Below are 42779 nucleotides of genomic sequence, written 5' to 3'. Positions count from 1 at the left end.
TGGCTACATGCAACACTAAGTGGGTATGATTGCTCATCACGGCATAGGCACACACATCAATAGCAAACACCTCACTTAAAATATGAATGCGGTCTTCTACCCATTGGCGACGATGCTCAAAGCTTTTACCGTTTTCCTCACCACATAAAAACGCGCGGCGTACACAGCGCGAAACGCAGTGATAATACGGTGTATCCAATAAACTAATTTGCGACTTTCTGGCTTTAGGCATGGGGCCTTCAAACGTTAATTTACTTCTTTAACAGTGTGAATGGCTAACAAGGTTAAAGAAAGTGTACTGAAGTACAGTTTTGGTGCCGTGTTTTATGCCTGTCTTAAAAAAAGACATGTCCTAAAAAAAACAGACTAAAAAAAGACATTCAATGATTTTTGAATTAATTAAGAGAGGCAGGGTAGAGTCCGTTGGAACCATGGTTATCACCGTAATTGGCTGTCTTTACTACCTCGGCGATTAAATGACGATTCTACCTTCGCTTCTTTTTCCATTTCTGTTTGACAGTTTATACATAGCTGAACGCCAGGCACTGCAACACGTCTGCGTTCTGGAATATGCGCGTCACACTCTACACAGAACTCGGCACTTTCGCCTTTGTACATACTGCTTTTTGCGCGCGCAACGGCATCTTCAACGCTTGCGTCTATCTGATCCTGTACTGCTCCGTCTTTTGCCCAACCACCTGCCATGCGTCCCCCTGAGCCATCGTATCGTGAAATTAGTATATAAAATAAAGCAAATTAAATGCCGAGGGGGGATGTAGGAGAGTCTTCGCTTGATAAAACAATGAGTTAGTTTTTCACCGGAGCCAAACCCAGCTTTGGTAGGCCATCGTGTTGTATTGTTTACTTACGATAATGAAACTTTTGCTGTGGTCTCCCGACACCTCTCCTCTCAGCGCAAAGCGGCCCAAAATGAGACAGGCATATTTATGCACTCGGTAAAGGTTTTTGAGATCTTTTTTCTATGCCTGTCTCATTAGCTTTTAGCTTGTTAGCGTGGTCTCGCTAATTATTAGCTTATTATGACTGTCTCGTTAGTTAGTTACCGGTAGTTCATCCAGCGGATATAAAAAAGCCTTCTCATAAAGAAGGCTTTAGTGCGTATTTTAACGATTGAACACTCGTATACCCTACAAGTTCTCTTCAAACAATGTGTGGATTCTTCGATACTCATCCAACCATGAGCTAGGCTGCACAAATCCGTGGGGCTCAACGGGATAAATGGCAGTTTCAAAGTCGGTTTTTTCAAGTTCAATAAGGCGCTGTACCAAACGGACTGTGTCTTGGAAGAACACGTTATTGTCTACCATAGGCGCATTAATGAGTAATGGCTTTTCTAAACCTTCCGCAAAGTAAATAGGCGAACTTCGCTGATAGGATATTGGGTCTATATCAGGTGTGTTAAGAATATTGGAGGTATACCCGGTATTATAGTGAGCCCAGTCTGTCACAGGACGAAGTGCAGCACCTGCAGCAAAGAGATCAGGCATTTTAAACATCGCCATAAAGGTTAAAAAACCGCCATAGGAGCCGCCGTACGTACCTATGCGCTCCCTGTCTACGTTAGCATTATTCACCAGCCAATTAACGCCATCGCGTAGATCTTCGAGTTCGGGCTGCCCCATATTTCGATAAATTGCAGTACGCCAGTCGCGCCCATAACCTGCAGATGCACGATAATCCATATCTAAAACTACGTAACCTTGCTGAGCTAACATACTATTGAACATATACTCTCTGAAGTAATCAGACCAACCATAATGCGCATTTTGCTTGTAACCAGCGCCATGGTTAAACACTACCGCTTTATTTGGCTCGCCCTCTCTATAGTTATTTGGAAGATATACCCGCGCGTAAATAGGCGCGTTAGTATGAGAAGACGGAATAGCGATAACACTGGGTAGAGCCCAAGGCAATGACTTGAATGTCTCACTTACTGTATGCGTAATTTGGGTAGCGGGGGTAATAGCCCCTACTTTTTTGACAAACAGTTCTGGAGGCTGGTTTATTTTACTGTGTTTAAGCAGTAACGTTGTTTTGCTGTTTCCCAGCTTGTAGTCGGTCATTCCACCTAAGTGAGTAAGCGCTTGTATTTCTTTGCTATCAAGGTTAACGCGATAAATTTCAAATATCCCTGGGTGAGGTTTGTTCGCTTTAAAATATATCCAATTATCGTTGTCACTTAACGTCAAACTACTTGTAACAAATTCACCTTCAGTAAGAGCTACTGCGCGCTGCCCTGGCGTTTGCAAGTATATGTGGGCATAACCTGATTGCTCCGACTGAAAATACAAGACATCTTTAGTATGTAACCACCCAAATGTATTATGTCGATAGTTTATCCACGCATCATCATGAAGTCGGTGTTGATTAACTAGTTGGCTTTTACCAAAATCTACTGTCGCTATCCAGCGGTCTTTGTTGTCCCACGCTTCTAACATCACGGCCACTTGTGAACCATCCCGGTTCCAGCGGATAGTGGGGGCGTTCCAGGATGTTTTAGACATAAGCCTAATAGCGCGTGGCAGACGATTCACCTGGTAGGTTTCACCCCGTGCGGCCGCATTTTCACGCTTCACATCAGCCAATACATCGTCATTAAATCCAGGCAGCGTAAAATAGTTAAGCTTACTTTTTTCGCCGTTTTTAAGGTTAAGTAACCATAATTGATGGTTAACAGGTTCTGCGTCTGACACCCTTTGTCTTACCGAGATTGCAGCAATTCTGCCGTCTTCTTGAATATAGTGCGGCATAGTGTCAGAACTAGCGCGAGTAGGTATATCAGGCTTTGTAGCTACAATCGCGAAGTCGCCACTAGGAGATACACTCACCCCGGCCAGTTTATGGTTTTTGTCGAAATAAAAAGGGGGGCGCGACACACTGGTGTTGTGGTGGGCAATATCGTCGTTGTATTGCTGCTTTTCACGTTTTTGCTGTCGTTTCTTTTTAATGTAGTCAATCAAAGATTGTTGTTGCTCAGCAACGTAATCTTTAGGTGGCGCTACTGCCTGAGGTTTATCTGCAAAGTTCCAACTTAAAATTTCCTCTCTTTCGCCTGTATCTAAGTCAATCGCAATGAACCGATTAGTGCTGAGTGCTAATAAACGACCATCGGTCATAAATGATAATTTCGATAATGGCGCCCCGCCGCGGGTCAATTGTACGGTATTCCCATCAGTAAATTGAACGTAGACGCTATCTTTGTAGGTATATGCGATAACTCCGTCATCTCGCTCCACTTTCTGCTTATAACGGTATTGCTGTAAGTCATTAAGCGGTACTTTCTGCGCGTCGAAAGGATTAACAACATCACTGAAGTAAACATCTTTTACGTTACTGTCGTTACGTTTTATTTCATACACAAAATGCTTATCATCTACCGACCAGCCTATAGATAAGGGGGTACGCCCAATCCATTGGGGATCGGCCATTATCTGCTTTAGTGTAATTGTGTTATGTGCATTTTCACCGTCAATAGAGACATCAAGTATCTTCTGTGGGGCAGTTATATGCGGTTCGTTTGAATGTAAGGCGCTTTGTTTTGTGACTGAAGCGGCGTTCTCTTCCGCCGCCTGAGGTGCTTCACTGAGCGTTTCTGTAGATATACAACCTGACAAAGCTATGCTAACGCCAGTAAATAAAAGTAGTGAGGGTGCTAATTTCATAGATAACACTTATTTTTTTAGTTTTTAGAATGTTTTTATTATACCCATTTTTACTGTTAGTGTAATTTGCCAACCAACGCTTACCTATGTTTACCAACCGCATCGGAGCTAAACATACATCTGTAATACATTCCCTACTCTACGCTCAAAAGTTAAAGTGCAATGGCATTACGGCCATTTTATAAGTACTTGGGTTATTGATTAGGCAAAAAAAAGCCCCGCGTTATACGCGGGGCAACAAGCACACTCAACTTGGAACACACTATTAGCTAAATCGTAGATGATACGGTTTTGCTAACTGCATATATTTAGTCACCAGCCTAGGCTGATAGTTCAACTCTTTTTCAACGGTATTTCACAAATTAAAAAAGCGATTTACCTCTATTTTTTGCTTGAGCTCAGTGTCGTAAGCTAGCTTATTGTTGCGCAAGGAAAATTGCTTTATCCAAACAATCGTCGTAGTTAAAATTTCTCACCCAACGAATATAAAAAAAGAGCGTAACGCTCTTTTTTTATTGTTGGCAGTTTGTAACTTTATAGCGCTAAGTAATAGCGAAAGAGAATTAACTCACGCAATGGCTATTTAAAGCATTCGCGAAATCGCTGATTAAATCGTCGGTATCCTCTATGCCCACGGATACGCGGATCATAGTGTCTGAAATTCCCATAATTTCTCTTTCTTCGGCACTATTTTCAAAGTAAATCGTAGGCGCTACGGGAAGTGCCAATGTGCGGTTGTCACCCAAGTGAGTGGCACAGATCACCAGCTTTAACGAATTAATAAAGGCCACGGGATCGATATCTTTTACAAGGTCAAAACTAAGGATCGCACCATACCCTTTATCCATTTGCTCTCTAGCCATAAAATGTTGCGGATGGCTCGCTAAGCCAGGGTAGAAAACATTCGTCACCTTGGGGTGGTTATCTAAAAAGCTGGCCAGTTTCAATGCGTTTTGACAACTACGTGATAAACGCATTGCAAGCGTTTCTAGACCTAACGCCACTGAGGTAGCTGACGAAGGCGATAAAGTAGCGCCTAGGTCTCGCAACCCTTTTTTCCTTATTTGTGTAAGACCCCACTGCGCCGTATCGGCCACTTGGTAGTCTGTGCTAATATTTTCAAAGGTTTGCCAGTTATACTCACCGGTGTCAATAACCGCACCGCCTAGTACATTACCGTGGCCAGCTATGTACTTAGTTAAGGAACAAAACACCAGTGACGCCTTAACCGCTTTGGCATAGAAAACAGGAGGAGGTGTCATGGTATTATCTAACATATACAAGATGCCACGTTCTTCACAATATTGGCCAATGGCCTGAAGATCGGCAACTTGGGTAACAGGGTTAGCTACCGTTTCGGTATAAACCCCTTTGGTATTTGGCTGATACGCCTCTTTAACGTTTTGAATATCAGTGACATCCACATAGCTAATCTGAACGCCAAACTGACTTAGGGTATGAAAAAAGCTACGGGTATTGCCAAATAAATACTGGCTAACGATAAGGTGATCACCGGCTTTTACTAACGAAAATAGCGTACTGCTTATAGCCGCCATTCCCGTTGCAAAGCATACCGCACCTACCCCACCTTCTAAGTCGTTGAGCATATTTTGCAATGCTGCAACCGAGGGAGAAGAAGAACGCGAATAAACATGTGCTGCTCGCTTGCCTTGAAAAGCATCTATAATGCCTTGGGCATCCGCGAATTCAAAAAGAACAGAATTAGACGTACTGGTGTGCACGCCGCCATGCTCAGGTTTATTTAACATGCGATCAGCATGAACCTGACGGGTTGTGAATCCCTGTTTTGACACGAATAAAGCTCCGATACGTTGACCAGTCAACGCTCACCTAATAATAAAATACTAATGTGTAACGTTGGTAATACAGTTTTGGGGGTATTTTGCAGAAACGGTAGCATAAAACCCATAAATAGTTTGCATTTGTTCTTCTATATTCTCTACTTTCTCAATAATCGGCCCTAAAACGATGGTTTTTTGCGCATAATCAAGGCCTATAAGTTGAATGGGAACTTCAGCTTCTTTGGCAATATACATAAAGCCAGTTTTCCACGGATAAACGGGGCTTCGAGTTCCTTCGGGTGCTAGAGCCAATAACATGCTGTCTGCCCGTTTTGCTTGTAAGGCAATGTTTTGTACCACGCCGTGGGCTTTGCTGCGTTCAATAGGTATACCCCCTAGCTTTCTCACCACGTACCCTAACGGTGGAACAAAAATACTGTGCTTACCAAAAAAACTTATTTTAAGCTTGAATGCGAATACCACCATTAGGCCGATGAAAAAGTCCCAGTTGGAGGTATGGGGCGCTACGGCAAGAATGGCTTTCTTGCGATTAATTAGTTCCCCTTCCACCCGCCAACCGCGATGCGTAAGCATGAATCCCCCGAAGCGACATAACCAATTAGGCCATTTTCTTTCGATTAGATTACCCACGGCCACCTGCTGTATTTGTTTTTTCATTATTGTTATTCTCAGACTACTTATTGTTCGGCAATTAGGTAATGCCTATACGCGTTTATGCATGCGTATTGATGTTACCATAGAGTTAACCACGAGAGTTTTCTACTTCAGCGTGGTAAACCAAAATGTATATTCAGCCCCCAGATTTAACCTCAGGCATGCCATGTGTATTTTATTTATTGCGCACCAACAACATTACGATTACCCGTTAATTATAGCCGCCAATCGTGACGAATTTTATGAGCGGCCTACTGCTCCCGCTACATTTTGGGATCGGCACCCTCATATATTAGCAGGAAAAGATCTGCAAGCGGGGGGCACGTGGATGGGGGTTACCCATAATGGCGCTATAGCCGCACTTACCAACATCCGTGCTCCGCAGCACAATAATGAAGATGCACAAACGCGTGGCGAATTGGTTAAACAATGGCTAGTGCAAAACCCCAGCCATACTATGACCAATAGCTGCGCGTGGGCCGATAAAGCAATACAACCTCGCTCTTCTACGAACACCGCTACAATGTTTCCCAACTCAGGGAGCGCGCGCTCGGTGAATATGTTTAGTAAGCAGTTACGCCAGCATCGTCATTTATATAACGGCTATAACTTGGTATTCGGTTACCCCCATCAATTACAGGTATACAATAATTATTCTGACACCCTAGATACCCTAGCAAAGGGCGTGTTTGGTTTATCAAATGCCGATATAAATACTTCTTGGCCTAAGGTTGAACAAGGTACAGGCGCATTAAGTGAGTATGTAAAAAACGCCACCAATATAGCGCCAGAAGATTTATTCGCTATTTTGCGCCAAGACAATAAGGCCCCCGACCACCTTCTTCCTCAAACCGGAGTGCCCCATGAGTGGGAGAAAGCCTTATCATCTATTTTTATTACGATACCCACGTACGGCACCCGCACTTCTACGTTGGTTTTAGTGGATAACTACGGTAAATTACGTTGGTTAGAGCGCACGTTTAATACGCAAGGCAAAACCACCCATACCAACACCTTTTCCTTCAATATTAGCCCCTAGCCAGAGGTGTCTGCTCCTACCTCTGCCCCTATATTGGGTTTATTCAAATATTTTGAACATATGGGGTCGTTTTTTCTACCATCGGTGGCATAATGCCAGCCTGCTTTTTTTTGCATTGCATTGTGAGGACATATCGTGTTTGAAGTATTACCCCATCTCGCCCCAGATCCAATTCTTGGCCTATCAGCTGCTTATCGTGAAGATACCAACCCCAACAAGATAGACTTGGGTGTCGGCGTATATAAAGATGAGCAAGGTAATACCCCTATTCTAACCAGTGTGGCTAAAGCGCAAAAGCTACTGTTGGAAAGTGAAACTAGCAAAACCTATATTACCCCGCAGGGAAATCAGGGATATATCGACGGTATGCTTTCGTTGCTGTTAGGCAAAAGCAGCCCCGTATTACTGGCCGATCGCGTAGCGGCGGTACAAGCGCCTGGTGGTTGTGGTGCACTTCGCATTCTTTCTGAGCTACTTGTGCGTTGTAACAAAGACGCAAAAGTATGGGTGAGCGATCCTACATGGGCGAACCATATACCGCTTATCGGTTCGGCAGGCCTTAAAATTGAAACCTACCCCTACTTCGACAAGGCGACAGCGGGTATTCGTTTTGATGCTATGATGGAAACGTTACGTAGCGCAAACAAAGGCGATATCGTATTACTGCATGGCTGCTGTCATAACCCAACGGGTGCAGACCTTACCAATGCACAGTGGGATGAAGTTTTAGCGGTAGCAAAAGAACGTGAATTCTTGCCGTTTATTGATGTGGCCTATTTAGGTTTCGGTGAAGGATTAGAAGAAGACGCATATGGCCTTCGCTTGTTGGTTGAAAACTTGCCTGAAGTTATTATTGCCGCGTCGTGCTCTAAAAACTTTGGTCTTTATCGTGAGCGCGTAGGTTTAGCCGCTATCATCACCGAAGACAGCAAAACCCGTAATATCGCACAAGCGCAAATTCAATCCATTGCCCGTGGCATTTACTCTATGCCACCTAGCTACGGTGGTGCCTTGGTTGACATTATTTTATCAGACAACGCGCTAAACCAAGAATGGATATCTGAGGTTAACGAGATGCGCGAGCGCATGAAGACCTTACGCGCTATGCTGGTGAAAAACCTGCATGACAATGGCTCGCCAAAAGATTTCAGTTTTGTAAATGAGCAAAAAGGGATGTTCTCATTCTTGTGTATTACGCCAGAGCAAGTGCGCGAAGTGCGTGAAAAGCATAGTGTTTACTTTGTAGACTCTAGCCGCGTTAACATTGCAGGTATTAACCAACAAAACGTTGAAACCTTGGCGAAAGCGCTGGTATCTGTATTGTAAGCGTATTACTTACTTGTAGCTAAGCAACATAGCTGTAATTACATTAAATGAATTAACGGAAAAGCTGCTGTGCCCCTAAAAGAGGTACAGCAGCTTTTTTATTTGCCACCCGCCCCTTACGTACGTTTAATTTCTCATCCTCTTGCTTCACATTTGGTTAGCACCGCCTAATGGGGAGCAAAAAACGTGCAAACGCTTAACGCCAATAAAAACTATGATATGTTTGTTTGAAACTCGCCGATGATAGAAGCCGTTCATTACGCGCGTAGTCAAAACGATTTAGCCCCAAACGAATGGTGTTACGTAAGCAGTCTATGAACATATTATGAGGGGCATATTGCCCCTTATACTCGTTAGCTAAAAACAAGGAGTACAAATATGAAGTTGTTGGTCTTTTTGGGATCTGTACGCGATAGCACACCGCCAAAACCCGCGCGTTTAGGTGCACGGGTAGCCGATGCGATACTTAGTTGCTTAAATAGTCGTTATAATGACCACGACATAGAACTTATTGATGCACTAGATTATTCGTTTGATACAGTGTTCAAACCCCATTTTGCATACCCACCAAGTCAAGCACCTAGTCAGTTAGATAGTTTAGCGAAGAAAATTAAACAGGCCAATGGCTATATAATGGTAAGCCCTGAATATAACCACTCCATGAGCCCTGCTCTTGCTCACCTATTAAATCACTTTGGTAGTTCTCTATATTCGTATAAGCCTAGTGCCATCGTAACCTATTCAGCAGGGCAATGGGGTGGCATGCGTGCCGCTGTGGCAATGCGCACCTTTCTTTCAGAGTTGGGCTGTTTACCTGTTTCGTCGATGATACATATACCAAAAGCACAAGATGTTTTTACCGAAGACGGGGCTATGCAGCCTGAACAAGATCAAACATCATGGTTTGGCTATTTTTCACGCACGCTCAATCAGTTAATTTGGTGGGCAGAGGCCGCTAAAGAACAACGTGCACAGGTTGATCCGCACAGTTTAATTAAAGACTTTAAATCCGCGCCTTCTGAACGTAATGCGCCTTAGTAAAAGGCTGCGCTCCCTTGTACAACAAAAGCGCATAAACCCAGAAAAGTAGCCAAAGAGGATTATTAATTGGTCAATTATAACCCATTGATCATGTTTATTTTTCATGCGAAAGTATCAGTAGGAATTAAACATGTATGGAAGCACTCCTCTTAAAAAGGATTTTTTCCTTACTACTCCTACCTGTGTCATCAACACCATTGAATACTCAAAAGTGTGTACCGTGGCATTAAAACTTAGCAATTAGACTAACAGTTTTACCGTATCGTTAAGGTGAAAGTCACCTTCGCGGTGGGCAATAAAGCATTCGCATGTGAGCAAAAATAATAAGGAGAGCACATGAACTGGTACATAGAGGCATTAAAAAAGTATGCTGTGTTTAGCGGACGATCGAGAAGAAAGGAATATTGGTTTTTCGTCTTGTTTAACGTCATTTTCAGTTTTGTATTGGGGTTCATCGACGGAATGATGGGCAACGTTCACATGGAAAGTGGTATGGGGCTGCTTGGCGGTGTTTATAGTTTGTTGTTACTTATTCCGGGCATAGCCGTATCGGTTCGACGCTTGCATGATACTAACCGCACAGGTTGGTGGGTACTGCTTGGTCTAATTCCAATTATCGGCGCTTTAGTGCTGTTGATATTCATGATTCAAGACAGTACCCCAGGTGAAAATGATTACGGCCAAAACCCGAAAGATGCCATAGCCTAATACGAGGTAAATCATAATCACTCAAAGCTGGTTGTTATACAAATTACCCCCAATCAGTTTTGAGCGCTTCGTGTAATGGACAGACACTATACCGTTGATTTGGATTTCAAAAATATTGGGAGCAGCAAATATTCCCCCCTTACATCTTCTATTTTTGGTAGCAACATGCTACTTCGTCAAAAAATATCATTGGAAGATATCCTAAGTAGCCCCAATTTATAGTACCCGGTTTACGCTTCCCGGCGCGCTTAAGTAGCAATACGCTAAGCAAGACAGTCATCGAAACCTATTGAGACAGGCATAAAACTAGAGCCTAGCACACATTAAGTTTAATGAGACAGTCACACGAGTTGGAGGGCTTAACGAGACGGAGCTTAACGTGACAGGCATAAAACTAAAACCAAAATTCTGCCCTTGCCTACTTTTGCATTTACTTTTTGATAGTAACAAAAGGTAGCTGTAAAATTGCCTGTCTCAGAAAAATAGACAGTTAAAACAAAGCTGTCAGTCAACAGTTACAGGGAACAGTATATGTCGTCAGTATTATCTATAAGCAACAAGTTAATGAGCTTTAGAGGACGGATGTTAATTAATGATGATCGCGAACAAGCGCTTTACGAAGCATGTGGCGAGTTTGCACTCTTCTGCCCAACCTGGACGCTGAGTAAACAAGGTAACATTGTTGCCACCATTAAAAGCAAGTTCTGGTCGTGGTCGCCAACTTGGATAATCAAATCTGACTTTGGCGATTTCATAATAAAGCGAAAGCTTCTGTCGTGGGTTCGTAATTACCAGGTTATCGGGGGAAATTACGATGGTGCTACTATCATCGGTAACTTCTGGGATTTAAAATTCAATATTTCTCATAATGGAAAATGCCTGGCTTCAGCAAAAGGAAAGATAATGAGCATACGGGACACGCATAATATTCACGTGCATGGTGACGATAATGACGAATTATTCACCACTATTGTAATGGTTGCACTTCATCTGGATAGAAAAAACGAACAAAGCAGCGCCAGTAATTCAGATTAACGAAGAATAATCCGTGGTTCAAACTTTCTTAATTGCGCCCTCAAAACTATGAGACTACCAGAACTGAGCATAATTATAATCTCGCGTCTGGCAGTCTGCAGCTAGCGGGGCGCTTTTAGCATATACCCTTAAGCTAACTCACCTCGCACGATAGCTGCGCCGGCGCTTAACGCCTGCATTTTTCCCGCTGCAATTCTACGGGACAAGGGCGTCATACCACAATTTGTGGAGGGGTAAAGTTTGTCTGCATCTACAAATTTCAGAGCATTTCTTAATGTGTGCGCTACCTCCTGCGGTGTTTCAATCGTACTAGTGGCCACATCTATCGCCCCTACCATTACTTTTTTACCGCGAATAAGCTCGATAAGATCCATAGGTACGCGGGAATTTTGACATTCTAGCGATACAATATCGATGCTTGATTTTTGTAACTTTGGAAACACAGACTCGTACTGGCGCCATTCATCGCCTAGCGTCTTCTTCCATTCAGTATTTGCTTTAATACCGTAGCCATAGCAAATGTGCACCGCAGTTTCGCATTTTAATCCTTCTACTGCGCGCTCTAGTGCAGCTATCCCCCAATCATTTACTTCGTCAAAAAATACATTAAACGCCGGCTCATCAAACTGAATAATATCAACCCCGGCGGCTTCCAGTTCTTTGGCTTCTTGGTTAAGAATTTTTGCAAATTCCCATGCTAGTGCTTCTCTGCTTTTATAATGATCATCATAAAGCGTATCTATCATAGTCATGGGCCCTGGCAACGCCCACTTTATTGGTTGTGAAGTTAACTGGCGCAGAAATTTGGCGTCTTTTACAAACACCGCTTCGGGGCGTGTGACTGCATCCACCACTACAGGTACACTGGCATCATAACGGTTGCGAATTTTTACCGTTTTACGTTTCTCAAAGTCAACGCCATTGAGATGCTCGATAAAGGTGGTGACAAAGTGTTGGCGAGATTGTTCTCCATCGCTGACTATATCGATACCCGATAGTAATTGATTTTGTACCGCTAAACGCAATGCATCTAGTTTGCCCTCGGCTAGCTCATCTTCTGGTAGTTTCCACGGAGACCACAATGTTTCGGGTTGCGCCAACCATGCGGGCTTTGGCAAGCTGCCTGCAATAGAAGTAGGTAAAAGTGTTTTCATATATAATACTGCTGCTTAGTTAAGTGAATTATAGGGCGCTGTTGGCCGTCCATTGTTCAAGCGTAGAGTGGTAAGGTTTAATAAAATGTTCTTCAACAAACCTACCTTGCTTTACCGCTAACTGACTACGCTCTTCGCGATCGTATACAATGCGGGTAAGTGAATGATCGTGTTGATTGAGCGAAGGTTGATAGTAGGCGCCAGCCACACTATTGGCGTTGTATATTTCAGGACGATAAATTTTTTGGAACGTTTCCATGGTGCTAATTGTGCTTATAAGCTCAAGCGACGTGTAGTCGTTAAGCAAATCGCCGAAGAAATAAAACGCTAAAGGGGCGACACTGTTAGGCGGCATAAAATAGCGAACCTCTAAGCCCATTTTTTTAAAGTAGCGTTCGGTTAAAGAAGAAGAATCAACTTGGTACTCTACCCCCAATATCGGATGACGGTTTTCGGTGCGTTGGTAGGTTTTGTTTTCCGATACACTCAAACAAATAACAGGAGATTTACTGAAATGGGTTTTATACACGCTGGAATTGACGAAATGCTTAAAAATCTTGCCATGCAAAGCCCCAAAGTTTTCAGGTATACCAAACTTAGGTTGATTTTTATTGTAATTAGTTAGCACAACGCTAAAGTCATAATCGCGCACATAAGAGGAAAAGTTATTCCCAACGATTCCCTCTATACGTTTATTCGTTTTGTGATCTACTATATTCGTTTTCAACATTTCTATGGTTGGAAATGCGTCCCCTGTGCCGGTAACGTCAATATCTACCGACACAATCTCTAGTTCTACAGAATAACGATCGCCTTTGGGGTTGTCCCAGTGAGCTAGTGCATTAAACCGATTATCGATCATCGTTAAGGTGTTACGGAGATTTTCTCTGCGTTTTTCCCCGCGGGCTAAATTAGCGAAATTGGTTGTAATGCGTGTATTAGGCGACGGGCGGTAGTCTTCATCGAAAGTAATACGTTTAAGGCTAAAATGGATGTCTTTATTCATGGCGTTCTACCGTATTATTTTGAAAAGTTGAGACAAATGTCCGTATTGCTCTTCGTTAACTTTGAAGTAAGTAGGCGTTGCAATAGGTGTATTTACTACTAAGCCTTAAGAGCATAAGGCACTTTATACGCACTTTATTTCATGAATAAAAATGATAGTTTCTCATCAACCAATGAAAAACACTCATGTATGGATGGCTCGACTTCGTTGTTTTTTGTGTGGGATAGCCACGCGCCAGAGAGAGTGCATAGCCAAAGCAACAAGAATTAAGACTGACTAAACAAGACAGGCATGCGTTACTGCGTTTTATGCCTGTCTTATTAGTTGGTGGACTGACTAAACAAGACAGGCATATATTTGTAGCGATTTACTAATCATGACAGTCATGTTCGTTGCTGCGGTCATGTTCGTTGCTGCGTTTTATGCCTGTCTTATTAGTTGGTCATGTTCGTTACTGCGTTGTATGCCTGTCTTATTAGTTGGTCATGTTCGTTACTGCGTTGTATGCCTGTCTTATTAGTTGTTATTAGTTGGTGGGAGTTAAAAGGGGCTGAATGCCCCTAGTTTCGTTTTGCGCGCAGCCCTTGAGTGATAAGTCTATCTAAGGCGTTAGCAAAGTTTTGCTTGTCTCGTTGAGAAAACGCTTTAGGCCCGCCAGTGTGCTCGCCGCTAGAGCGCATAGTATCCATGAAGTCACGCATGGTTAACGCTGCGCGAATAGACGATTTGTCAAATTCATCGCCCCGCGTATTCATCGCCATAGCTTTTTTCGCCAACACATCTGCCGCCATGGGAATATCAGAGGTTATCACTAAATCGCCGGGAGTTACTTTTTCCACGATATAATCATCAGCGGCATCAAACCCTGAAGGCACAATAGTAAGGGTAATATGTTTGTCGGGGGGGACCGACATTGAATGATTGGCCACTAAAGACAAAGGCAGTCCAGTTCGCCTGGCTGCCTTGAATAATATGTCTTTAATAACACTGGGACACGCATCTGCGTCTACCCATATATGCATAGCTGTATCTCGTAAGCGTTTTTACGCTAGCATACCACCATCTACCACCACTGTCGTGCCTGTGGTATAGCTAGACGCATCAGAGACTAAATACAATACGGTACCGGCCATTTCATCTGGGTTTGCCACCCTGCCTAATGGGATCACTTTTAGCGCGTGCTTAAGAATTTGTTCATTAGTGGTAAGCGCCGAGGCGAATTTAGTATCGGTTAAACCTGGCAAAAGTGCGTTTACACGAATATTCAAGCTTCCGCACTCTTTGGCAAACGACTTTGTCATGCTAATAACAGCGGCCTTCGTAATAGAGTAAATTCCCTGCATGTCACCAGGTGTCACGCCATTCACAGATGCCGTATTAAGGATAACGCCACCGCCCTGCTCTTTCATCATTTTACCGGCTTCAATCGACATGAAAAAATAGCCGCGTATATTAACGTCTACCGTTTTGTTGTACGCACCTAAATCGGTATCTAGAATATGCCCGAAGTAAGGATTAGCGGCTGCATTATTAACCAAAATATCCAGTTTGCCGAATTGGTGCTTAATGCTTTCAAACGCTGCTGTTATTTGTGCCATATCCCCAACATGGCAAGCAAGCGCCGTGGCTTTACCACCTGCATCGCGAATAGACGCGGCTACAGCTTCACAGCCGTCAATTTTACGACTTGATACAATAACGTGCGCTCCATATTGCGCAAGTAAACGTGCAATTGACTCACCAATACCACGGCTTGCGCCGGTTACTAAGGCTACTTTACCGGTTAAATCGAATAAATCTTTCATCATTAGTTCCTTATTTGTATTGCCGTTAGGCAAGCATGCCACCGTCAAGGACAACAGACTGTCCGGTCATAAACGATGACTCATCGCTACATAACCACGCAATGGCGTTAGCAATTTCTTCTGGCTTACCCAAGCGTTTCATAGGGTTAGCCGCTACTAAACTCTTTTGTCCACGTTCGTCTAGTTTTGAAAGCACCCCTTGTACCATAGGGGTATCAACGAAGCTTGGACACACTGCATTAATACGAATGTTTGCGCGGGCATATTCTACTGCCGCCGATTTTGTTAGGCCTATAACACCGTGTTTTGAGGCACTGTAGGCACTTATCATAGGTGCGGAACGCAGCCCTGCCACAGAGGCGATGTTAATAATGTGCCCGCCGCCATGGCGCGTCATATGATTGAGCGCGTTTTTCATGCAATACCATACGCCCGCCAAGTTCACTTGAATGTTTTTCATAAACATGGCGTCTTCAACTTCGGTCAGCGGTGCAGGAAAATGATCAATACCTGCGTTGTTAATAACTACATCAATTTTGTCGTTTTGCGCCATTGCGCCTGTAAACATTGCCGTTACTTGTTGTGATTCGGTTACGTCCACCGCAATAGCATACGCCTTGCCACCTTCCGCGGTTAGGGCTTGTGCCAACTGCGTCGCGTTGTCTATATTTAAATCAGCGATACCAACAAGGGCGCCCCGTTCACATAGTATTTTTGCACTAGCAGCGCCTATACCCGAACCACCACCAGTTATTAAAATATGCTTACCTTCTACATTCGCCGCATTCATGATCTGTACCCCATGTTAAGCATAGGCTTACCAAAATTTTTACTGTTAATTCGCATTTTTTGTGTCCTATTAATAGCGTCTAAAGCTAAGAGCGACATAGCACGCCAACACTTATTGTTAAAAGTACTGGGGCTTCACGTTGTCACAGCTTGGCTCTTGGCTTTTAAGAATTTCAATATCGCGCGTAACCAAAGGTAATTCCCAATTAATGAAATATTCTGCTGCGGCCAACTTCCCTTGATAAAAATCTGCATCCATTTCACCTGGAGTTGCTTGTAATGCAAGCTCTGCAACATTCGCTTGACGCAGCCAAATCCAACTCACTACACAACTGGAAAATACATTTAAAAAGCAGCTGGCATTAGTAAGTAGCACCGATTGCTTATCAGACTTCAAATCAACGCCAGCTTGTTCGATAAGCCCACCGAGTGTATCTAGGTAACCACTTAGCTTTTTAGCAAGGGTTTGGCAGCGTGGCGTTTTCGCATTGTGTATATCGCTAGTCACACGGCGTAACAATACATCTAATCCTTTGCCTTGGTGTTGCCAAAGCTTTCTACCTAAAAGGTCGAGTGCCTGTATTCCATTAGTACCTTCATGGATGGGATTAAGGCGGTTGTCTCGCCAGCATTGCTCTACGGGGTACTCACGGGTATAGCCCGCTCCACCTAAAATCTGAATAGCTAAATCGTTCGCTTTAGGGCCAAATTCTGAGGGCCAGGCTTTAAAGACCGGCGTTAGAAGATCAAGCAACTGAGATATTTCCGTACGCTTATCGCTATCTTCTTCTGTTTCTAGCTCATCAATTAAGGTACTACCGTATAAACACAACGACATACCGCCTTCGCAGTAAGCTTTTTGGGCAAGCAGCATTCTACGCACATCGCCGTGATTAATAATGGGGGTGGGATCATCCTCTGGGGCTAAGTTTGGCGCGGCCCGGCCTTGCGTTCGGTCTTTGGCATACTCTAATGAGTATCGATAGCCTCGATAGCCTATCATGGCAGCGCCATACCCTACCCCTATACGAGCCTCATTCATCATCAAAAACATATAGCGTAGTCCCTGATGTGGTTCGCCAATTAAATAACCGTGACAGTCATCGTTTTCGCCAAACGTGAGTGCGGTAGACGTAGTGCCCCTGTATCCCATTTTATGAATAAGCCCTGCCAAAGTGACGTCATTGCGTTCTTTTGGCTCGCCATTATCATCTAACCGGTATTTAGGTACAGCGAATAAAGAGATCCCTTTCACGCCTGCAGGCCCGCCCGGAATTTTCGCTAAAACCAAATGCACAATATTATCAGACAGTTCATGTTCGCCGCCGGAGATATAGATTTTGCTGCCTTTAATGCGATAACTGCCGTCAGCCTGAGGCTTTGCGTTAGTACGAATGTCAGCTAAAGATGAACCTGCATGAGGTTCGGTTAGCGCCATTGTGCCGGTGAAATCGCCACTTAGCATTTTACTTAAAAAGGCGTTTTTTATTTCATCAGAGGCGCAGTGTTTAATAACGTTAGCAGCGGCGGCAGTTAAAAATGGATAGGCGGTTGATGATGGGTTAGCGGCGAGAAAATAGCCCGCACATGCATTCATAATGGTTACAGGTAATTGCATACCGCCATCTTCATAATCGAAATGACCAGCAATAAAGCCCGATTCTCGATAGGTATCGAAGGCCTTTTTTACATCGTCAATCATTGACACCTTAGTGCCGTCGAAGGTTGGCTCGTTCTTATCGGCAATAGCATTATGAGGAAGAAACAATTCTTCCGCCATTTTCTCGGCCATATCGATAACGGCGTTGAAGGTTTCCACGTTATGCTCTTCAAAACGCGCCTTTTCACACAGCGCCTGCGTATTTAACACTTCATAGAGTTGGAATTGCATTTCCCTACGAGGAATGAGTTGGTCTGCCATGGGTTACTCCGCGAATAGTTTGTTAACACATTGTGTCATATTCGTTAGCATGGCATTATTGTCATAAATGACACAATTATGGCCGTTCCCGCCATCAATCACTATTAGTTATTGCAACGGATAAACTAAATTACTTATATGAATACCCCTCCTTTTATAGTAACGGTGTTAGGTTTCGATCAAGCGCTAGCTTCGGCCATCACAGGCGCGCTCGATTTATTTGCGTTTGCTGGCATAAGTTGGCAGCGCATTCATCAACAACCCCCTTCACCAAAGTTTCGTGTACAAGTTGCAAGCGCCCATGCACAGCCCATATTGTGCTCAAATCAGCTTACGATAACGCCCAATATTGCAATAGAAGATGTATCGCACACCCATTTATTGCTCATTCCTACCATAGGAGGAGACATTAATCGCGTGCTGATAAATAACAAAAATTTACTGGTGCATATTCGTCGACTACAGAACAGTGGCGCTGATATAGCAGCGAACTGTACAGGTACCTTTCTATTAGCAGAAACAGGTCTGCTCGATGGTAAAGTGGCCACCACACATTGGGGCTATGCTGATAATTTTAAATCGCGCTACCCTGGGGTTAATTTGCAGCCAGACAAAATGGTGACTGAGCAAGAAGCGGTGTTTTGTGCAGGTGGCGGCATGGCGTGGATAGATTTAGCACTATTACTTATCGAGCGCTATTGTGGCCATAAAGTCGCCAGTGATACCGCGAAATCCCATGTGCTAGACCTATCTCGTTCTAACCAAACGGCTTATGCCAGTAGCCGACAACATAAATTTCACCAAGACAAAGATATTTTAGCGGTACAGCACTATCTCGAGAGCAACTTTTCTCAACGTTTAACGTTTACCACTGTGGCCCGTTTGCATAACATGACTGAACGCACTCTCATAAGACGCTTCAAACAAGCTTGCCAGCTTACTCCGCTACAATTTTTACAAAGCGTAAGATTGGAGCACGCGCGAAAATTATTGGAAACCTCCCACGCGTCTTTAGAATCGGTGGTAAGCCAAATTGGCTATGAAGACCTAAGTTCATTTACTCGTCTATTTAAAAGGCACACTGGGCTCTCGCCCTCTCAGTACCGAGTAAAATTTTTACGTAAATAAACAGTACATATTGGACGAAGGGTTAATAAAAAAACTAAGTTTTTGCGGTTACTTTTGTGTAGACTATTACGCCGCGTGCATTCTGTTTAATTTTGCACCACCACACACGATAATAATGTATATTTATAATTCTTGGTGAACACATGAGAACACACAAAATGGCGTCATTAACGCTTGCTATAACAGCAGCGTTAAGCACTTCTGCTCTGGCACAAGAAGCCCAAACAACAGAACAAAAACCTGCAGCACTTGAACAGATTACGGTAACCGCGCAAAAGCGAACTCAATCAATTCAAGAAGTGCCTATTTCTGTTGCTACGCTAAGTGGGGAAAAATTTGAAAGCCTGTTTTCAGGTGGCGAAGACATTCTTGCGCTCGCTGTACGCGTTCCTGGTTTATACGCTGAATCATCTAACGGCCGTGTTGCACCGCGTTTTTATATTCGCGGTTTAGGCAACACCGATTTTGATTTAGCAGCATCTCAACCTGTGTCCATTATTATGGATGAAGTGGTAATGGAAAACGTAGTACTTAAAAGCTTCCCGTTGTTCGATGTACAACAAGTAGAAGTACTACGTGGCCCACAAGGGACCCTTTTCGGTCGTAATACTACCGCAGGTATTATTAAATTCGACACTGTTAAGCCTACCCAGGACGTTGAAGGATATGCAAAAGCAGGCTTTGGTTCTTACGGTACAATGAACTTCGAAGGTGCCATTAGCGGTGGTCTTACAGACGCACTCTCTGCCCGTCTTTCTCTATTGTCACAAGACCGAGACGACTATATAAATAATGCGTTCACTGGTGAGAATGATGCGATTGGGGGCTACGACGAAAAAGCCTATCGCTTACAATTACTTTGGGAACCCTCCGCTGACTTCTCAGCACTACTGAATGTGCATGGTCGCGACTTAGAAGGCACTGCCTCTATTTTCCGCGCCAATATTTTTGACAAAGGTAGCAATGAACTTAACGCTAACTACGATAGGGAAACAGTTTACTACGACGGCGACCTTCAAGGCGACGGTATCGACAATAATCCACAAGAGTATGACGCTTTTGGTACATCACTAAAACTTGAATACGATATGGACGAAGTAACCTTTACCTCAATTTCGGCTATGGAAACAGCAGAAGGATCCAGCCTTGGGGATATCGACGGTGGTTTTAATCTTCAAGACGGTACCTCGGGCCCGGGCTTTATACCTTTCTCAGCAGTTACGCAAGACAGTCTTAACGACCTAGAGCAATACACCCAAGAATTCCGTTTATCAAGCAACACTACGGATGCGCTGAATTGGCAAGCCGGTGCATTTTATTACGATGCTTCTTTTAACGTAACCAGTGTAGATGGTTTCTATGGTGCGACGACCGTCTTCCATGAAAACCAAACCTGGGCGCTATTCGGCCAATCGTCTTATCAAGTAAACGAGAAGCTTAATATCACCGGTGGCTTACGCTACACCCACGATTCGAAATCTCTTGTAGTTGGTGAGCAAAATGTAGGTGGTGGTGGACGCATAGAAGATTATGACGACATTGACGTTAGTGATGGTCAAATGAGCTACGAGCTAAGTGCAAACTATCGTGTAACTGATGATATGTCTGTTTTCGCACGCTACGCCAATGGCTTTAGAGCGCAAAGTATTCAAGGGCGCGATGTTGCGTTTGACAGCGCGCCATCAGTTGCCGATGCTGAAACGATAAACTCATTTGAATTAGGTATTAAATCTGACTTACTTGATGACACGTTACGTTTAAATGCTGCTGCCTTCTACTACACGGTGGATGACATGCAATTCTCCGCTATCGGTGGCGGTAACAACTTTACTGCATTGGTTAATGCCGATAAAGGCGAAGCTTATGGCTTTGAAGTAGATGCTCAATGGTTAGCCACAGATCAGTTGACCTTTACCGCAGGCTACAGTTACAACCATACTGAAATACAAGACGATGATTTAACAGTAGCACCATGTGGTACCGATGCGAGTAGCGGTTTTACTGGAAACTGTACTGTCTTGGACCCACGTGAAGATGGCTACTCAGCGTCTATTGACGGCAACCCGTTCCCGCAGGCGCCAGAATCTATCTTTAACTTCACTGCACGCTACGCTATCCCTATGGGCGACAATGGTGAGTTCTACGTATTTACCGATTGGGCATTCCAAGGTGAAACAAATATCTTCTTATATGAAGCGGTAGAATTTACCACAGATGATAACTTTGAAGGCGGCTTACGGGTAGGTTACGAAAACTTCGAGCACAACTATAGTGTTGCCTTATTCGGCCGTAATATTACCGATGAAGACAACGTTAAAGGTGCTATCGACTTCAATAACCTAACAGGGATCGTAAATGAGCCACGTATATGGGGCGTTGAGTTTAAGTACACCTACTATTAATAAATAGCAGCGAGCCTTTAACAAGGCCATTGCCTGTGAAAGTATAAACAGAAGCGACAGCCCATGCTGTCGCTTTTTTATGCGGCAAACTGAATGTCTTTTCTAGATTGAATGACCAAGCGTTGCAGCTTACGACATAACTCAACCCACCTGGCTACTTTCGCGTAATACACTTGCTCTATTAACTGACCTTTTTCGTCAAACAGGAAGGTGGCTAGCCGACATTTTTTCGTAGGGTGATAGAAATGGTGAACGGTGAAACGTCGTGATACTGGGGCATTCATAATAATATTAAACATGCAATAAGGAAGCGCATTGGCCCCCTTATCACCACCGCACAAATACGTTAGTCGCTGAAGCGGATCTTTCCCAGGTGTTGATAAAATACCGTAACGTTGAATAAGTTGATCAATAGATTTTGTGCCTGTCATAACAAACCTCAAAATTACTGTTTATTTATACAGTATATATCCAATTGGTCATAATGCAAACAAAAAAATACCGCATGCGGCACGCCGATGCGGTATTTACTATCACGTTGTATTGCTATTTAAACTACTCCGCATTTACCTCAACGTGCTCATGCTTCTTTTCCTTAAACACATTTTTTATATCATCGAGTATTAAATAGAGCGCCGGAACCAATAACAAGGTAATGATGGTGGCAAACAAAATACCAAAAGCCAATGATATGGCCATTGGAATAACAATTTGTGCCTGCAAGCTGCGCTCAAACACTATGGGCATAAGGCCCATAAAAGTAGTTAACGAGGTAAGGATGATCGCCCTAAAACGCTGAGTACCGGCACTAATAGCTGCGCTAATCAGCGAGTGGCCTTCTTTGCGTGCGCGATTTACAAAATCAACCATAATAAGGCTATCGTTTACTACCACACCTGATAAGGCAATGATGCCGCAAATAGATAGCACGCTTACCGCCATACCCAATACAAGGTGGCCAATAATAGCCCCTACAATACCAAACGGAATAACCGACATGATAATAAAGGGCTGGCTATACGAGCGCAAAGGAATGGCCAATAACGCATAAATTGCAAATAACGCGAAAAGCAGCCCTTTGGCCAACCCTAGCATAGCGTCAGCCTGCTCTTTTGAATTGCCCTGCAACTGAAAATCGACCATAGGGTAGCGGGCCAGTAAGTCTGGCATAATCTTCTCAACAACCTCGTAGGTAATTTCAGATGGGTCCATTAAGCCTTTATCGACCACGCCGGTAACGGTAACTGAACGACGCCCATCAACCCGAATAATTGAGTCGAAGCCCTTGCCTAAGGTAAAGCTCGCCACCTGATCAAACGGAATCTCTTGGCCGTTTGGCGCACGAATACGCATATTTTTGAGGTGCTCAACGGAACTCCGCTCGGCTTTCGGGTAACGCACCATCACCTTAATTTCTTCATCATCACGCTGAATACGTTGTACTTCAGCGCCGTAAAAGCCATAACGAACTTGTTGACCTAGCTGGCGAAGCGTAATGCCTAATGCGTCAGCCTGTGGCTTTAAAGCCAGTTGAATTTCTTCACTACCGCCTGAAAAGGTATCGTTTAAATCGGTTACACCATCATATGCAGCTAAAGCATCTTTTAAATCATTGCTAATGGCGCGCAGCGCACCAATATCACTAGAGTTAAATTCGAAGCTTAAATCTGCACCACCACCGGGGCCACCAGGCGCGCCGATATTAAACGATTTTACCCCCGGTATTTCAGGCATTTCATCCCGCCAGCGTTGATGTATTTCAAAATCAGACAGAGAACGATCTTCTCCTTTGGTAAGCTCGGCCAATACTTCGCCACCTAAATTACCGTTATCAAAGGCAATAGAATGTTGAATAACACTTTCACCGGTTTCTTGTTGAATTTTCTCATCCATACGTAGCATAGCTTCTCGTAACGTAGTGATCACTTCGTCGCGCTGGGTTATTGACGAACCAGGCTCAAGCTCAAAACTCGAAAACATAAAATCGCTGGGAATATTGGGGATAAATACAAACCGTACGATACCGCCTTGAAATAGCCCCACGGTAAGGATCAACATAGCTAAAAATGCCGACACTGTTGTGTAGCGGTTCTTCACTGCTTTTTCTAAAAATGGCGCATAGCTATTTTGAATAAAGCGTTTTATCCCTTCGCTAAAAAAGTCTCTGAATTTTTGAAATCGGTTCGCTTTTGTCGGGTCATACGGTTTTATCTTCATGTGCACCAAGTGTGCAGGCAAAATCAATTTCGATTCGATTAGAGAAAAAACCAAACAGATAATGACCACTAATCCGATGGTTTTCCATATAACGCCAAATGGCCCTGACACCATGAGCATAGGTGAAAACGCAGCAATAGTAGTAAGCACCCCAAACGTGGCTGGCATGGCTACCTTCTTAACCCCAGCAATTACATTTTCTGCTGAGTGTCCCTTTTTATCTATTTCAGTGTAGGCAGACTCACCCATAATAATGGCATCATCTACCACTATTCCCAGCACTAAGATAAACGCGAAAAGGCTTAGCATGTTGATAGATACACCGAGCATATCAATGGGCATTACCAATAAGGTGCCTAAGAAACATACTGGCAACCCAACAATAACCCAAAACGCTAACTTCACTTTTAGAAACAGCGAAAGTACTAAGAATACGAGCAGCGCCCCAAAAAACATGTTTTCTAACATCATGTTCAGTCTATCAGCGAGATAGAAGGAGCTATCGCCCCATGTTGCTGCTGTAATATGGGCGGGAAACCCTTCTTTCGCCTGGTTTATGTACTCATTCACCTGCTCAGAAATTTCCAGAGCATTCTGGTCGCCTACCGCTTTTACCCGCAAGCTGGTGGCTGGCTTGCCGTCAAATAAGGCATATTGATTATTTTCAATAAAGCCGTCATTAATATAGGCTACATCACCTAATGTTACCCGAGTACCATTGGCGTTGGTTAAAAGCACTATTTGTGAATAGTCCCATCCCGTATACGCCTGACCTTTTGTACGCAGCAAAATATCGCCATTTTCAGTTCTTATAGAACCGCCGGGTAAGTCAACGCTGGTTTGAGATAAGCGTGTTACCACATCGGCAAAAGTAAGATTGTATTTTTGTAAATCCCTCTCTGATAGTTCAACCGATATTTCATAGTCTCTGGCACCCACTACCTGAACACTTGATATTCCCGGTAAGTTAGCAATATCGTCCCTAAGTACCTTCGCAAACTCTTTTAATTCTCGTTCACTTGCATCACCAAATACCGATATCCAAATAACATCTTGCTGTATTTTTTGCCGATAGATAACCGGTTTTTCTGTATCTGCAGGAAAGCTCGGAATTGCATCAACTTGCACTTTTACTTCATCCAGCACTAGCTGTACATCGTAGCCTTCTTCTACCTCAATGGTGACCGTACCCATTCCTTCCACGGCGGTAGAGGTAATTTTTTTAATGCCTTCTAAATCTTTTATCGATTCTTCAACTTTAACAATAACCCCTTCTTCTACTTCTTGCGGTGCTGCGCCTAAATAGGGAACACGTACGTTTACCACGTCTATTTCAAAGTTAGGAAATACCTGTTTTTGGATACTAAAAGCGCCAAAAATGCCGCCTACAATAAGTAACCACATTAATAAGTTGGCGGCGACGCTATTTCTCGCAAACCAGGCAATAAGCCCTGTTTGTGTATCAATACGACTCATGACGCATCTCCCGCTACACTGCCGTTAGTTGACCCCGCGCCGTCATTCGCAGCGTCTACGCTTTGCGTGTCTGTCTGCTTATCCTTTTTGGCTTCTTCAGGTATTTGAGGCTCATCGCCAGGTAAACGCACTTTCATGCCGTTGTAAGGGTTCGGTACTGCGCTTGTTACAACTAATGTATTGTCTTCAATACCTGAAGCAACAAATACCTGGGTTGCAGTCGTACGCGCAACATCAATAGGCTTAATCGCCAATTCCCTGTCTTCTGTTACTGTCACTATAGTATTGTCTAATCGTAATACGCTACGGGGTAACACTATAAGCTCGCGCTCTTGTTGAGCCATTATTTCAGCCTCAACAAACTGGCCGAACCGAAGTGGCGTTTGCGCTTGATTATTGAACTGGTAAGGGTCTTGTACTTCCACTACAGCGTAAATTACACGGCTTCCACTATCTAATACGCCTTCAGAACGCACTAATTTTCCCTGCCACGTACGCTGAATTCCACCTACGGTAGCAGTGAGTGTCACGGTGGCCTGAGCATCAGACTGGCTACCAATATTCACAAACATCAAGTCGCTATCGGTAATGGGTAATCGAACTTCTGCTGTATCGGTAGAATATACGGTGCCCACAGAAGCGCCTGATGCAATGAACTGCCCTAAGTCGGCATTACGGGCCACCACTATACCGTTATAGGGCGCGCGAATTTGTGTACGCGCTAAATTGCGCTTTGCGCGTTCTAGCTTGGCTTCGGCGGCCTTTACATTGGCTTTTTCTTTGGCTAGCTGTGGTTTACGCAAACCCAATTCAGGCGGCGCAACATTGCTGACCGAACGCCACTCTTGTGCCGCTACCTTACCGCGGGCAATTTCTTCTTCAAGGGCTGCTTGTGCTTGGGCTAATTCAGCTTCGGCTAACTTTAATTCAGTTTTATAATCATCTTGTTCTAGGGTAAGCAATACCTCCCCTTTCCTGAATATGCCACCGACGATAAAGGCCTCTGACATACTAACTACACGTCCACTCACTTGTGCGCTGAGCGAGGTTTGATTTCGGGGAACCACATTACCTTGGCTTTTTACCACAAACTTAACAGGCTCTGCGTGAACGGGTTTGGCATCAACCAAAAAGGCAGGCGTCTCGACGTCTATTTGTTCAGGTGGCTTTTTGGAAGAAATCATCACAGCGGCGGCGATAATAGCGACAAGTATGATTAGCAGCGGTAAGCCACTTTTAACCAAGATTGAGTTTTTCATTAATGATCCCTGTAAAACGCTTTTACCCCACGCGAAATCCGTCCTACAAAGAACTAACTGTGCAATCTGAACTGCGCGTTGGCACGAGCAAATATCTTTATTTTTTTATAAGTGCCAGTGTAATGGCTTTCTAATTTTAGTGCTTGCTTTTGATTGTTAAAATTTGTGTATCGACGAAAGACTATACCCTCTCGTCAATAGTTTGAGAAAATAATTTACGATTATACAAGTTCATGATTGATAATTACCCAACAATAGTTGATTATTTAAACGGAATCGCGAAGACGATCCGTATCCAAATCAAGCATTCGCTACAGTAATGGGATAACCAGTTATGAGCATCAAAAAACAATACCTCAAATCAAAGCCCGTTTGTAAAGTGACGTTTCGCATAAATGCAGAGGAGGCTGAAAATGCAGCTGAAGCCAAGCTTGTTGGTGACTTTACTCAATGGGATAAGGAACCTATCGAAATGAAACGCCTTAAAAGCGGCGACTTCACGTCAACGGTCAATTTAGAAAAAGACCATGAATATCACTTTCGTTACCTACTTGATGGCAAAACATGGGCAAATGATTGGGCAGCCGATGACTATCAGCCTTCACCGATAAGCCTTGAAGACAATTCTGTGGTGCGCGTGTAAATAGCGCCCAAAAAAAAGGCTGCACACGCAGCCTTTTTTCGTTGAGTACCGCTTACAAACTTTTTTCTAGTTCTGGAAGTACGTCAAATAAATCACCCACTAAGCCATAATCCGCCACTTGGAAAATGGGCGCTTCTTCGTCTTTATTGATAGCAACAATGACTTTTGAGTCTTTCATTCCGGCTAAATGCTGAATGGCACCTGAGATACCAACCGCTATATAAAGCTGTGGCGCTACAATTTTACCGGTTTGTCCTACTTGCATATCGTTTGGAACAAAGCCAGCGTCTACAGCAGCCCGGGATGCGCCCATTGCTGCGCCTAACTTATCAGCAATGCCTTCAAGTAGTTTGAAGTTCTCGCCATTTTGCATACCGCGACCGCCGGAAATAACTACTTCCGCAGCAGTAAGCTCAGGACGCTCAGATTCTGTGAGAGACTCAGAAACAAATTCGGCTTTGTCACTGCTTTTCACTGTATCAACGGCGACGATTTCAGCACTTCCTCCGGTTGGCGCGGCGTCGAATGAGGCTGCGCGAACCGTAAGCACTTTTTTGCTATCGCTGGACTGCACGGTGGCAATAGCATTACCCGCATAAATAGGCCGTACAAAGGTATCTTCGCTTTCAACATCAATAATGTCAGAGATTTGCGCCACATCAAGTAAAGCCGCCACGCGTGGCATAAAGTTTTTACCCGTGGTCGTGGCCGCCGCCACCAAATGGCTGTAATCTGCTGCCATTTCTACCACTAAATCAGCTACGTTCTCTGCCAACTGGTACTTATAGGCCGCATTATCTGCCACCAACACTTTGCTAACGCCTTCGATGTCGCCAGCGCTTTTCGCCACCGCATCGCAGCCTTCACCCGCAACTAACACGTGAATGTCACCGCCCATTTGTTTTGCAGCATGAACGAGCTTGTTGGTTTCTGTTTTTAACGTCGCGTTATCATGTTCTGCGTATACAAGCACTGTCATGAGATCACCTTCGCTTCATTTTTAAGTTTATCTACCAACTCAGCCACGTCGGCCACTTTAACACCACCCTCACGTTGTGCAGGTGGGGTCACTTTTAATACGCTCACATTTGACGTTAGTTCTACCCCAAAATCAGCGGCTGATTTCACATCTAGAGGCTTACGTTTTGCCTTCATAATATTCGGCAAAGATGCGTAGCGCGGCTCGTTAAGACGTAGGTCTGTGGTTACTACCGCTGGCAGTGAAAGCGCTACGGTTTGCAAACCGCCATCAATTTCACGTGTAACGTTAACTTTATCACCTTCCACTGTAACTTCAGATGCGAAGGTTCCCTGCCCCATGCCCGTTAATGCAGCTAGCATTTGGCCAGTTTGGTTATTGTCAGAATCGATACTTTGTTTGCCCAAAATAACCAATTGTGGTTGTTCTTCTTCTACCACTTTGGCGAGCAACTTAGCCACTTGCAGCGAATCTAAATTTTGGTCAGTGTCTATTTGGATGCCGCGATCAGCGCCTAGTGCCAAAGCTGTACGGATCTGCTCTTGGCAACTCTTATCACCAATAGACACCACAACGATTTCGCTGGCCACGCCTTTCTCTTTCAATCTCACCGCTTCTTCCACGGCAATTTCACAAAAAGGGTTAATGGCCATTTTTGCATTGGTAAGATCAACGCCAGAATTGTCGGCTTTCACCCTTACCTTTACGTTGTAGTCAATCGCGCGCTTGACCGGTACGAGTATTTTCATATTTACCTCAATTGTTGAGTTCGTCGGTGTGTAGTGCCAATACCTTGCCTAGCGAGAGTTGCTAGTGTCCAAGAATTCGCCTTACCTCACCACGCATTCGGAAACTTTAACAATATTTACTACGTTAATTTTTATAACCCTGTAGAGCTAATATAAAGGCTATACCGTAATCATCGTTAACACCATTTTTACCTACGTATAAAAAATGCGACGAGTTAACGTTAACGTAAACGTCCTTGCAATGTACTTACTGTTGACGTAAACGTCAACCTGGATTACCTTTCAAGGCGACAATTAATTTACATGTTTTTGACACCTCGCATTATTTGTTTCATCAATAGTGCACTATAAAAAAATGAACATAAGGAGCCTCCCGTGGAACGAGAATCGATGGAGTTTGATGTAGTCATCGTCGGTGCCGGCCCAGCTGGACTATCAACCGCTTGCAGACTGATGCAACTGGCCAATGAAAACGACCAAGAGCTAATGGTCTGTGTAGTGGAAAAAGGCTCTGAAGTAGGTGCACATATCCTCTCAGGCGCAGTTTTTGAACCCCGAGCCATGAATGAGCTTTTCCCAGATTGGAAGGAAAAGGGCGCACCACTGAACACGCCAGTGACTGAAGATCATATTTATTTGCTGAATGATGAATCATCATCAAAACGGTTACCCAATAGCATAACCCCGAAAACCATGCACAATGGTGGCAACTATATTGTTTCTATGGGCAACGTGTGTCGATGGTTAGCAGAACAAGCTGAGCAGTTAGGTGTTGAGGTATTCCCGGGTTTTGCGGCGGCAGAAGTTATTTATAACGAAGACGGTAGCGTAGGCGGCGTAATTACCGGCGATATGGGCGTAGGTGAGAATGGCGAGCACAAAGACGGCTACATGCCTGGCATGGAGTTACGCGCTAAGTACACAGTGTTTGCTGAGGGCTGTCGAGGTCATTTAGGCAAAGAGTTAATTGCGCACTTTAATTTAGACAAAGAAGCCTCACCTCAACATTACGCTATTGGTTTCAAAGAAATTTGGGATATCGACCCCGCTAAGCACCAACCGGGTTTAGTAGTACATAGCGCAGGTTGGCCACTTAAAGACGCCACCGGGGGTAGCTATTTATACCATGCAGAAGACAACCAGGTTTTTGTTGGTTTAATTGTGGATCTTAACTACGAAAACCCCTATTTGAGCCCCTTTGATGAATTTCAACAACTTAAACATCACCCTGTCTTTAAACAGTATTTAGAAGGGGGAAAAAGGGTCTCTTATGGTGCGCGCGCAATTGCCAAAGGTGGCTTTAATTCACTGCCAAAAATGACTTTCCCCGGCGGTTTATTAGTTGGATGCGAAGCAGGCACGTTGAATTTCGCCAAAATTAAAGGTAATCACACTGCCATGAAATCAGGCATGCTAGCCGCCGAATCTATTATAGAGGCATTGGCTGAAAATGCAGAATCGCCTCAAGTAGAATTAACTAGCTTTACCGATAAGTTCAAAGAATCATGGCTTTACGATGAATTATTTCGTTCTCGGAATTTCGGTCCAGCCATTCATAAATTGGGGAATTTCTGGGGCGGCGCATTTAATACGCTAGAGCAGAATTTCTTTAACGGCAATATGTTCTTTACAATGAAAGATGAACATAAAGATTACGCACAGCTAAATTTGGCAGATAATGCAAAAGAGATTTCTTACCCAAAACCTGACGGGGTATTAAGCTTTGATAAATTATCTTCGGTATTCTTATCAAATACAAACCATGAAGAAGATCAGCCTTGTCACTTACAATTGAAAGATGCTGAAATTCCTCTTACTGTTAATTTGCCGAAATACGCAGAACCAGCTCAGCGCTATTGCCCTGCCGGCGTATATGAAATTATCGAAGAAGAAGGCAATAAACGTTTTCAAATAAATGCTCAAAACTGTGTTCATTGTAAAACTTGCGATATTAAAGATCCGTCGCAAAATATACGATGGGTGGTGCCAGAAGGTGCAGGTGGACCCAATTACCCAAACATGTAAATTAATGTTAATTATCGCACTAAATTAAAAAGCGGACGTTCTCCGCTTTTTTTTTACCTAAAAGTTAACTATTATCTTCAAAATTAATTCACTGACAAACGAAAGGTTAATAAATGAGCGATTTTTTAGATATTTTAACCCACGGAAGACGTTTACAAGGTGCAGTAAAGGAATTAAGCATTGAAGAATTGGAAACAGTTCAAGACAAATTAGCCAGTATCGTTGAAAAACGAAAAGAAAAGGCGAAGCAAGAAGAGCAAGCTGAGATAGAAAAGCGCGAAAAACTTGCGGCAATTAAGAAACAAATGGAAGAAGCAGGTCTAAATGTAGAAGACCTTCAAGCGCTACAGTCAGATGCGCCTAAAAAAACCGGTAAAAAGCGCCCTGTTAAATATAAATTAACAGACAGCAATGGCGATGTTCACCCATGGACAGGCATTGGTCGTATGCCTCGCGTATACAAAGATGCGTTAGATAGCGGTAAATCGCTAAGCGATTTTGCTATCGAAAAATAAGCGCGCGATAAAGCACGCGTAGGGTTAAAGGCTAATATCCCCTAGCCTTTAACCTTGATTTTTCCCACCACTGCCCCATGTTCATTTCATTCAATTGCTTTTTAGGTATGACATGTCATTGCATTACAAATTATCCTCTGCCTCGTTAGAATCTCCCTGGTTGGTATTAATACATGGGCTTTTTGGCAGTGCGGATAATTTATCCGTTGTACGACGCCATTTTGAGAATAGCCACAATATCATTAGTGTGGATTTACCCGATCACGGTGAGTCGCCTTGGAGCGATGGTTTTGATTTAGACACTGCAGTATCGGGTATTATTGCAATTCTTGACAACCTTAAGGTTGAAAACGCTGCGTTTTTAGGCCATTCCCTCGGTGGTAAAGTCGCCATGCGATTGGCATTGCTTCATGAAAACCGGGTTAGTGCTCTTATCGTTGCCGATATTGCCCCTGTTGCGTACGGCCATAGACACCAAGCGGTATTCGACGGGCTTCAGGCAGTATCACTGGGCGAAATTAACGGTAGAAGCGATGCCGACAAAGCCATGTCAGCGTATATTAAAGAGCCGGGTGTGCGTCAATTTTTATTAAAGAGCCTGTATAAAGGTGATGATGATAAATGGCGCTGGCGCTTCAACGTAGAAGGTTTAATTAACCATTATTCACATATTATTGATTGGCCTCAAGACAATCGCCAATTTAGTGGCGTAACCTTATTTATTAAGGGGGCCGACTCCGATTACATTACGGCATCTCACCGTAGTGCTATCGGCAAATATTTCCCTAACGCAAAGGCTCACGTTATCGATGGCACTGGGCATTGGCTGCATGCTGAAAAACCCACCGCCTTCAATAAGGTAGTCGAGCGCGCACTAAACAGTATTTGAGGTTAATGGTTTTTATCAGTCATTGCGTCAACTTTCAGATGCGAATGACTATTATTACCAATTTTTGAACTTTTGGGACTCCGTTACACGTAGATACTGTGATATAGTTGCGCCAGATTTTTTGAGTAAATAACACTATGCTTGCAGAAAACTTTGAGCTAATCGAGTCCATCATGTTGTACGGGGGGCTGTTTATACTATTTGTATTGATGGCTTTTGCAGTACATGACGTACTGACCAAGAATAACGTGCCATTAGTAGGCCGCGTTGTGACATACGGGGTATTAGGGCTAGGTGCCATTGGCTTTTTAGCCAAAGGCATTATCGAGTGGTTCTGGTTAAGCTCAGGCGTATAATTAGTAACGATTAATAGAGGTTTGATATGGCAAGCGTTGGCCTGTTTTTCGGTAGTGACACCGGTAATACCGAACATGTTGCGAAAATGATCCAAAAAGAATTGGGTAAACAGCTAATTGATGTGAAAGACATTGCCAAGAGCAGTAAAGAAGATATTGCGGAATTTGACCTGCTTATCTTTGGCATCCCAACGTGGTACTACGGTGAAGCGCAGTGCGATTGGGATGACTTCTTTCCTGAACTTGAAGACATCGATTTTAACGATAAGCTGGTAGCTATTTTCGGTTGTGGCGATCAGGAAGATTACGCTGAGTATTTCCTTGATGCCATGGGGATGATCCGCGATATTGTTGAAGCACGCGGTGCTATTTTAGTAGGTCAATGGCCTACGGAAAGCTATGACTTTGAAGCATCAAAGGGCATGGCAGACGACAACCACTTTGTTGGTCTTGGTATTGACGAAGATCGCCAGCCTGAATTAACTGAAAGCCGGGTTAAAGCGTGGTGCAAGCAAATTCATGATGAGCTTTGCTTAGCCGAATTAGCCTAAATACGTTTAGATACAAAAACCTCGCATTGCTAAAGTAATGCGAGGTTTTTTTGTGCCTATAAAGTTAGCGTTGCGGTTAAAGGCATGGCGAACACTTTTTGACAATTAAGGCCTACTATTACAATTGAAACCGTTCTACTGCTTTACGTAAGCTTTCCGTTTGTGCATCAAGTAGCATGGTAGACTCATTCGCTTGACGAGTACTGGTCGCGCTTGAATCGGCCAGATTAACAATGGTACTTAAACTTTTAGCCACATCCGCCAACAGTAAATCTTGCTGTCGGGTGTCGCTTACAATATGTTCATTAATACGGCTTAACCTGTCGATGATTACGCCAATACTTTCTACCTGCTCTGCCACTTGCTCGGTAATTTCCACGCCTTCTTGCGCTTGTGCCCTGCCTTCTTTTATTGCTTTTACGGCATCGCTGGCATCTTTTTGCAAATTACCAATCATAGTTTCAATTTCTTCAGTCGAATCATGGGTTCTGTTTGCTAAGGTTCGCACTTCATCGGCCACCACCGCAAACCCTCTTCCTTGTTCTCCCGCTCGAGCGGCCTCAATGGCAGCATTTAGTGCAAGTAAGTTGGTTTGTTCTGCTATGGTTTTTATCACATCTAATATACTGCCAATACTGCGAGAGTTCTCATCGAGACGATGAATTATGTCGGCTGAGATATCAGCTTGTTTGGCCTGATTAATAACTTGACTTCTATTCCGTTCTACCAGTTTTCCGATATCCACACTTTGTTCGGTCACCGTATGTAACGCCTCCATCGCCTCGTTAATCTGGCTAAGGTTACTTCGACTTGTGTCTTGAACGTGTTGGGTATTGGTAGACGTTTGTTTCACCTGCTCGCGCTGAGCATCTACATCAGATAAACTTTTTTCGCCTAACGCCACGCTTTCTTTGGTAATTTCTATGAGCCGTTTTTCTTGCGCTAAGATGTTTCCCACTAGGCTACGCAAGCTCTCAGTTAAACTATTAACCTTTGCCGACAGTGCTGCAAACTCATCAGTGCCGTCTTCGGGCAGTTTTTGGCTCAAATCCCCCTTGCTTAGCTGGCTTAATCCAAGGTTAATCCGATCTAGCGGTCGCGATATACTTCGGGTGGAGATCACAGCCAATGCGATTGCGCCAAATAAGCCAACAGCAGCAACGGCCACGTTTTTAATCACATTGCTTTCTACCGTATCGACGATATTCGATTGGCCAGCAATGGACTCGTTTTGCACCCGTTCAAATAAGGCATTTATATTGGTGATCGCCAGTTGCAGCGCCTCATTCGCTTTTTTGCGCTGAGCTAACGCCTGTCCGATGTAGTGTAACTTTTGCTGTTGCAAGCTTATCAAGCCATCTTCGTTATTTAATAGTGCAAGCAAGCTATAGTACTGCTGATTAAAAGCCGCCACTGTGCCACCGTCATCTATATCTTCCACTAAACGGTTTATATACTCTTTATCTACCGCAAGGTTACTTAACTGATATTCGAGATCTTCTACAATGGTGGCTGTTGTGTCTACGTCATTGTTGGTAGTCAGCTCACTGAAAGAGTCATTCATGGTAAGCAATTTGTTGTCAATATTGGTTCCCGCACCGATAAGGGTTTCGATACTCGGGCCTTGAGCGTCTATATAAGTTAAATCTAACATCAGCGCACTTGCCTCATCGGCTGCCCGCAGCACTTGTGCCAACTTATCTTGCAGTTTCGTCTCTGTTGCCAGTTTTCCTTGCAGTGATGCGTACATATCGCGGCTATTTGTGACATAGGCATGACTTGCTTCAACAGCGCGCTGCACCAACTGATCGGATGAAAGTGAGGCCGTTAACGTGTCGAGATCGTCAATAAATAGCGCCGATAAGCTATCAAATTTGTGTTTATTGGTGGCTAAAGACGAAGGTGTCACTTCATGATAACCGGTGGCGGTAACCACGGATAATGACAAAATATCGGTTTTTACCTGCACCATTTGGGTCTGTACAGGCATTTTGCGCTTTACCACGTCTTCGGCTGAATCGCGTATATCGCTTAGCCCTATATATGAGAGGGTACTGGTGAATAGGAGAAGACAGCCAAAAAGACCAAAGCCAACTTTTATTTTATTTACTACTGTTAACTGCATAAGCGATTCCATTGCGCTTTTAACTTATCGCGCCACGGGCACATTTAAACCGCGTTGCACAAACTTTAATAAGATGTTAACAGAGTGAGTAGTGAGTTTGAATTAATTTCGCTTTATTGTATATAATATAACCACTTACAAACTGGTTTGTCCACATCTCAGCAAGGAGCAAAGCTAATAGCCGCCTTGGGTGGACGATTTTTTCGCCGAGTAGAAATAGATTTCACGGTTTTACTTTTAAATCCTGATGAGTTACCTATAATACCCGCAATACTAAATCTTTTGTTCTCAGTAGGTTGATATGGATCAAAACAAAGAGCTAAAAAAAGCAGGCCTTAAAGTTACCCTGCCGCGTCTCAAAATTCTTCAGATATTGCAAGATCCTGAGAATCAACACATCAGTGCAGAAGATGTTTATAAAATTCTGATTGAGCAAGGTGAGGAAATTGGCTTAGCTACGGTGTACCGTGTACTGAACCAGTTTGACGACGCCGGCATTCTTAACCGCCATCATTTTGAAGGCGGCAAATCGGTGTTTGAAATCAGTCACAAAGAACATCACGATCATCTCGTATGCTTAAAATGTGGCAAAGTAATTGAATTTGAAGATGATGTTATTGAAGAGCGCCAGGAGATGGTAGCTAAGAAACATAACATTAAGCTAACCCATCACAGTCTTTACCTATACGGCGAATGCACCGACGGTAACTGCGATGCCGGCGAATAAGCGTTAAGATAAGCGTTATAAATAAAAAAGGCCCGCTGCTTCAATTTTGCGGGCCTTTTTGTTTCCTCTCGCGGACGTCAAGCGAATGCTCGAATTTAGGCTAGAAATTTATAGGCGTTATACGCCTTTATTGCCGCTTCCCACATATCTCCAACGTTGCCATCGGCAATAGTATTGCCATCAACTTCTACCACCGGCATCAACTCTTTGCTCGAAGATGACAGCCATACTTCATCAGCGTCGAGTAAATCTTCGGTGGTAAACCAATTCTCAACTACACGCAATTCGGCCCGTTTAAATGCTTCTATCGCAATACTACGAGTAATACCGGGCAACAGTTGGTTATCTAAAGGCGGTGTGTAAATAACCTTATCTTTTACCATAAATACATTGCAGGAACTGGCTTCTGTCACCTGCTTATTTTCATTGTACAAGATTGTTTCATTTACACCGTGATCGATACCCGCTTGAAAATGCATTACGTTGCCAAGTAAAGAGGTAGACTTGATGTGACAGCGTTGCCAGCGCTTATCTTCCTGCAACGCAACTTTAAATGGTTTTACCGCATCTTTGCTAAGGGGCTGAGCAGGCGGCAATGCAAACGCAAAACCAAAAACGGTAGGCGAGACGTTATCTGGATACGCATGGTAGCGCTTAGTGTCGGTGCCTCGGCTTATATGAAAGTAAATACCAATGTTGCCTTCAGGAAAGCGTGCTTCGTTGTGCCTAAGCAACTGGGTAAGTATGTCGCTCCACTGTTCAAAGGAATATGGGTTAGTAATAGAAATAGCCGATAATCCGTCATTCATCCGCGCTAAATGCCCATTAAGCCCTACTGGCTTCCCTGCATAGCTAGGTATAACTTCATAAATACCATCACCAAATAAAAACCCTCTGTCCATAGGCGATATTTTAGCTTCTGACAGCGGTAAAAATTCACCATTTAAATATGCGATGGTCACGTTACTTCTCCTGTTATACGGCGGCGTTGTTGCCAATGTAATAAAAACCGTGCCCTGGCATTGTCACTGTGTATTGGCGTAAATGACACGCTTTCTCCAGGTACGGCTTGCGCTAAGCGGCTAACGTCAAGGGGGTCAACACAGCCCAGTTTTGGATAGCCGCCCAACGTTTGTCTGTCGCGCATCATAACGATAGGCTGCCCGTCAGACGGAATTTGAATAGCACCTATGTGAATAGCTTCTGATAACATACTTTTCTGTTCACACTGCACCTTTGGGCCAGATAAGCGATATCCCATTCGGTTAATGTTAGAGGTTATTTGATACTCACTTGAAAAAAAGGTGCGCTTGGCTACAGCGCTAAAGCAATCGCTTTGGTAACCTTCGATAACATTAAGCGGTGTCTGACAATCATAGTTCGGCCAGTGTCGTTGTGCTAAATGCCGGGGTTTATTGGGTGGAATGGGTGAGTCAAAAGATACAATATTTATCTCGTCTCCCGCCTTCAGCCCTTCACCTAAATTTGTTAACCCACCTAATTGCTCTCGTACCACAGTACATGCACTTCCTAACACAGTAGGCAGTTGCCAATTTCCACCAATAAATAAATAGGTTTTGCTACCCAAGCTATTGCTTGAAAGCGTAATTTCATCACCTTCTTTTACCCACTGTGTTTGATAAGCTTGGGCATTTTGGTGGTTAACGTTAAGTTTTACATCCCGCCCTGTAGCTGCAATTACACCCGCCTTATCGCATCTCAGGCTAAGCTCGCCTATTACTTCAATACACGGGCTACCCGCTTGGTTTGCCACCAGATAATTGCCCCACCAATAGGCTTCTTCGTCCATAGGCCCTGCTTCACAAAACCCTTCATGTTGATGGCCTCTTCGCCCGCCATCTACAAGTAAACTTTGCATCCCCGGTGAGTGTATTTTAATGCGCATAGTGGTTCCTGTATGCGTGTTCTGTTATGGCTTCAAATTTCACTTCGTCGCCCACCTTTAAAAAGGCTGAATGCGAATCGCGGTCAACCAGAGATAACGGACAAAGCCCGAGCAAGTGCCACCCGCCTGGTGAGGACGAGGGGTACACGGCAGTTTGATTATCTGCAATTGCTACCGCGCCCTTCGGCACTTGTTTGCGCGGTGTGGCAAGCCGCGGGCAATGAAGTGCTTTGGGTGTCTGCCCCATATAAGCAAACCCCGGCGCAAAACCTACCGCGTAAACTTTATAGGTAGTCTCGCTATGCAAACGCACAATTTCATCAACACAGAGGCCCGTGTGCTCCCCCACCTGCGTTAAATCATTCGCCTCTGGCGCCCCATACCAAACCGGTAGTGTCTTTTTCGCGTTGCTACCCTCGCCCCTGGGCGGCGCTTTCGGCGCCATGTCTTTTAGCGCTAAATAAACCTGGTGCATGTCAACTGCGTGAGCGTCAAATACTACCATGAGCGAATCGTAAGCAGGCACGCATTCGCGCAGCCATGGCCATTGTTGGCGGGCTTCGCTTAATGCTAATGCCCACTGATAGCAATGGGTGTTTGCCACTTCCATATCGGGGCCATTAAAATAAAGCATCAGGCTATCTATACTCACAGGTACAATGTGTTTAATCGCGCCAAAAGGTTGCATAACGTCGTTAACTCTTAGTAGTGTGATTGAACAATGTGGCCTGATTATGGCCACCTGATGGAAACATAACGAAAAATGCTGGCATTGGGTAGCGTATACTGGCTTGGGGTGTTATTGCTTAATCAACTGCGCAATATTGCTGGCAATCTCAAGTGCCCCAGCCGTATCGCCATGCACACACAGAGAATCCACATGCAATGCAATACGTTTTTCAGAGGCGGTGGTTACTGTGCCCTCTTCTATCAGTTGTCGAGCTTGCGCAAATGCCGCTTTTTCACTTAACACTGCCCCAGGTAAATTTCTCGACATAAGAAAACCATCGTCGGTATATCGCCGGTCGGCAAAACCTTCAAAAATTAACGGTAGATTAAATGCTTTCGCTGCTTGACTAAGGCTACTGTTTTTCGTGGTGGCCTGCACCATTAAAGATAAGTTATGGTCTCGCTTAAATGCAGCTACCGCTTCCATTACCGCCTGCATAATTGTAGCGTCGCGCATCATATCGTTATACAGCGCGCCATGTGGCTTCACATAACGTAGTTCAGTGCCCGCAATGTCAGCCAGCCCACACAATGCACTTACCTGGTATTGTATGCAGGCCACCAATTCGTCTTTTTGCATGGCGATACTTCGTCGACCAAACCCTTGTAAATCTGGATAGGCAGGATGAGCGCCTACTTCAACACCATGCTCAGTGGCAAGGTTAAGCGCCTCTTTAATTGCTGTAGGATCACCAGCATGAAAGCCACATGCAATATTGGCCTGATCAATAATGGCCATGATATGTGTATCCATCGGCATCTTCCACGCGCCGAAACTTTCACCTAAATCGCAATTTAACTTCATAATGGTTTAGCTCTTACCCTCAATCCGATATCATGTTACCTGTTCTTGTAAAAAAGTCAGTCTTAATGATAAATATTGGAAAAGTTAATACATTACGCGTGGTAGCAGAATACCCGTTTGGCTACGCATTAGCACCATTGGTCGAAAATGATGATCCGTGGAGCGATAGCGAAGCTGTCACCGTTACGCTACCTCATGATCAGGTGTCTGAGTCTCTCGCTGTGGATAGCACGATAGATGTGTTTGTCGCCACCGACCAGCGGGGCGATTTATTCGCAACCGTGCAACCTCCGCGCATTCTCGTGGGGGAAACCAAAGTGTTAAAAGCCGTATCAGCGACCCACTTTGGGGCATTTTTCGACTGGGGGCTCGATAGCGATTTGCTGGTACCCAATGACTATCAAGATATTCCTATCGACCCGGGTATGTATTACGTGGTTCACGCCTTCTTTGATAAAAAGACCAACCGTATTTTAGGTGCTACCCGCTTACACTATTTTCTCACCGAAGGCAGCGCGTATTTAAACGAAGGCGATACCGTGGAATGTCTGGTTTATTCAAAATCAGATCTTGGTTTCAAAGTGGTAATAAATGAAAAATACCTAGGCCTTATCTTTCATAGTGATGCATTTAAGCCCCTTAAAATCGGCGAAAAAACGGACGGTATAATAAAAAATATTCGTGAAGATGGTAAAATTGATGTGTCATTGCAACGTCAAGACAAGGCAGGGCGCAGTGAGTTACAACAAGCTATTTTAGATGATTTAGAGGCCCATGGCGGCGTATCAACGCTCACCGACAAAAGTGCACCTGACGCCATTTATCAACACTTCAATGTGAGTAAAGCCGCCTATAAAAAAGCACTAGGTGCATTGTATAAACAGAAAAAAATCACGATTAATCCAGATGCAATTCGTTTAATCAAATAAAGGGCAAAGCGTACACAATGAAAGCACATGTTTCTTGGGATAAAAACCTTACCTTTACGGGCACTACAGATAGTGGTTATAAAACAGTTATGGATGGCAACGGCGATGCAGTATCGCCCATGGAGTCGGTGTTAGTGGCTATTGGTGCCTGCTCAAGCATAGACGTTGTCGACATTATTAAAAAAGGCCGCAACCACATTGATGGCTGCGAATGCGAATTAGAGGCGCAACGTAGCGAAACGCCTCCCCGTGTTTTTGAAAAAGTCCATGCTCATTACACAGTTACAGGCAAAAACTTGGCTGAGAAAACCGTTGCCCGCGCGGTTCAATTGTCTGCCGAGAAGTATTGCTCTGTGATGCTTATGCTAAAAGGTAACGTTGAGATAACCACCAGCTATACTTTAGTAGAATCCGCTGATTAGTGGGTTTATTTGCCATCAAATAGCGAAAAAGGCTACTGACATTCAGTAGCCTTTTTTATTACATCGTCAAAAATCACTTTAACTATCTGAATAATAAGAAATTTACAATATATTTACGTATCTGGCATATATGCTGCTGATGAGGGTAAAGAGAAAAATAAACTTTATTCCACACTAATTAGGTATGTAGCCATGGACACCCAAATTCGAACTACCCCCGCCCTAGCCCTCGCTTTATTGTTTACTAGTAGCTTACTTCTCACTGCCTGTTCCGGCGCAGATGCTACCAATGCGCTTGCTGAACAAAGCGAAGAAGACGAAATTGCAATTCCTGTTGAAGCGCAGCATGTTGAAACCGGCGTTATTCAATCAACTTACTCCACTACGGCAATTTTAGAAGCCCGTGAAGAAGCATTTGTCGTAGCGCGTGCGTCGGGCATTATAGAAGCTATATTGGTAGAAGAAGGCGATTACGTTGAAAAGGGACAAGCCCTTGCTCACTTAGATAAGCGCCGCTATGAATTAAACCTTGCGAAGGCAAAAGCAAACCTAATGGGGTTAACCCGTGAATTGGAAAAGATTAATAAGGTTTATTCACAACAGCTTGTAAGCGACGACACGTACGATAAATTAAATGCGCAATACGAATCGGCATTAGCATCGGTACAGCTCGCAGAATTGGATTTACAAGAGACGACCATTACTGCCCCGATCAGCGGCTATGTTGCCTCTAGGAACGCTAAAGTGGGTAACTTAACCGAATCGTTTCAGCGCGAACGTATGTTTCATATTGTGCAGCAAAAAAACCTTCAAGGCATTGTTTATCTTCCAGAAAACGAGCTACAAAATGTAGCCTTGGGCCAACCAGCAAAATTAACCGTTGCCGCCCTTGGCAACCGCACAATCATGGCAAAAATAGAGCGTATAAGCCCTGTCATTGATGCAACCACCGGTACCTTTAAAGTAACACTGGCAGTGCCAAATCAGTCTCACACCCTTAAAGCGGGTATGTTTACCGATGTTGCCCTTGAATACGCGCGCCATCAAAATGCCACACTTTTACCCCGTCGTGCGCTTGTTAGTATGGACGATCAGCACAGCGTTTTCGTAATTCGAGATGGTATCGCCGCAAAAATAGAGGTTCGAACCGGCTTTGAACAAAATGACCTAGTAGAAGTGCTTTCTGGGCTATCAGGTAATGAGCTCGTCGTTACCGCGGGCCACCAAAACTTGAAAGACAATGCGCCCGTTAGCGTGGTTAACGGCTAGCCGCCCCCTAATAAGGACTTAATTATGCGTATTGTTGATATTGCGGTTAGACGCCCCGTGGCCGTGTCTATGTTTACCTTTGCGGTGCTGCTATTTGGTATGGTGTCACTAAGCCGGCTTTCGGTTAACCTTCTTCCCGATTTATCTTATCCCACGCTTACGATAAGAACTGATTATACGGGCGCTGCACCAGCGGAAGTAGAGCAATTGGTCTCGCGCCCAATCGAGGAGGCTATCGGTGTGGTGAAAGGGGTGAGAAAAGTCACCTCCACCTCTCGCGCAGGGCAGTCTGATGTCGTGCTCTCGTTTCGTTGGGGGACTGATATGGACTTTGCCAGCTTGGAAGTGAGAGAAAAGCTCGATGTGTTACAACTCCCCTTGGATATCGATAAACCTAGGCTCCTTCGGTTTAACCCAAGCTTAGACCCAATTATTAAGCTGGGGCTAATCACCACTGGCAATGAACCGCGATCTGTAGGTGCTATGAAACGCCTGCGCGTATACGCAGAACAACAAATAAAACGTGGCTTAGAATCGGTTGACGGTGTAGCGGCGGTACGTGTGGGAGGCGGCCTGGAAAATCAGATACAAATCCTGGTGGACCAACGGAAGGCAAGCCAATTATCCATTCCTATTACCGATATTATAGCGCGTGTTAAAGCTGAAAATGTTAATGCTGCTGGGGGCCAGATCA

Annotated in this window: 39 protein-coding genes (1 of these 39 cut by a window edge); 18 read left to right on the top strand and 21 right to left on the bottom strand. The window is 44.1% G+C overall.

What is annotated here, in order from left to right:
* The 5 genes from GTH32_RS02775 to GTH32_RS02755 all read right to left on the bottom strand — a co-directional run.
* On the bottom strand, positions 1–232 hold a 232-nt coding region (locus GTH32_RS02775), incomplete at its 3' end, for a transposase (protein WP_484476981.1).
* A 206-nt stretch (positions 233–438) separates the two neighbouring features.
* A complete protein-coding gene (locus tag GTH32_RS02770; protein ID WP_163083700.1) occupies positions 439–705 on the bottom strand; it encodes a DksA/TraR family C4-type zinc finger protein in 267 nt (88 codons plus the stop codon).
* Positions 706–1148: 443 nt separating this feature from the next.
* Positions 1149–3683 (bottom strand): S9 family peptidase, encoded by a 2535-nt coding sequence (locus GTH32_RS02765; RefSeq protein WP_163083699.1) that lies wholly within the window; start codon positions 3681–3683, stop codon positions 1149–1151.
* A gap of 563 nt (positions 3684–4246) precedes the next feature.
* The gene (locus tag GTH32_RS02760; RefSeq protein WP_163083698.1) at positions 4247–5497 is read right to left on the bottom strand and encodes a cystathionine gamma-synthase family protein; all 1251 of its coding nucleotides are present in this window, start codon (positions 5495–5497) and stop codon (positions 4247–4249) included.
* Between the two features lie 51 nt (positions 5498–5548).
* Complete coding sequence (locus tag GTH32_RS02755) at positions 5549–6163, bottom strand: 1-acyl-sn-glycerol-3-phosphate acyltransferase (protein ID WP_163083697.1); 615 nt, start codon at positions 6161–6163, stop codon at positions 5549–5551.
* Positions 6164–6326: 163 nt separating this feature from the next.
* Between GTH32_RS02755 and GTH32_RS02750 the strand changes: the two genes are divergently transcribed.
* From GTH32_RS02750 to GTH32_RS02730, 5 genes are all read left to right on the top strand, one after another.
* Positions 6327–7199 carry an NRDE family protein gene (locus GTH32_RS02750; RefSeq protein ID WP_163083696.1) on the top strand — a complete coding sequence of 291 codons (873 nt, stop codon included), beginning with the start codon at positions 6327–6329 and terminating at the stop codon, positions 7197–7199.
* A 135-nt stretch (positions 7200–7334) separates the two neighbouring features.
* Positions 7335–8525, top strand: a complete 1191-nt coding sequence (locus GTH32_RS02745; protein WP_163083695.1) for an aromatic amino acid transaminase — start codon at positions 7335–7337, stop codon at positions 8523–8525.
* A 378-nt stretch (positions 8526–8903) separates the two neighbouring features.
* On the top strand, positions 8904–9563 hold the full coding sequence (locus tag GTH32_RS02740; RefSeq protein WP_163083694.1) for an NADPH-dependent FMN reductase: 660 nt from the start codon (positions 8904–8906) through the stop codon (positions 9561–9563).
* Between the two features lie 339 nt (positions 9564–9902).
* Entirely contained in the window at positions 9903–10274 is a 372-nt protein-coding gene (locus GTH32_RS02735) for a DUF805 domain-containing protein (protein ID WP_163083693.1), read from the top strand.
* A 531-nt stretch (positions 10275–10805) separates the two neighbouring features.
* On the top strand, positions 10806–11309 hold the full coding sequence (locus tag GTH32_RS02730; protein WP_163083692.1) for an LURP-one-related family protein: 504 nt from the start codon (positions 10806–10808) through the stop codon (positions 11307–11309).
* A gap of 128 nt (positions 11310–11437) precedes the next feature.
* Here the strand turns inward: GTH32_RS02730 and GTH32_RS02725 are convergent, their stop codons facing one another.
* From GTH32_RS02725 to GTH32_RS02700, 6 genes are all read right to left on the bottom strand, one after another.
* Complete coding sequence (locus tag GTH32_RS02725; protein ID WP_163083691.1) at positions 11438–12463, bottom strand: methionine synthase; 1026 nt, start codon at positions 12461–12463, stop codon at positions 11438–11440.
* A 28-nt stretch (positions 12464–12491) separates the two neighbouring features.
* Positions 12492–13469, bottom strand: coding sequence for a DUF1852 domain-containing protein (locus tag GTH32_RS02720; protein WP_163083690.1), 978 nt, complete (start codon positions 13467–13469; stop codon positions 12492–12494).
* 560 nt (positions 13470–14029) lie between these two features.
* Positions 14030–14491, bottom strand: a complete 462-nt coding sequence (locus GTH32_RS02715) for a YaiI/YqxD family protein (RefSeq protein ID WP_163083689.1) — start codon at positions 14489–14491, stop codon at positions 14030–14032.
* A gap of 21 nt (positions 14492–14512) precedes the next feature.
* Positions 14513–15277 (bottom strand): SDR family oxidoreductase, encoded by a 765-nt coding sequence (locus tag GTH32_RS02710; protein ID WP_203565332.1) that lies wholly within the window; start codon positions 15275–15277, stop codon positions 14513–14515.
* A gap of 22 nt (positions 15278–15299) precedes the next feature.
* A complete protein-coding gene (locus GTH32_RS02705) occupies positions 15300–16064 on the bottom strand; it encodes an SDR family NAD(P)-dependent oxidoreductase (RefSeq protein ID WP_163083688.1) in 765 nt (254 codons plus the stop codon).
* Between the two features lie 117 nt (positions 16065–16181).
* Entirely contained in the window at positions 16182–17984 is a 1803-nt protein-coding gene (locus GTH32_RS02700; protein WP_163083687.1) for an acyl-CoA dehydrogenase, read from the bottom strand.
* Positions 17985–18122: 138 nt separating this feature from the next.
* Between GTH32_RS02700 and GTH32_RS02695 the strand changes: the two genes are divergently transcribed.
* Positions 18123–19112: a GlxA family transcriptional regulator gene (locus GTH32_RS02695; protein WP_163083686.1), complete on the top strand. Its 990-nt coding sequence runs from the start codon at positions 18123–18125 to the stop codon at positions 19110–19112.
* A gap of 143 nt (positions 19113–19255) precedes the next feature.
* Complete coding sequence (locus GTH32_RS02690) at positions 19256–21514, top strand: TonB-dependent receptor (RefSeq protein ID WP_163083685.1); 2259 nt, start codon at positions 19256–19258, stop codon at positions 21512–21514.
* 77 nt (positions 21515–21591) lie between these two features.
* On the opposite strand, the gene GTH32_RS02685 is transcribed toward GTH32_RS02690, so the two are convergent.
* The 3 genes from GTH32_RS02685 to GTH32_RS02675 all read right to left on the bottom strand — a co-directional run bounded on the left by GTH32_RS02685 (position 21592) and on the right by GTH32_RS02675 (position 26466).
* Positions 21592–21945 (bottom strand): hypothetical protein, encoded by a 354-nt coding sequence (locus GTH32_RS02685; protein ID WP_163083684.1) that lies wholly within the window; start codon positions 21943–21945, stop codon positions 21592–21594.
* Positions 21946–22069: 124 nt separating this feature from the next.
* Positions 22070–25207: an efflux RND transporter permease subunit gene (locus tag GTH32_RS02680; RefSeq protein WP_163083683.1), complete on the bottom strand. Its 3138-nt coding sequence runs from the start codon at positions 25205–25207 to the stop codon at positions 22070–22072.
* Entirely contained in the window at positions 25204–26466 is a 1263-nt protein-coding gene (locus tag GTH32_RS02675; protein WP_163083682.1) for an efflux RND transporter periplasmic adaptor subunit, read from the bottom strand. Before GTH32_RS02675 ends, GTH32_RS02680 begins: the two co-directional genes overlap by 4 nt.
* 334 nt (positions 26467–26800) lie before the next feature.
* Between GTH32_RS02675 and GTH32_RS02670 the strand changes: the two genes are divergently transcribed.
* Positions 26801–27109 (top strand): isoamylase early set domain-containing protein, encoded by a 309-nt coding sequence (locus tag GTH32_RS02670; RefSeq protein WP_163083681.1) that lies wholly within the window; start codon positions 26801–26803, stop codon positions 27107–27109.
* A 52-nt stretch (positions 27110–27161) separates the two neighbouring features.
* Here GTH32_RS02670 and GTH32_RS02665 read toward each other — a convergent pair whose 3' ends face one another.
* Positions 27162–28088: an electron transfer flavoprotein subunit alpha/FixB family protein gene (locus tag GTH32_RS02665; protein ID WP_163083680.1), complete on the bottom strand. Its 927-nt coding sequence runs from the start codon at positions 28086–28088 to the stop codon at positions 27162–27164.
* The gene (locus tag GTH32_RS02660) at positions 28085–28837 is read right to left on the bottom strand and encodes an electron transfer flavoprotein subunit beta/FixA family protein (protein WP_163083679.1); all 753 of its coding nucleotides are present in this window, start codon (positions 28835–28837) and stop codon (positions 28085–28087) included. Before GTH32_RS02660 ends, GTH32_RS02665 begins: the two co-directional genes overlap by 4 nt.
* 375 nt (positions 28838–29212) lie before the next feature.
* Between GTH32_RS02660 and GTH32_RS02655 the strand changes: the two genes are divergently transcribed.
* The 5 genes from GTH32_RS02655 to fldA all read left to right on the top strand — a co-directional run bounded on the left by GTH32_RS02655 (position 29213) and on the right by fldA (position 33173).
* Positions 29213–30862: a 4Fe-4S dicluster domain-containing protein gene (locus GTH32_RS02655; protein WP_163083678.1), complete on the top strand. Its 1650-nt coding sequence runs from the start codon at positions 29213–29215 to the stop codon at positions 30860–30862.
* A gap of 113 nt (positions 30863–30975) precedes the next feature.
* A complete protein-coding gene (locus GTH32_RS02650; RefSeq protein WP_163083677.1) occupies positions 30976–31377 on the top strand; it encodes an H-NS histone family protein in 402 nt (133 codons plus the stop codon).
* A gap of 112 nt (positions 31378–31489) precedes the next feature.
* Entirely contained in the window at positions 31490–32266 is a 777-nt protein-coding gene (locus GTH32_RS02645) for an alpha/beta fold hydrolase (RefSeq protein WP_163083676.1), read from the top strand.
* Positions 32267–32403: 137 nt separating this feature from the next.
* Positions 32404–32622 carry a DUF2788 domain-containing protein gene (locus GTH32_RS02640; protein WP_163083675.1) on the top strand — a complete coding sequence of 73 codons (219 nt, stop codon included), beginning with the start codon at positions 32404–32406 and terminating at the stop codon, positions 32620–32622.
* A 26-nt stretch (positions 32623–32648) separates the two neighbouring features.
* Complete coding sequence (fldA, locus tag GTH32_RS02635; RefSeq protein ID WP_163083674.1) at positions 32649–33173, top strand: flavodoxin FldA; 525 nt, start codon at positions 32649–32651, stop codon at positions 33171–33173.
* A gap of 118 nt (positions 33174–33291) precedes the next feature.
* Here fldA and GTH32_RS02630 read toward each other — a convergent pair whose 3' ends face one another.
* The gene (locus tag GTH32_RS02630; RefSeq protein WP_163083673.1) at positions 33292–35298 is read right to left on the bottom strand and encodes a methyl-accepting chemotaxis protein; all 2007 of its coding nucleotides are present in this window, start codon (positions 35296–35298) and stop codon (positions 33292–33294) included.
* 301 nt (positions 35299–35599) lie between these two features.
* Between GTH32_RS02630 and fur the strand changes: the two genes are divergently transcribed.
* Positions 35600–36025, top strand: coding sequence for a ferric iron uptake transcriptional regulator (gene fur, locus GTH32_RS02625; protein ID WP_163083672.1), 426 nt, complete (start codon positions 35600–35602; stop codon positions 36023–36025).
* 95 nt (positions 36026–36120) lie between these two features.
* On the opposite strand, the gene GTH32_RS02620 is transcribed toward fur, so the two are convergent.
* The 4 genes from GTH32_RS02620 to GTH32_RS02605 form a co-directional block, all read right to left on the bottom strand.
* Positions 36121–36987 (bottom strand): aminotransferase class IV, encoded by an 867-nt coding sequence (locus tag GTH32_RS02620; protein WP_163083671.1) that lies wholly within the window; start codon positions 36985–36987, stop codon positions 36121–36123.
* Positions 36984–37931 (bottom strand): 5-oxoprolinase subunit C family protein, encoded by a 948-nt coding sequence (locus tag GTH32_RS02615; protein ID WP_163083670.1) that lies wholly within the window; start codon positions 37929–37931, stop codon positions 36984–36986. Before GTH32_RS02615 ends, GTH32_RS02620 begins: the two co-directional genes overlap by 4 nt.
* Complete coding sequence (locus tag GTH32_RS02610; protein ID WP_163083669.1) at positions 37921–38619, bottom strand: 5-oxoprolinase subunit B family protein; 699 nt, start codon at positions 38617–38619, stop codon at positions 37921–37923. Before GTH32_RS02610 ends, GTH32_RS02615 begins: the two co-directional genes overlap by 11 nt.
* Positions 38620–38730: 111 nt before the next feature.
* Positions 38731–39465: a 5-oxoprolinase subunit PxpA gene (locus tag GTH32_RS02605; protein WP_163083668.1), complete on the bottom strand. Its 735-nt coding sequence runs from the start codon at positions 39463–39465 to the stop codon at positions 38731–38733.
* A gap of 65 nt (positions 39466–39530) precedes the next feature.
* On the opposite strand from GTH32_RS02605, the gene GTH32_RS02600 reads away from it, so the two are divergent.
* The 4 genes from GTH32_RS02600 to GTH32_RS02585 form a co-directional block, all read left to right on the top strand.
* A complete protein-coding gene (locus tag GTH32_RS02600) occupies positions 39531–40394 on the top strand; it encodes a CvfB family protein (RefSeq protein ID WP_163083667.1) in 864 nt (287 codons plus the stop codon).
* A gap of 17 nt (positions 40395–40411) precedes the next feature.
* Entirely contained in the window at positions 40412–40816 is a 405-nt protein-coding gene (locus GTH32_RS02595) for an OsmC family protein (RefSeq protein WP_163083666.1), read from the top strand.
* Between the two features lie 192 nt (positions 40817–41008).
* A complete protein-coding gene (locus tag GTH32_RS02590) occupies positions 41009–42085 on the top strand; it encodes an efflux RND transporter periplasmic adaptor subunit (RefSeq protein ID WP_163083665.1) in 1077 nt (358 codons plus the stop codon).
* A gap of 24 nt (positions 42086–42109) precedes the next feature.
* A protein-coding gene (locus GTH32_RS02585; RefSeq protein WP_163083664.1) for an efflux RND transporter permease subunit crosses the window boundary here: on the top strand, positions 42110–42779 show its 5' end (the start). The gene runs 2642 nt beyond the window's last position; 670 of the gene's 3312 nt are visible here — the first part of the coding sequence; it begins with the start codon at positions 42110–42112; its stop codon lies off the right edge, out of view.

This window comes from Alteromonas profundi, from assembly GCF_010500865.1.
GTDB lineage: Bacteria > Pseudomonadota > Gammaproteobacteria > Enterobacterales > Alteromonadaceae > Alteromonas > Alteromonas profundi.
Note: the sequence above shows the minus strand (reverse complement) of the source record. Positions and strands in the feature narration are given on the sequence as shown.

Coding starts and splice junctions, on each gene's coding strand:
- GTH32_RS02605 (WP_163083668.1), bottom strand. CDS start 39,465: ATGAAGTTAAATTGCGATTTAGGTGAAAGTTTCGGCGCGTGGAAGATG.
- GTH32_RS02690 (WP_163083685.1), top strand. CDS start 19,256: ATGAGAACACACAAAATGGCGTCATTAACGCTTGCTATAACAGCAGCG.
- GTH32_RS02755 (WP_163083697.1), bottom strand. CDS start 6,163: ATGAAAAAACAAATACAGCAGGTGGCCGTGGGTAATCTAATCGAAAGA.
- GTH32_RS02615 (WP_163083670.1), bottom strand. CDS start 37,931: ATGCGCATTAAAATACACTCACCGGGGATGCAAAGTTTACTTGTAGAT.
- GTH32_RS02675 (WP_163083682.1), bottom strand. CDS start 26,466: ATGAAAAACTCAATCTTGGTTAAAAGTGGCTTACCGCTGCTAATCATA.
- fur (WP_163083672.1), top strand. CDS start 35,600: ATGGATCAAAACAAAGAGCTAAAAAAAGCAGGCCTTAAAGTTACCCTG.
- GTH32_RS02720 (WP_163083690.1), bottom strand. CDS start 13,469: ATGAATAAAGACATCCATTTTAGCCTTAAACGTATTACTTTCGATGAA.
- GTH32_RS02725 (WP_163083691.1), bottom strand. CDS start 12,463: ATGAAAACACTTTTACCTACTTCTATTGCAGGCAGCTTGCCAAAGCCC.
- GTH32_RS02705 (WP_163083688.1), bottom strand. CDS start 16,064: ATGAATGCGGCGAATGTAGAAGGTAAGCATATTTTAATAACTGGTGGT.
- GTH32_RS02600 (WP_163083667.1), top strand. CDS start 39,531: ATGATAAATATTGGAAAAGTTAATACATTACGCGTGGTAGCAGAATAC.
- GTH32_RS02650 (WP_163083677.1), top strand. CDS start 30,976: ATGAGCGATTTTTTAGATATTTTAACCCACGGAAGACGTTTACAAGGT.
- GTH32_RS02695 (WP_163083686.1), top strand. CDS start 18,123: ATGAATACCCCTCCTTTTATAGTAACGGTGTTAGGTTTCGATCAAGCG.
- GTH32_RS02770 (WP_163083700.1), bottom strand. CDS start 705: ATGGCAGGTGGTTGGGCAAAAGACGGAGCAGTACAGGATCAGATAGAC.
- GTH32_RS02740 (WP_163083694.1), top strand. CDS start 8,904: ATGAAGTTGTTGGTCTTTTTGGGATCTGTACGCGATAGCACACCGCCA.
- GTH32_RS02750 (WP_163083696.1), top strand. CDS start 6,327: ATGTGTATTTTATTTATTGCGCACCAACAACATTACGATTACCCGTTA.
- GTH32_RS02670 (WP_163083681.1), top strand. CDS start 26,801: ATGAGCATCAAAAAACAATACCTCAAATCAAAGCCCGTTTGTAAAGTG.
- GTH32_RS02685 (WP_163083684.1), bottom strand. CDS start 21,945: ATGACAGGCACAAAATCTATTGATCAACTTATTCAACGTTACGGTATT.
- GTH32_RS02660 (WP_163083679.1), bottom strand. CDS start 28,837: ATGAAAATACTCGTACCGGTCAAGCGCGCGATTGACTACAACGTAAAG.
- GTH32_RS02640 (WP_163083675.1), top strand. CDS start 32,404: ATGCTTGCAGAAAACTTTGAGCTAATCGAGTCCATCATGTTGTACGGG.
- GTH32_RS02630 (WP_163083673.1), bottom strand. CDS start 35,298: ATGCAGTTAACAGTAGTAAATAAAATAAAAGTTGGCTTTGGTCTTTTT.
- GTH32_RS02645 (WP_163083676.1), top strand. CDS start 31,490: ATGTCATTGCATTACAAATTATCCTCTGCCTCGTTAGAATCTCCCTGG.
- GTH32_RS02610 (WP_163083669.1), bottom strand. CDS start 38,619: ATGCAACCTTTTGGCGCGATTAAACACATTGTACCTGTGAGTATAGAT.
- GTH32_RS02680 (WP_163083683.1), bottom strand. CDS start 25,207: ATGAGTCGTATTGATACACAAACAGGGCTTATTGCCTGGTTTGCGAGA.
- GTH32_RS02765 (WP_163083699.1), bottom strand. CDS start 3,683: ATGAAATTAGCACCCTCACTACTTTTATTTACTGGCGTTAGCATAGCT.
- GTH32_RS02735 (WP_163083693.1), top strand. CDS start 9,903: ATGAACTGGTACATAGAGGCATTAAAAAAGTATGCTGTGTTTAGCGGA.
- GTH32_RS02590 (WP_163083665.1), top strand. CDS start 41,009: ATGGACACCCAAATTCGAACTACCCCCGCCCTAGCCCTCGCTTTATTG.
- GTH32_RS02710 (WP_203565332.1), bottom strand. CDS start 15,277: ATGATGAAAGATTTATTCGATTTAACCGGTAAAGTAGCCTTAGTAACC.
- GTH32_RS02730 (WP_163083692.1), top strand. CDS start 10,806: ATGTCGTCAGTATTATCTATAAGCAACAAGTTAATGAGCTTTAGAGGA.
- GTH32_RS02715 (WP_163083689.1), bottom strand. CDS start 14,491: ATGCATATATGGGTAGACGCAGATGCGTGTCCCAGTGTTATTAAAGAC.
- GTH32_RS02665 (WP_163083680.1), bottom strand. CDS start 28,088: ATGACAGTGCTTGTATACGCAGAACATGATAACGCGACGTTAAAAACA.
- GTH32_RS02595 (WP_163083666.1), top strand. CDS start 40,412: ATGAAAGCACATGTTTCTTGGGATAAAAACCTTACCTTTACGGGCACT.
- GTH32_RS02700 (WP_163083687.1), bottom strand. CDS start 17,984: ATGGCAGACCAACTCATTCCTCGTAGGGAAATGCAATTCCAACTCTAT.
- fldA (WP_163083674.1), top strand. CDS start 32,649: ATGGCAAGCGTTGGCCTGTTTTTCGGTAGTGACACCGGTAATACCGAA.